This window comes from Hydrogenivirga sp. 128-5-R1-1 (assembly GCF_000171895.1).
The window spans coordinates 110,120-165,427 of record NZ_ABHJ01000004.1 but is presented as its reverse complement, the minus strand read 5'-3'; the positions used below and the strand labels follow the sequence as shown (position 1 = coordinate 165,427).

Here is a 55,308-nt window from a genome sequence, read left to right as displayed (position 1 = left end):
GAGATAACGGGAGGGGAGGATATGTATCTGAAGAGCCTTGAGATGGAGTGCGATGAGGAAAAGGCTGAGGGTTGAACTGAAGGGTGCGGTTCAGGGTGTCGGTTTCAGACCTTTCGTTTACAGACTCGCGAAGGAGCTGAGGATTTCAGGCTTCGTTATAAACGACTCCCGCGGAGTCCTTATAGAGGTAGAGGGAAACGAAAAGGACCTCATACCTTTTCTGAGGCTCCTCCACGAAAAGAAGCCGCCCCTCGCCCATCTCTTCTCCCAGGAGATTACAGAACTTCCCCCAAAGGGATACGAGGACTTTGAGATAAGGGAGAGCGAGGAGAGGGGAGAGAAGGAGGTCTTCGTTCTTCCCGACATAGCGACCTGCGATGAGTGTCTGAGGGAGCTCTTTGACCCAAAGGACAGGAGGTACATGTACCCCTTCATAAACTGCACCAATTGCGGACCGAGGTTCACCATAATCAAGAGACTCCCCTACGACAGACCGAACACCACGATGAAGGTCTTCAGGATGTGCCCCGAGTGTGAGAAGGAGTATGAAAACTCCCTTGACAGGAGGTTCCACGCCCAGCCCAACGCCTGCCCCGTATGTGGACCCTGGGTTAGTCTGCACTCAAGCGAGGGAGAATTGATCGCAGAGAGGGAAGAAGCTATCAGAGTTCTTCTGGACGGCATAAGGGAGGGAAAGATAGTTGCCCTGAAGGGTATAGGGGGCTTTCATCTGGTGTGCGATGCTACGAACGAGGAGAGCGTCAGGCTGCTGAGAGAGAGGAAGAGGAGGCAGGAGAAGCCCTTTGCGGTAATGTTCAGAGATCTATCCCAGGTGGAGGAGTACGCCTCTCCCACTGAACTTGAGAAGGCACTCCTTCTTTCTCCTGAAAGACCCATAGTTCTGATTGAGAAAAAAAGGGAGCTCGCACCTTCAGTGGCGCCAGGACTGAAAAGAGTGGGTGCATTTCTACCTTACTCTCCATTACATCACATAATCTTACGAGAGCTTGAATTTCCAGTTGTCGCCACCTCGGGGAACCTCTCCGACGAGCCGATAGTCAAGGACAACGAGGAAGCCCTTGAGAGGCTATCGGCGTTCGCCGATCTTATCCTACTCCACAACAGAGAGATAAAGAGAAGGTGCGACGACTCGGTGGTAAAGGTTATAGGAGGAGTACCAACACCAATAAGGCGTTCACGTGGTTACGCCCCCATGCCCATAGAGCTGCCCGTGAAGCTACCGAAGAAAGTTCTTGCGGTCGGTGGCATGCTCAAGAACACCTTCGCCCTCGGTATGGGGGAGACCGCCTTCCTCAGCCAGCATGTAGGTGATGTGGAAAACCTGAGCACCCTGGATGTCTTTGAGGAGGCTGTCCACGACCTTATGTCCCTCTATGACTTTGAGCCTGAGGTGGTGGTTTGCGATATGCATCCCAGATACGAAACCACACGTTGGGCTGAGGAGTTTACGAAAGAGAGGGGTATCCCTCTGCTGAAGGTCCAGCACCACCACGCTCACGTTCTCTCCTGCATGGCCGAGAACGGAATCACAGGAAAGGTTCTCGGTATAGCCTGGGACGGGACGGGATACGGAGAGGACGGGACACTCTGGGGAGGGGAGTTCCTGATCTCGGACTACGGTGGGTACAAGAGGTTCTTTCACTTCAAACCTTTCAAATTGATAGGCGGTGAGAGAGCTGTCAGGGAGCCGAGGAGGGTTGCCCTTTCCTTGCTCTTTGAAGTTCTCGGAAAGGACGCCTTCGGCGTGGCTTTGGAGAGAAATTTTGGCTTCTCGGAGAGGGAGCTGGAAAACCTGTACAGAACCTGGGAGAAGGGGATAAACTCTCCCCTTTCCTCTTCCGCGGGAAGGCTCTTTGACGCCGTCGCCTCCCTCCTGGGGATTAGGCAGGTTATAAACTACGAGGGGCAGGCTGCGATGCTCGTTGAGGATATGTATGACCCTATGATAAGAGACACATATCCCTTTGAGCTGGGAGAGGGTGTGGTTGACTGGAGACCCACGGTGGAAGCCCTACTCAGAGAGGAAGATCCCACTCTCGCCTGCTCTCGCTTCATAAACACCCTTGCAAGGGTAGCTTTGGTGGTTGCTAAGGAAGCTGGATTTGAGAAGGTGTGCCTCTCGGGAGGGGTATTCCAGAACGACCCCCTGACCATGAAGGTGAAGGAGCTCCTAACAGAAGAAGGCTTTGAGGTTTACACCCACGGGAGGGTTCCTCCCAACGACGGGGGTATCTCTCTGGGGCAGCTCCTTTGCGCTCTTGAGCTATGAGGATATATTTATACTGAACGCTCATTCGTGGAGGCGACCATGTGCAGGGATTGCGGATGCTCTATAAGCGACCACGACCACGGACACGAACACCATCACCACCATCATCACCAAAACCCCGAGCTCGGCAACAGAAAGACCGTTGAGGTTCTAACGAAGATACTTGACGCCAACGACAGACAGGCTGAGTCCAACAGGGAACACTTTGAGGAACACGGAGTCCTCGCCGTAAACCTGATGAGCTCCCCGGGAGCAGGGAAGACAACCCTTCTGGAAAAGACCATAGAGCTCCTGGGAGAAGAGCTTAAGGTAGGGGTAATAGAGGGAGACCTGGAGACGAGCAGGGACGCCGAGAGGATTAAGGCAAAGGGTGCCCCGGCTTACCAGATAACCACAGGACAGGCATGCCACCTTAACGCCTTCATGGTTCACGAAGGCATACACCACCTCCCGTTGGACGAGCTGGACATAGTCTTTATAGAGAACGTGGGGAACCTAGTGTGTCCCGCAAGCTACGACGTGGGAGCCCACGTAAACGTTGTCCTTCTCTCAACCACGGAGGGAGACGACAAGCCCGAGAAGTACCCGGTCATGTTCAGGAGCGCGGAGCTGATGCTGATAACCAAGATAGACCTTCTCCCTTACATGGACTTTGACCTTGAGAGGGCTGTGCGCAGCGCCAAGAACGTTAACCCCAGGCTTGATATAATAAAGCTCTCTTCAAAGACGAACGAAGGCTTTGATCTCTGGCTTGAGTTCGTGAAGAGCAAACGCAAGTTGAGAGTTCTGTAACATGCCGAGGAGAAGCCTCAAGGAGAAAATAAAAGAGGAACGCAAACTCCAGATAATAAGGACTGCCTGCAGGCTCTTTGCCCAGAACGGATACTACAACACAACCATGCCCGACATAGCGAGAGAGCTCAACATGAGCGTTGGGAACCTGTACAACTACTTCCCTTCAAAGGAGGAGCTCGCCAAAGAGGTTATGCTGACCGTAAGCAGGTGGGTTGCCGAGAGACTCAGGGCGATAAACGAAGAGGATATACCCACCCGCGAGAAGATCTACAAACTCGTAGAGGGCTTCTTTGAGGTCTCCCTGGAGGAGCCTGAACTCATAGATTACTTTCTGAGGGTTTTCCTTTCAAACAGGGAAGTGTTCAGGGAAGGTTGCGAGGGATTTGCCTGCGTGGGTGAGGTAGTAACCGAGGTTATGATACTTCTGTCCACGGGTGTGGAGAGGGGAGAGCTCAGGAACCAGGACTTCTTCCCCGCCTTCGTAACCGTGATGGGACCCATGGGTGGAATAGTTTTCCTCAAGGGGGAAGGTGTTCTGGAGAAGCCCCTTATGGACTACGTGGACGATGTGGCACAGAACATCTGGAATGCGCTCAAGGCATAAGATCCTTTTATACGACTATTACTCTAAATTACCTTCGGTTTACACCTTCCAGATTAAATTTATCCATGCAAAAAGAGCATCAGGAGGGGAGCTGTGAAGGTTTTTAAGAGAGTAAAGAGGGAGGGGCTGTTTGATTACTGTGATAAAGTTCCCCTGCCGCTCATAGTGGTTGACTCGGACTACAACGTGGTTCTCATGAACAGAAGGGCTGAGGAGAAGTTTCCCTCGGTCAAGAGGTTTGCAAAGTGTTACGAACTTACCCACGGACTTGAAAAACCGTGCTGGGAACTCAGGGGAGATGTGGCGTGTCCGGTAAAAAGGCTCCAGGAGGGTGAAGAGCCTTACGCCTACCACGAACACGAGGATAAGAACTTCCACATACTCGTTGCCGAGAAGCTGGACGACAGCCTTTTCATGGAGATATACCTTGACACCTACATATCTGACCTCATACGGGAGCTCCGCTTCCTCGCGGACACGGACAGCCTGACGGGCTTTTACAACAGGAGGAAAATAGAGGAGATACTCGCAAAGGAGATAGAGCGCTCCAGAAGATACGGAAACCCCCTCTCGGTGCTCTTCATAGACGTTGACAACTTCAAAGAGCTGAACGATACCTACGGGCACAAGAGCGGCGACGAGGTTCTCAGGAAGATAGCGGAGATAATAAAGAGTGAGTTAAGAAGGACCGACTACGTCGGTAGGTTCGGCGGTGAGGAGTTCATGGTTATACTTCCGGAGACGGACTCCCAGAGTGCTCTCAGGGTCGCGGAGAGAATAAGAAAGAGGGTAGAAAGGGAAGACTTTAAGACTGGAAAGGTCACCGTCAGTGTTGGCGTGACGGAGCTCAAGGAGGGTGACGACCTGAACACGCTCTTCAACCGTGTGGACAGGGCTATGTACTTGGCTAAAGAAAGAGGGAAGAACCGCTCTGAACTCCTATAAGACAAACTTATAAGCCCTCTAAAGATTTCTTTATTGACAGGCTTATATTGTCTAAATCATATTATTGAATGAGTGTTCATTTAGGAGGTGGGGCATGGAAACCTTCTGGGAAGCCTTTAAAAGGCATGGGGTCAGCCGCCGGGACTTCATAAAGTTCGCGACTACGATAACCGGGATGATGGGGCTCGCACCCACGATGGTACCTACCGTAGTCAGGGCTATGGAGACGAAGCCGAGGGTCCCAGTTATATGGATACATGGACTTGAGTGTACCTGCTGCAGCGAGTCCTTCATAAGGTCAGCCACACCGCTGGCTTCGGACGTCGTCCTATCTATGATCTCCCTTGAGTACGACGACACCCTTTCAGCGGCAGCCGGTGAAGTCTTGGAAGAACACAGGAAGAAGATAATGAAGGAGTACTGGGGAAACTACATACTTGCGGTTGAGGGGAACCCGCCCCTCGGTGAGGACGGGATGTACTGCATAGTGGCAGGGAAGCCTTTTCTGGAGCATCTCAAAGAGTCCGCCGAGGGAGCTAAGGCAATAATAGCCTGGGGGTCATGCGCCTCCTGGGGATGTGTCCAAGCGGCAAAGCCTAATCCCACCACCGCGGTTCCCGTGGACAAGGTTATAACCAATAAACCCATAATCAAGGTTCCCGGGTGCCCACCCATAGCGGAGGTTATGACGGGTGTTGTTATGTACATGGTGCTCTTTGACAGGATACCTCCCCTTGACTCCCAAGGAAGACCCAAGATGTTCTACGGTAACAGGATCCACGATACATGCTACAGGAGAGCATTCTTCAACGCCGGGCAGTTCGTTGAGCGCTTTGACGACGACGCTGCGAAGAAAGGCTGGTGTCTTTACAAGGTGGGATGCAGGGGACCCACAACCTACAATCAGTGTGGAAGTATAAGGTGGTACAACGGGCTCTCCTATCCCATACAGGCTGGACACGGCTGTATAGGTTGTTCGGAAAAGGACTTCTGGGACAACGGACCCTTCTACGAAAGGCTCACCAACATACCCGTTCCCAAGCAGGAAGCGGATGCGGATAAAGTTGGAGCGACCATAGCTGCGGCAGCCGTGGGAGGAGCCATAGTCCACGGCATAGCCTCAAAGCTGAGGAACTCTGGAAAGGAGGAGTAAGCCATGAAGAGGGTGGTTGTTGACCCCGTTACGAGGATTGAGGGACATTTAAGGCTTGAGCTTGTGGTGGACGAGAAAACGGGAAAGGTGAAGGACGCAGTCTCCGCAGGAACCATGTGGAGAGGTATTGAGCTGATACTGAAAGGTAGAGACCCGAGGGACGCGTGGGCTTTCACCCAGAGGATATGCGGTGTCTGTACATCAATACACGCCTACGCCTCGGTCAGATGCGTTGAGGACGCCCTCGGGATAAAGATACCCAAGAACGCCAACTACATAAGGAACATAATGTACGGGACACTTCAGGTTCACGACCATACGGTTCACTTCTACCACCTCCACGCTTTGGACTGGGTCTCTCCGGTGGAGGCTCTGAAGGCTGACCCTGTCGCCACCGCAGCGCTCCAGAACAAGCTCCTGGAGAAGTACGGAGGTATAGCGGAGCTTATGCCCGACCCATTAGGGCACAGGGCGTACCCGAGGAAGTTTCCTAAGGCTACTCCGGGATACTACAGAGCCTTTCAGGAGAAGGTTAAGAAGCTCGTTGAGAGCGGACAGCTCGGCATATTCGCCGCCCACTGGTGGGACCACCCCGACTACAAGCTCCTGCCTCCAGAAGTGCACCTCATGGCTGTTGCCCACTACCTTAATATGCTTGACGTCCAGAGAGAGCTCTTCATACCGCAGGTTGTCTTCGGAGGAAAGAACCCACACCCCCACTACATAGTGGGCGGGATGATGTGTTCCATATCCATGGAGGATATGAACGCTCCCATAAACGCCGAGAAGCTCGCTGTGGTTGAGGACGCCATATACACACAGGCTGAGGCGGTAAACCTCTTTTACCTCATAGACCTCCTTGCGATAGGACACATATACGTCCAGAAGGGATGGACTTACGGTGGAGGTCTTGCCAAGAGGAGGGTTCTTGGCTACGGAGAGTTCCCCGACGAGCCCTACGAGGACATAAAGGGAGGGGACTACCACAACAAGATCCTCTATCACTCCAACGGAGTAGTTGAGGACTTCGCAAAAGGTCTTGACAAAACGAAATACTATCCCCTCGTGGGTAAAGACTTTACAGACCCCGATGTCATTCAGGAGTTCGTGAACCACTCCTGGTATAAGTATCCCGACGAGTCTAAAGGATTGCATCCGTGGGAGGGGATAACGGAGCCCAACTATACGGGACCGAAGGAGGGAACCAAGACCCACTGGAAGTATCTGGACGAGCAGGGCAAGTACTCTTGGCTCAAATCCCCAAGGTGGAAAGGAAAGCCCTGTGAAGTGGGACCCCTTGCGAGGTACATAATCACCTACACCGCCGTGAAGCAGGGACATGTAAAGCCCTCCTGGATGGACGAGATGATCGTGAAACAGATAGACACAGTCTCAAAGGTTCTCGGACTGCCTCCCCACGTCTGGCTGCCCACAACCGTTGGAAGGACTGCCGCCAGAGGACTTGAGGCTCAGGTGGGGGTCGCTGCAAACCTCTACTTCCTTAAAAAGCTGTACGACAACATAAAGGCTGGGGATACCACGGTAGCAAATATGGAAAAGTGGGAGCCAGAGAAGTGGCCCAAGGAGGCTAAGGGTGTCGGTATAACGGAAGCACCGAGGGGAGCGCTCGGTCACTGGGTGGTGATAAAGGACGGAAAGATAGAGAACTACCAGTGCGTTGTCCCTACCACGTGGAACGGTTCCCCGAGAGACGGCATGGGACAGCAGGGAGCCTTTGAGGAGTGCATGAAGGATACGGTCGTGAAAGTTCCGGACAAGCCTGTGGAAGTTCTGAAGGGGATACACTCCTTTGACCCCTGTCTCGCCTGCTCAACACACCTCTACGACACTGAGGGCAACGAGATAGTTGAGGTTAAGGTGCAGGGCGGAATCCCCGCCTGCTGAAGGGAGGTGAGGTATGAAGCTGGAAGAGGCAAAGAAGATATACATCTTCAGCCCGGGTCTGAGAATATGGCACTGGGTAAACTTCCTGACGATAATAACCCTCTTCGCTACGGGACTCTACATAGGCAGACCCTTCTTCTCCGGTCCCGTTGGGGTTGAGGCTACCTACGCCTATGAGGAAGGGCTCACCATGGGCTTTATCCGTAAGGTTCACTTCATAGCTGGGTACGTTCTCCTCGCAAGCTTCATATTCAGAGTTCTCATAGCCCTCTTCAGCAAGAGGGACAGGCTCGTCCTCCCTACCTTCTGGAAGAGGGATTACTGGGTAGGACTCAGGGAGATCACCCTAAAGTACCTCCTGATCATGAGGGACGATGAGGGGCACGAGTACATAAGGAACGCCTGTGCGAGGACTGTTTACCCTCTCGTTTACCTCGCCATACTCTTCATGATAATTACGGGCTTTGGCATGTACGGTATGTCTGACCCATCGGGTTTCTGGGCAAGTTTATTTGGGTGGATAGTATGGCTTCTGGGCGGAGAGTTTCCCACCCATATGTGGCACCACTGGGTTGCGTGGCTCATAATAATCTTTGCTGTGCTCCACGTTTACTTCGTTATAAGGGAGGAGTCCATAAAGAAGAACGGAGAGCTTTCCTCCATGTTTAACGGATACAAGTTCTTTAAGGAAAAACCTGTGGACTTAGAGGAAATAGAGTGATGGGCAAGATCGTGGTCTTGGGGGTTGGCAACACCATACTCTCGGACGAAGGTCTGGGCGTTAAAGCTGTTGAGAGGTTGAGTGAGGGGTACGAGTTTCCCGAAGAGGTAGAGCTGATAGACGGCGGAACCCTTGGAATAGACCTGCTGTACTATCTTGAGGGGGTCAGAAAGCTCCTTATACTTGACGCCGTGTCTGGAGGAGGCAAACCGGGCACCCTGTATAAGTTTAAAGGTGAGGAGGTTAAGGGCTATTTCAGGAGGAAGGTTTCTATGCACGAGCTCGGCATACAGGAGGTATTAGCCCTCATGGACGTCATGGACAAGCCCGTGGAGGAGATCGTTGTTCTGGGGATAGAGCCGAACTCCATAGAACTTGGAACCGACCTGAGCCCGGTGATAGAGGATAGCATGCCTGAGCTTTTAAGGGAAGCCCTATCCCAGCTTGAGGAGTGGGGCTTAAGGGTAAAAGCCAAGCAGGAGGTATGACCATGGTAAAGAGAGCGCTTGGAGCCGTACTGTTAACTTACAGCTTAGCCTCAGCCCATCTTAAGCCAGTTCCCCACGAACACATAGGACTTTTACACACCGAGGATATCCTCATGGCGGGAGTCCTCCTGGCAGTTGTAGGGTTAAGCGCCTTTGTGGGGTTGAGGCTGGTCAAAAGGAAGGCATGAAACTGGGAGAACTTCACGAGCTTAAGGGAGATGAACTAATAGAGCTTATCTCCAAGGAGGAGACCTTCGTCCTATACGTGCGCTCAGAAAGAGATTCCGATAAGATAAGGGAGATCTTTGACGTGGACGTAGTCTTCCCGGAGCTCGTCAAAGGTTTTGGAGACAGAGTTAAATTCTTCTGGTGCGATATCAACGAGGTCAATCTCCCTCCTGACCTGAAGATATACTTTGCACCTACGGTAGCCCTGTTCAAGGGAGGAAGGCTGCTAAAAAAGCTGGAAGGTATAAAGAGCTGGGCTGAGTACAACCGTGCTCTGGAGGAACTCCTGTGCTGATGAACGCCGTTCCGATACTGACCGAGGTGCTGGAAGCCCTCAAGGAATTCCTTGCGAAAGGGGAAGAGCACATCATTTACATCAACAAAGTCCCAATAACGCCCGAAGACAGGGAGGCTATCCTTGACACCCTCGGAGAGGGTCACGTGAGGATATACTACGACTCCAAGACCCAGCCCGCCGAGTGGAGGGAAACGGGCATATACGGGGTGTGGATAGGGATAATCTACGACAGGGAGAAGAAACCTGTCCTTGAGACCATAGAGATAACCGACTTCCCGAGGCTCGCGGCAGCCCAGAGGGAGGACATGGAGGAGTCGGTTAGAGTCCTTGAAGATAGGCTTAAGGAGGTTGCGAGGCTTGCCCAGGGTGATAGTCCTGAACCTGAATCAGGAGTTTGAAGGTATAGAGAACCAGAGCATAATGGAGATACTCTACAGATACGGATACGAGCTGGATAGTGCCTGCGGTGGCCACGGGCAGTGTACCTCCTGCAAGGTCATAGTCCTGGAGGGAATGGAGAACCTCTACCCTCCGGAGTTTGAAGAGGCTGACACCATAGAGGAGAAGGGGCTTGAGGAGAGGGAGCGTCTCTCCTGTCAGGCGAAGCTGAATGGAAGGGGAGACGTGGTGATATACATACCTGCGTAAACACTAACCTCCGGTTTTCTTCATTACCCCGCTCCTCACCTTAACTTCCAGAGAGGACAGAGCTTTAACAACGGACAAGTCTATAGACCTTCCCGTGCTGAGGAGCCTAAAGCCCCCTATGAGTCTTCTCTTCCTCAGGGAGATCACCTCTATACCGAGCTCCTCCAGCCTATCCATCAAACTGAGAACTACGTCCTGCGGGGTGGCTGGGTCTACCTCAAGGGTGAACCCTCCCTCAATGAAGTCTCTCAACTTCTTCTCCTCTGTGGCTATAAAGGCGAAGACTATGTCCTCTATCTCTGCGGTTATCCTCTCCTGTCTGAGCTTGTTTACCAGGCGTCGGTAGAAATCAAGCTTTTTGTCTATATTGTCCAGTATCCTTGATATAGTCCTGTACCTCGCAAAGTTTATTGAGGTAAAGTGCTCCAGAAAGACCTCCCTCATAAAAAAGTTCAGGTAAAGCTCCAGGAGCTTGTCAATGAACTCCTCCTCGGGCACTTCTATGTTCACCACCATGTCCTCTGAATACCTCTTCCTTATGTCCGCCGGCAGGTATCTCACCACTACGGGTCTGTATCTTCCTCTCTCCATAGCCTTCACAGCCTTCACCTTTAGCTTTTCCTCAAAGCTCGTGTAAAAGAATGGGCTCTCCTCAAGGAGTGTCCTTTCTCTCCGTTTCTCCTCCGCCTCACCGTATTCGCCCACTTCAACCTCAGGTCTATTGAATAGTACGTAGCATGCGTCACTCTGCCTCCTCCTGTACCTTCCAACGAGTATGTTCTTTATCTCCTCAACGCCCTCCCAGTTTATATCCTTCGTGAGGACGTCCTCAAAGAGCCTTGCTCCCAGGCTCACAAGCGGCTCACGGAAACCCCTCCTGCCGACTACGAAGAGGTTTACGGTCTTGTCCTTCTTGGACTTCATAAAGTCTTCAAGGTGCCTTACGGTTCTCGTCACGAAGTCCCCGAGGTATCCCCTGTCCGAAGTGAGCACGAGAACGTCTATGTTCCTCTCCTCTCTGATGGTCAAGAGCTCAACCCTGAGCCCCGAGTACAGTGAGTAAAGGTGCTCAAGCACCTCCTGGAGTCTAAGGAAGTAAGGTAGCTTCGCTCCGACTATGGAGCTGTACTTTTTGTACCTGTTTACCGCTATGACTTCCCATACGTTGAGGGTGCTCTTCAGGGCTTCAAGGGTGTTTATCCTTCTCCTTATGTCCACTACAGCTCACACTTCTTTAGCAGCTCCGACAGGGCTCTAAGAGCTTTCCCCCTGTGAGATATACCGTCCTTTTCCTCCGGAGAGAGCTCAGCCATCGTCCTGCTGAAGCCTTCAGGGATAAAAATGGGATCGTAGCCGAAGCCTCCCTCGCCCTTAGGCTGCTCTGCTATAACGCCCTTGCACTCACCGCGGGAGAAAAAACCCTTCCCTCCCATGTAAAGCACCACGAAGGCCACGAAGCTTGCGCTCCTGTTCTCTTTACCCTCCATAAGCCTGAGCAGTTTTCTTAAGTTGGCATCGTCTTTAGAGCCCTTTAACTCTTCCCTTCCGCCAAAGTCAATTGAGTAAAACCTGCTTGAGTAAACGCCCGGATACCCACCGAGGGCGTCAACCACGAGCCCGGAGTCGTCGGCGAGGGCTGGCATACTGAAGTGTTCGTAATAAGCCTTAGCCTTTATGTATGCGTTCTCCAGAAAAGTAAATCCGCTCTCCTCAACGTGTATCTTCTCGGGGGGTTCAATCACCTCGTAGCCCAAGGGCTGGAGTATCCTCCTTATTTCCCTGAGCTTTCCGGGGTTTGTGGTGGCAGCCAAGAGCTTCATCTCTTCCAGAGGCTCTTTATCTTAGCCCAGAAGCCGACCTCTTCGTAAAGGGCAGGCTTCTCCTCGTAGGTGAACCTGTCAAGGAAGTTATCCAGGAGCACGAACCTGTCACAGGTCTTTCTCAGGTTGTAGGAGCTTGTCTTCTTGAAGGTGGCGTTCTCCACCCTCTTGCCTATCCTCTGTATCTCTTCAACGGTGTATATGAAGTCGCTGTCCCCGCTGACGAGTACCGCAGTGTCGTAGGCGTTCTGGAAGGCTAAGGAGAGCATGTCTGTCGCGAGCATTATGTCCACTTCTTTCTCTATGAACTCCCCGGAGGGGAGTTTTCTCAACTTTGCAAGCTTAACCTTTATCCCCGATAGGGCGAGCTCATCAAGAAACCTCTTCTGCCTTATGAGGCTCTCCCACTCGGGTGTCCCCTTCTTAACGTCCCTATCCTGGGGAACCGCCGTGTAGAAGTAGGCTCTGACGAGCCGCCTGCTCTCCCTCAGAAAGTCCACGAGCCTGCCGTAATCTATCTTTATGTTCAGGTATCTTATCCCGTGAAACAGGTTGGAGCCGTCAATGAATATCATCAACCTTTCTTCATTCATAGGCTAAATCTCAGGAAGGCTGCCAGTCCGTCAACCTTCTTCTGGAGCTCCTCGTCCACTATAACCTCAACCTGAGCCCTCTGCTCAAGAGCCTCCTCTATAACCTCGTCAACTATATCCTCAACCTCAACGGGCGTCTCTCCCTCAAGGGGACACTCAGGCTTCAGAGATACGAGGTGTGTCTCCGGGCAGAGGTATCCCCTCTTCTCAAAGTCCTCTGGTATCAGCACAGTCCTCACGTTGCCTATCGTAAGCATCTCAAGGACTCTGGAGGTGCCGTTAACGGCAAGCCCTTTACCTATAAGCTCCTGAAGCTCAGATATGAGCTCTTTTTCCTGCTCCCTATCCTTCTCCCAGAGAAGGTTGAGAACCTTTTCCCTGACCTCGTGGGGCTTAGCCTCGGAGGGGTTTATCTCTATGTACCCGACGAGCCTTTCCTTGAGATAGGTATGGAGGTGGTTCTCTATCTCCCTCAGCCCTTCTTCTATGAAGCCTCCGACCACGAGCCTATCAAACTTGATCTCCTTCCAGCTCTCAAAAGCTGCGTCCGAAGCGAGCTTTAGTATCCTGTGCCACTCCTCCTTGATTCTCATGTGAAAACGCCACTCCCCGTAAGCGTGCTGAACCATATTTGGGGCTGCACCCCGGGAGGGCATCTTCAACTGGAATGTCCCCTCGGCGCCCTTTAGCTCACCTCCACCGCTGTGGAACTTGTGGGCTCTCGTTGCGAGCGGCTCAAGGAAGTCAACGGACTCAACCGTGCTCTCTATGTCCATGAGGAAGAAGCGTATGTGCTTTCTGTCAAGCAGCAAAACGGCAACCCTACCGAACTCTTCGTCTATGGCGGCGATCTCCCTTATGAGGGGGTCTGGAGAGACCATGAGCCTGCTCCTGTAAACGTAGGGTAGCTTAACCACCTCAAAGAGCCCTTCCCTGGAACAGGAGAAGATCGCTATTCCTCGGCACCCATCAAGGTTCTTGGGCTCCGACAGGAACTCCCCAATAACCTCAAAATCTTTATCAAGAGAGCTGATAGCTTCTTTGGGGAGCTCCCTTCTATCAAGCTCACCCTTCTTCTCCTTGACCATATCCTTATAGATTCTCAGATACTTGTTATCCTGCCTCTCCTCGGGTCTGAGGTGCAGGTAGAGAGATGTAACCAGCGCATTTTCCGGTCTGAAGCTCGCGAGCTTCTCCAGAGTTTCTCTAAGACTTGCCATCTATTTATCCTCCTTTATAAGGGGTGTGGCTATTACCCTGTATCTATTTTACTCAAAACGTTCCTTATATAACGCTCCTTGTCCTTGTCATCTTCGGAGCCGAGGAGCCCGACCACGAGCCAGAGGTCTCCCTGCCTCCTCAGGTATATGCGCCCACCGGAGAAGCGTAGCTTGTAAATGCCGGGCACAGTAGCAAGGGGCTCAACGTTCTCCTGTCCCTTCCTGCCGGAGAGCCTGAGCAGTTCCTTGAAGAAGACCCGCCTTTTGTCGGGTGGGAGCTTCATAAACTCCTCAACAGCCCTCTCCTCAAAGCTCAGGTTGGGTATAGAGTTCAGAAGCTCTTTCACAGTTGAGAGGTTATCCTTAGACCCCTTGCCCTCCAGCTCTATCTCAAGGGTGCCGACCTTAACGTTGAGCTTCTCAAGCCTGTCCCTCAGAGTCCTGAGCTCCTCCTTGAGCCTATCGTTCTCGTCCGAGTACAGATCAACGAGTTCCTGAAGCTGTAGCAGCTCCTTTATGAGCCTTTTTCTCTCCTTCCTCAGGCTCGCCAGTTCCCCCTTCCCGTGAGCGTGCTCACCCTCCTCCCTGATGACCTCAAGTAGCTGGAATAGTTTCCTGTTGGCTTCAAGGAGTTTTGTCTCCTTATCCCTGTACTCCTTCAGCTCCCTCTGGAGTTCCTCAAGTCTGCTCTCAAGCTCCCTTTCTTTCTCCTCCGATACGCTCTCCTTCCTCTCCTCCTCTATCTTATCTATCTCCTGCTGCAGGAGCCTCAGGTGAACCTCAACCTTTTCCCTCTCCTTGATCACCTTGTCTATCTCCATAAGGAGCTCGTCCCTCTCCCTCTGAATGTCCCTTATTCTCCTCTCTGTAGGGGACTCAAAGAGTACAACGAGGGCAAAGGTGAAGATCACAGGCGGCAGGTCTCTTACAACTATCTCAAGGTTTTCAAAGTAAACGCTGAGGGCAACTATCTGGAAGAAGAATAGGTAACCTATCCACTGGACAGCTCTGTGTCTTTCACCGAAGAGCCAGCTTATGTAAAGAACGGAGTTGTAGGCGAGAACGAGGACGACGTTGTAGGCATCCTCGGGGAACAGGGGTATCGGGGAGAGCTCAAAGGTGGTTATGTACCAGAGGAGGAAGTTGTAAGAGGCTATAAGGAAAAGTAAAGTTAGAGCTCCCCTCATGAAGTAAAATTTAAACCCATGAAGAGGATTTTAATCCTGCTAGAAGAGCTCGTAGAGGATTCTGAATTCCTATACCCTTACATGCGTTTCAAGGAGGAGGGGTACGAGGTCGTTTCGGCCGCTCCCGTAGTGCGGGAGTACAAAGGCAAGAAGGGCATGAGTTTCAAGCCCGATATGACGCTCAAGGATATAGTTCACGATAGCTTTGACTGCCTTTTCATACCCGGCGGATACGCCCCGGACAGGCTCCGGAGGTACACCGAAGTTCTGAGCCTCGTGAGAAGGCATTACGAGGAAGGCAGGCTGGTCTGCGCGGTCTGTCATGGTCCGTGGGTTCTCATATCTGCCAAGGTGGTTGAGGGGAAGCGGGTAACGGGCTTTATGGCTATAAAGGACGACCTCATAAACGCGGGTGCGGAATACACGGGCGAGCCCGTGGAGGCTGATAAGAACTTAATAACCGCCACCGACCCGAACTCCATGCTTGAGATGATCCGTGTAGTCATAAATAAGCTCAACAAAGAGGCTCAGCAGTGAGATCCCTCCTCCTGCTCCTTTTAGCCCCCGTGATCTCCTTAGCCGCCGAGGTCGTCATAGTTAGCGTCTACCCCTTCTACGATGTGGTTAAAGAACTTTCAACGGGCAGGTTTGATACCGAGGTTCTTATACCGACGAGGGCTGATTACCACCTTTACGAGCTATCAACCAGGGAGATCTTAAAGATACACCGTGCAAAGCTCATCTTCGTCAGCGGTGTTCCCCTCGGCGGTTGGGAGAGAAAGGTTGAAGCCCTTGGAGGTGATAAAGTTGTCAGGCTCGCCGAAGGTCTCGTGGTTAAAACCGAGGAGGGCATAAAGATAGACCCGCACCTCTGGCTCTCACCCAGAAGGATGGTTGGGGTAGCCCGGAACGCATACAAGGCTCTTTCGGAGAGGGAACCCGAGTCCAGAGAGCTCTTTACGAAAAACTACAAAGAGGTACTGAAGAAACTCAAGGAGCTTGACGGTGAGTACAGGAACGCCCTGAAGAGCTGTAAGTTCAAAGTGTTACCCATAATCCATCCGGCTCTCGGCTACCTCGCCCGGGATTACGGACTGAAACAGCTCTCCATAGGCAGCGGTGATGTGCACGGGGGTGTGTCCCCGAAAGAGCTCGCCCGTTTCGTAGCCAACATAAAGGAACTCGGGATAGACTTCATCTTCGGCATATACGGCGTTAGGTCAAAGTACACCGATATCCTCGCCGAGGAGCACGGTCTCAAGGTTTTCAGGATAAACGTCAAGATAATTCCTTCAGAGCACGGGAAAGACTACTTCTCAATAATGAGATACAACCTCGGAATCCTCAGGGAAGCACTGAGATGTACATATTAGAGGTAGAAAACCTTTACTTCTCCTACACGGGGAAGGATAGCGTCTTAGAGAACGTGAGCTTTAAGGTGAAGGAGGGTGAATTTGTTGGAATAGTGGGACCTAACGGTGCAGGAAAGACGACCCTATTCAGGATACTCCTCGGTTTCCTGAGACCCTCCAGCGGCACCGTCAGGTTGTTTGGAACGGACATAAAACACTTCAAGCACTGGCACAGGATAGGGTACGTTCCCCAGAGACTCAACGTGGAGCAGAACTTTCCCGCCACGGTGAGAGAACTTCTATCGCTCGTTGCAAGCGGTGAGAGAGCCAAGGAGATAGCCGAGTTCCTTCATATAGACGATTACATAGATAGGCAGTTCCTCAAGTTATCCGGAGGGCAGCAGCAGCTCGTCCTGCTCGGCATGGCCATAGCCTCGGATCCAGACCTGCTCCTGCTGGACGAACCCACATCCGGGCTGGACATTCACGCGCAGATGCACATACTCCAAATACTGAAGGAGCTCTCCCTGAACGAGGGCAAGACTGTACTTATGATATCTCACGACATAGGTCTTGTGCTTAAGAACGTGGACAGGGTTCTCTGTATAAACAGGGGCGTTTACTACTACGGAGAGCCGGAGGATGCCCTTGACGCCATAGAGGAGCTCTTCGGCATAGGAAGGGGTTTGAAGGATGGAGCTACTTAATTACGACTTCGTCCAGAGGGGTATACTGACCGGTTTAATGGTAGGCATGTCCTCCGCCGTGGCGGGGGTGTTCCTCATACTCAGGAGGATGGCTTTTCTCGGAGCCGGTCTCTCCCACGCAGCCTTCGGGGGAATAGCCCTCAGTATGCTCTTCGGGGTAGAGCCTTTCCTCTTTACAGCCATCTTTACGGTGCTGGTGGGCAACCTGGTTCAGGCTCTAAGCTACCACAGACGTGTTCCGGGGGATGCCGCCATAGCGCTCGTATTTTCCGGAGGTGTTGCCCTCGCTGTGCTCGTGCTTGGCATAGTAAAAGGCTTTGGTGAGTATATATTCGGATACCTCTTCGGAAATATACTCATGGTGACGAGGGATGAGCTTTACTTTTCCCTTTTCTCCTTCCTGTTGGTCTCCCTTTTCTTCCTCCTATTCTACAGGAAGCTCGTTCTGCTCTCCTTCAGCGATGAGCTTGCCAAGCTCAAGGGTGTCAACCTTATCCTTATAAATCACATGCTTGTTTCTGTATCCTCTCTCGTGATAGTTTTATCCATAAAGGCGGTAGGAATAATACTGGCGTCTTCTATGGTGGTAATACCAGCCCTCACAGCCCTCATGGTTGGGGGCTCCTTTTTGAGCACCGTTGTGCTCTCTGTATGTGCCTCGGTGATATCCGTGTTGGCGGGTATCACCTTAGCCTTTTATTACGATCTGCCCCCGAGTGGGACTATAGTGGGGGCTATGATATCCCTCTTCGCCTTGGCATTCCTGAGGAGGGTTCTATCCTCTTAGTGCTGAGCGCCCCCCGGTCCGTGGGCGTGCCTGTGGAGTATCTCGTCGGGCGAAGCCTCTCTAACATCAAGAACCTCAACCTCAAAGACGAGGTCTCTACCTGCAAGAGGATGGTTCATATCAACGGTTACCGTCTGATCATCAAAGTCAACGACTACCATGTTTATGACCTTGCCCTCGGGCGTCTGTGCTTGAAGGGGAAGTCCCTTTTCAAGGGGAACATTCTGGAAGTACTCCCTGGGAGCCTTCTGGACTAACTCCGGGTTCCTCGGACCATAGGCTTCTTCAGCTGGCACCTCTATATCCTTGGTTTCTCCCCTGCTCATGCCGAGCATTCTGTTCTCAAGACCGGGGATTATCTCTCCGGCACCCACAAGAAAGGTTACAGGCTGTCCGCTATCTTTGCTGGACTCAATAACCTCTCCCGTCTCCTTATCCTTGAGGGTGTAGTGGAATGAGACCACCGCGTTCTTTTCAACTGACTGTGACATGTCTACAACTCCTTTATAGTTTGATGTGTTCAATTTAATGGTTTAAATAAAACTGTCAATCTTTTTAGAGCCTGCTTGGAAGAATACTTCGTATGCGGAAAGGGCGGTTGGGTATAAAGGATATTATTCAGAGAGTTACAGTCCTTTTGAAAATAACCTCCTAAGGGGATATAATAATAGTTCGGCTGGAGCCGTAGTTCAGCCCGGTTAGAACGCCGGCCTGTCAAGCCGGAGGGCGCGGGTTCAAATCCCGTCGGCTCCGCCATCCCAAACAAAACCCCAAGGGAGAAAAAGATGGACTATCACGTAAAAGACCTCTCCTTAGCCAAAGAAGGGAGGAACAGGATTGAGTGGGCGGAGATGGACATGCCCGTCCTGAGGAGTATCAGAGAAAGGTTCTCTAAGGAGAAGCCGTTAGAAGGGGTCAGGATATCCGCCTGCCTGCACGTGACAACTGAGACCGCGAACCTCGTGCTAACCCTAAAGGAAGGAGGAGCCGAGGTATATTTGACAGCTTCCAACCCCCTGTCTACACAGGACGATGTGGCCGCCGCCCTCGTTAAGCATTACGGCATTCCCGTGTTTGCTATAAGGGGAGAAGACAGGGACACCTACTACTCCCATCTGAAGGCGGTGATAGACAAGAAGCCTCACATAGTTATAGACGACGGGGCAGACCTCATATCAACCATACACAGGGAGTATCCTGAGCTTGCGGAGGAAGTTCTCGGCGGTATGGAAGAGACGACCACAGGTGTGATAAGGCTTAAAGCTATGGCAAAGGACGGCGTCCTGAAGTTTCCCATAATAGCTGTAAACGACGCATACACCAAGCACATGTTTGACAACAGATACGGGACGGGACAGTCAACCATAGACGGAATACTCAGGGCTACCAACAGGCTGATAGCTGGTTCTTACTTTGTGGTCGCAGGCTACGGATGGTGTGGCAAGGGTGTCGCTCAGAGGGTTAAGGGGCTCGGTGCTACCGTCATAGTTACCGAGGTTGATCCCATAAAGGCTCTTGAAGCCCGAATGGACGGCTTTCTCGTTATGCCGATGAGCGAGGCAGCCAAGCTGGGAGACTTCTTTGTTACGGTGACGGGGAACACTTCCGTTATAAGGAAAGAACACTTTGAGGTAATGAAGGACGGGGCGATAGTCTCCAACTCCGGACACTTCAACGTTGAGATAGACCTTGACGCTCTGGAGGAGGTGAGCGTTTCTAAGCGGGAGATAAGGAAGGAAGTTGAGGAGTACAGGCTGTCCGATGGGAGAAGGATATACGTCCTCGCCCAGGGCAGGCTCGTGAACCTTGCCGCTGCGGAAGGTCACCCTGCCTCGGTTATGGATATGTCCTTCGCCAATCAAGCTCTATCCGCAGAGTACATAAGGACGAGGGCGGAGGAGCTGGAGAGAGAAGTTTACAAGGTGCCCGACGAGATAGACAGAGAGGTTGCCAGACTGAAGCTCAGGGCTATGGGAATAGAGATAGATGAGCTGACTCCCGAGCAGGTGAAGTACCTATCCTCCTGGGAGTTTGGGACTTAGCCTCCGCACCTTATAACCTCGGCAACGAAGGGTATAACACCGTCGCTGAACATGCCGAGCCTTTCGGCGGCAGCCCTTGATAGGTCAAGGTGTCTTCCCCTGACGTAGGGTCCCCTGTCAAGAACCTTCACCTTAACCGTCTTCCCGTTCTTCAGGTTCTTTACGAGGAGGACTGTCCCCAAAGGTAGAGTTCTGTGAGCCGCCACGTAGTCGTGCATGTTAAAGCGGGTGCCCGAAGCCGTCCTCCTGCCGTGAAATTTGGGTCCATACCAGGAGGCGTACCCCCTTATGTAGCGGGGGCACTTCTTAACGTTGTTTTCTCCACATCTAAGCACCCTTACCTTTGCCCTGAAGCTGCTCCCCTTGCTCATGAAATATTTGTACTTTTTGGGAATGCACAGACCCTTTACGGAGCTGTTCTTCCTGACAGATATGGTCAAGCTCTTTCCCGTTTCCAGACTCACAACCTTTATCTTGCTGAGGTGCTGTATCCTGTCCGAGTAAGCGTACTTTGTGGGGCAGTACCTGACTCTCATAACGACCTCTCTTGGACACGGGGCAACGAGACCTTCATGAACGTATCTGACCCTGCCCGTAGGAGGCGCGCAGGACACCAGCAAAATGAGGGCAACGATTGCGAGCGCTCCGAGCTTCATGGGATACCTATTTTATCGGCAGGGGCTTCAGAATTTTCCCGTGAAGAAGTCAGCCACAGCCGACGCCGCCACAGCGTCAGGCTTGAGTACCGGCTTGAGCCCCTGTGCCAGGACGTAACCCACAGCCTCTTTAACTATCATGCTTGAACGGTGGTCTGGGTTGGGGTTTATGTCCAGGTGAACCTCAAAGGGACGCTCACCGACCACATCGGCTATCATCAGAGCTGTGTAAACCGCCCTGTTCACCTCCTCCATCAATCTCTGCCTTATTGAGGTTATCCTCCTGACTCTGTCCACACGCCAGAATATCTTCGCGCCGTGATTTGAATTTATGTGAACTACCACCACGGTCACGAAGACCGTCCTGCTCCTGAACTGCCTGGAATCGCAGCCCACGTATATGGCGCTATCCTCTGAGGAGCTCTCTATGAACCTCCTCACCTCCTCTATGTCTGAAAAGTGAGGCATAGCTACCCGTTCGGGTTGAAGTCAACATCTTTGTACCAGCTGGGTCTGAAGGCTATCCAGTACTTCATGTTCTCCGGACTCTTGGAGTAACACACCTCGCACAGCAGACCCTTCGGGGTTAGCTTAGAGTTGTCGTCACAGCACTCGGAGAGATTCCAGAACTCGTAGTTGTCATGAAACACCAAGTTGCCACACTCTATACACTCGTATAGTTCGCAACCTCTCTCCTTGAGGAAGTCCTCCAGGCTGATCTCTTCAGGAAGTTCCGAAAGCTCAAAGACGTTCTTCAGAAATTCCTTCTGTTTATCGGAGAGCTCAGAAACCAACATAACTCTAATTATAAGACCACGAGAGACTTAGGCAAAGGTTAGCTCTGTTATACTCATTTAAACGGGAGGTTGACATGAGAAGGTCGGAGCTTATAGCCCTGCTACTTAAGGACATAGCCCTTGAGCACTCTGCGATAATCCAGTACCTTTACCACATATCCCTGATAAAGGATGCCGAGATAACCGAGGAGATAGAGAAGATAGCCCGCCAGGAGATGAGGCATATGAAGTGGTTTGCTCAAAAAGTCGTCCAGCTGGGTGGCGAGGTGGAACTGAACAGGGTTGAGGATGAGATAAAGGTAGGAGGTCCAGACTGGGCGAGCATGCTTGAAAACGACGTTAACGCAGAACAGGTCGCCATAGACACCTACACTAAACAGCTTGAAGAGGTCAAGGATGACTCCGTCAGGAAGCTCCTTGAGAGAGTCATACACGACGAGAGCGCCCATAAGGATGAGTTCTCCGAGCTCCTTGAGGAGGTCAAGAACAAGGAGTTCAGCGAAGAGGAGGTTCGTGCCGCAGATGAGAAGAGCGTTGAGCTGATAAATAAGCTCCTGAAGGAGGAGTACAGCATAATACTGGACTACCTCTACAACTTTTTCCACTCAAAGAACTGCGAGTACAAGGACATAATGTTAGACCTCGCCATAGAGAGCATGGTTCACATGGGCGAGCTAGGAGAGAAGCTCGGCGATATGGGTGGTATGCCAGACCTAAGCATGCCGGAGCTCAAAAAAACTAAGAACGTTGAGGAGCACATACTCTACGAAGAGAGTTCAAGGGAGGAATACCTCCAGAGGGCGAAGGAGGTCTCCGATCCCTCCCTGAAAAAGCTTTTAGACTGGATAGAGGGTCAGGAGGAGTACCACAAGCAGAGGCTCGTGGAGTTCCTGAAGAGGATGAGAAGGTTCTCCGTGGGAGACCTCAGGAAGAGAGATTGAGCCTGCCGGAGAGGTCTCTTATAAACTGGTTTGCCGTTCTGCCGGAGAAGCTACCCCTCTCGGTAGCCCACCTGAGGGCTTCCCTCTCAAGCTCCTCTTCAGGCATATCAATACCACGCCGCAAGGCGTAACTACGGACTATATCAAGGTACTTCTCCTTGTCAAAGGCGAAGAAGCCGAGCCTTATCCCGAACCTGTCTATAAGGGATATCCTCTCCTGGAGGCTCTCGGAGGGGAACTTTTCATTCATCTCAACGTCCGGTATCAGGTGTCTCCTGTTGGAGGTAGCATAGACCAGGACGTTTTCGGGTCTCTCCTCTATGTCACCTTCAAGCATGGACTTCAGAAGCTTGAAGCTGTCCTCCCCCGGCTCAAAGGAGAGGTCGTCAAAGAAGAGGATGAACTTCTGTTTCCTGCCTCCCAGAACCTCATAGAGTTCCGCAAGGGAGGGAATCTCACCCTTGTAAACCTGGACTATCCTGAGTCCCTTTTGCCCGAACACACCGAGGAGAGATTTAACAAGCGAGGACTTCCCCGTGCCTCGCTCGCCCCAGAGAAGGACGTCGTTGGCGGGATAGCCCCTTACGAACTGCTCCGTGTTCCTGAAGAGGGTCTCCTTCTGCTCGTCCACGTACCTGAGAAGGTCTTGGTCTGGTATGGACGGTCTTCTGACGGGCTCAAGACGGGAGAACCTCAGCCTGAAGGCGAGGTGGTCTTCAAAGAACTCGTCCCCGTACTCCTCCGGCTGAAGGGAGCCGAGAAGAGCTTTTATAAGTTCCCTCAGGCTCTGCATGCTCATCAATTATAATCCCTCATAGAAGGGGTAAAATTGGGACTTGACTTAATAAGGATATAAGAATATTCTTATATTCTAAATTGGAGGGTGGCTATGAGGTGGATGCTCCTGTTACTGATGACCGCTGGTGTCTTTGCCAAGGAACTCTCCCTTGAGAAGGTTATAGAGGACACCCTTAGGAACAACCTTGAGATAAAGGCTCTCAGACACGAGATAAAGGCTTACGAGCGAGAGTATATGTCCGCAAGGGCGAACCTCTTTCCCACCCTTAAGCTTGAAGAGACCTTCACGCGCACGGACATACCCGCTTACGTTCTCTTCACCAAACTCAATCAGGAGAGGATAACACCGGCGGACTTTGCACCCTCCACCTTAAACGACCCCGACCCTGTGAACAACTTTGAGACCAAGCTGAGCGTTGAGCTTCCCCTCTGGGTAGGTGGAAAGATAAGGGCTTTTAAGGAGGCTGCCCTTTACAGAAAGAAGGCTGAGGAGAGAAAGCTCTCAAGGAAGGAAGAGGAGGTATTATTCAAGGCTTACGAAGCTTACCTCGGTGCCTCCTTAGCCAGCTCGGCGATAGAGGTTGCGAGAAAGAACGTTGAGGATGCGAGGGAACACCTGAGGATCGCCCGCAAACTCCACAGCGTAGGCATGGCTCTTCTATCGGATGTCCTGAGGGCAGAGGTATTCCTGAAGAAGGCTGAAGAAAAGCTTACCGAGGCTCAGAACAGATACAAGGTAGCCCTCAAGGCTGTGGGGCTTATAGCGAATGAAGATTACGAGAGTTACAGCGTTCCAGCCCTCAAAGAGTGTCCCAGCGTTTCCCTGGACGAGTTGAAAGAAAAGGCGCTATCAAGCAGGAGCGACCTGAAGGCGATAGAGGACTTCCTAAAGGTTTTCAGAGAGAGCTACAGAGCTCATGTGGCTGATAACCTGCCCCAGCTTGCCGCCTTTGCCTCCTACAACCTCTACGATGAGAACACACCCTTTGGCTCGGACGGGAGCGGCTACATGTTCGGGCTCAGCCTTTCCTGGAAGTTTAACACTGGACTTGCTTCCATACACAGGGCGAGGAGTTTCAAGGACAGGGAAAGGGCACTGCTCAAGAGAAGGGAGCTCCTGAAGAAGGCGATACTGTTTGGAGTTGAGAAGGCTTACTCGGAGTATGAGACAGCCCTGAGCTCCGTCATCTCGGCGGAGACAAGGCTCAAGACGGCGAAGGAAGTGGTGAGAATTCTGAACGTAAGGTATGAAAGTGGACTCGCTCGCATGGTTGACCTTCTGGACGCCCAGACCCAGCTGGAGAATGCGAGGTTTGACCACGTGGAAGCCCTCTACAGGTGCAACCTGAGTTTCGGGAGGGCTCTCCTGGAGGCGGGTCTTATAAAGGAGGTGTTGAGATGAGAGGCTTTGCAAAATACTTTTTCTTCCTTTTCCTGCCAGTCTTATTCATAGTTCTCTGGCTCGCCGGTGTGTTCCACCCGAGACTCTCAGCAAAGGAGGTTGAGGCTGAGAGCAAGGTGGTGGAGGGTATCCGTGCGGAAGAGGTGAGGGTAATGGACAGGAGCTTCGTGTCCTTTGCGGGAACGGTTGTCCCCTCCGATAGGGCGGAGATATCCACGAGGACGATGGGATACGTAGGGTACGTGGGCGTGAAAGAGGGAGATCACGTCCGCAAGGGACAGCTCCTGCTCAGGATTGACCCGAGAGACACCAAGGCGCAGGTTGAGGCGGCACGCCAAAGGGTAGTACAGGCAGAGAAGAACTACAACGCGGCTTTAGCCCAGTACGAAGCTACCAGAAAGACCTACGAGAGGTTCAAAAAACTCCTTGAGTCCAAAGCCGTCACACCCCACGAGTTTGACATGGTGGAGGCTAAGTACAGAGCCGCAAAAGCCCAGCTTGAGGCTGCCAGGTCGGGAATAGAGCTCGCCAGACAGAACTTAAAGGCTGTATCTTCCAACCTGTCCTACACAGAGGTAAGGGCTCCCTTTGAGGGATACGTGGTGTCCAAGCTCGTTGACGTTGGCGACATAGCCAAACCCGGATACCCATTGCTGGTTTTGGAAAAGCCGCCCTACAAGGTTGAGGTCAGCCTACCCGAGAGGTTTTACGGAAAGGTAAAGGAAGGAGACGTTCTAAGGGTTTATATAGAGAGCCTGAAGAGAAAAACAACGGCTAAGGTCGTTGAGCTGGAGCCCTCCGTCAACCCGGCGAACAGAACATTCAAGGTAAAGGCAGTCCTAAGCGACAGGAGTATAAAGAGCGGTTTCTTCGCAAGGGTGTACGTGGAAGAGCCTATAAGGAAGTCCATACTTGTCCCCGTGAAGGCTGTGTACAAGAGGTGGGACTTCACGGGGGTTTGGGTAGTTAAACCCGACAACACCCTTGAGCTCAGGTTCGTCCGTCTCGGTAAAGTTGTGGGAGACATGGTTGAGGTGCTTTCGGGCTTGAACGAAGGTGAAAGGGTCGTGGTTGAAGGACTTGAGAAAGCCTGCGACGGATGCAGGGTAGGAGGTTAGGGGAATGTACGGACTGGCTGGGAGGTTAGCCCACTACTTCATTGACTCCAAGCTTACACCTATCCTGATACTCGTCTCTCTTGCCTTGGGTCTATTTGCGGTAGTCACAACCCCCAAGGAGGAAGAGCCCCAGATAATCGTCCCCATGATAGACATATACATCTCCTACCCCGGTGCCACACCTGAGGAGGTTGAAAGCCGTGTGGTGATCCCCCTGGAGAAGAAGCTCTGGGAGCTGAAAGACATAGAGTACATATACTCAGCCTCCATGAACGATATGGCTATAGTAACAGCCCGCTTCTACGTTGGAACCGACCCTGTTAAAGCCCTCGTTGACCTCAACTCTAAGATGATGTCCGCGATGGACCTGGCTCCGCCAGGTGTTGTACTGCCTCCACTCATAAAACCCATGTCCATAGACGATGTCCCTATAGTCACCCTGACCCTCTGGGGTGAGAGTTACGACTGGTACTCCCTAAGGAGGTTTGCGGCTACCCTCCAGAACGAGCTCAAGAAGATAGACAACGTGGCGGACGTCTTCATAGTCGGGGGTATGCCCAGGGAGATAAGGGTTGTCTTAGATCCTCAAAAGCTGGAAGCCTACAGGGTCTCTCCCCTCTACATAGCTAAGCTTCTGAAGGCGGCGAACGCTCAGGCTATAAGCGGCAAGGTAAACAAGGGCAACAGGGAGTATCTGATAAAGGTAGGCAACTTCTTCAAGTCCAAAGAGGACGTGGAAAACCTCGTAGTAAGCGTCCAAGGGGGTAGAGTCCTATACCTCAAGGATGTAGCAACGGTCGTAGACGGTCCGGCGGAGATAAAGGACTACGTCTTTATGGGATTCGGTCCCTCCGCCGAGCACAAGGGTATAGATAAACCGGCGGACAAACTCCTGCCGGCGGTTACCCTCGCGGTTTCAAAGAGGAAGGGAACCAACGCGGTGAACGTTGCGGAGGAGGTTCTCCAGCTCGTTGAATATGCCCAGGGAAGGATACTCCCCAAAGACCTGAATATAACCGTTACAAGAAACTACGGGGAGACCGCCAAGGAGAAGGCAAACGAGCTCCTTGAGCACCTCCTCATAGCCACAGGCTCGGTGATACTCCTGATAGCGGTTGCCCTCGGCGTGAGGGAGGCTTTCGTGGTGGGCATAGCCGTGCCCGTTACCCTTGCGATAGCCCTATTCCTCAGCGAGATGTACGGCTTCACCCTCAACAGGGTCACCCTCTTCGCCCTGATATTTGCCATAGGTATCCTCGTTGACGACGCGATAGTGGTCGTGGAGAACATACACCGCTGGTTTGAGATGCAGAAGCTCCCTCCGAGGGACGCCATAGTCAGGGCTACGGATGAGGTGGGCAACCCGACCATACTCGCCACCTTTACCGTCATAGCAGCCCTTATGCCGATGGCTTTTGTCACGGGTCTGATGGGTCCCTACATGAGACCTATACCCATAAACGCATCGGTCGCCATGTTCTTCTCCCTGCTCGTCGCCTTCATAATAACACCCTGGGCTGCCTACCGATTCCTGGATAAGGAGAGAAAGCACGAGGAGGTGGACATAAAGAAGACCTTCTTCTGGAGGCTTTACTGCAAGATAATGGCTCCCATGCTCATGAGCAAAATGAAGAGGTACGCCTTCTACGGCTTCGTTATAGCCCTTCTGGGGGCAGCCATGTTCATGTTCTACACTAAAGCCGTCGTTGTGAAGATGCTTCCCTACGACAACAAGTCCGAGCTGGAGATAGTCTTAGACATGCCCGAGGGGACTACCCTTGAAGAGACCCTGCGGGTGGCTAAAGAGTTGGGAGAGTATATAGCCAGGCAGAACATAGTCACCGACTATCAGATATACGTGGGGACGGCGGCACCCTTTAACTTCAACGGGCTCGTCAGACACTACTACCTGAGGCAGGCGTCCCACTTTGCTGAGATACAGGTCAACCTGGTGGGCAAACACCACAGGAAAGAACAGTCCCACGAATTTGCCAAACTCATAAGACCGAAGGTGCACGAGATAGCCAAGAAGCACGGTGTAAAGTACGTTGCGGTCGTTGAAGTCCCACCGGGACCCCCGGTTCTGTCTCCCATAGTGGCTGAGGTCTATGCGCCCGACAGGAAGACCCAGAAGGAGGTCGCCCTCAGGATACTTGACGTATTCAGGGACTCCAGCAAGGTGACCGACGAGGGCATATACCTTGAGCACCCGGCGCCCATGCTCAACTTCAAGGTAAAGGAGGACAAGGCAAAACTCAGCGGATTCTCCAAGGAGGAGATAGTCTTCACCATGAGGGCTCTGATAGGAGGCATGCAGGTTGGAGTCCTCCAGAATACGGACACGGAGCACGTCCCCATAAAGCTTAGGCTGGCTGAAGAGTTCAGAGTCCCGGAAATACTCAGGAATCTAAAGCTCGTGAACTCAAGAGGTCAGGCGGTTCCCCTCGTTGAGCTCGTTGAGCTTGAGGAGACGACCATACCCGAAATCATTTATCACAAGAACTTAAGGAAGGTCATCTACGTTACAGGTGACGTTGCAGGTAGGGAGGAGGCACCTTTCTACGGAATTATGGACGTCCGAGACAAAGTCCTCGGTGTTGAAAATCCCTACGGGAGCGTAGGGGAGCTCTGGATGTCACTACCCCTTATAGAGGACAGGGTTTACGTCAAGTGGGACGGCGAGATGCACATAACCCTTGAGGTGTTCAGGGATCTCGGTCTCGCCTTCGGCGTTGCGCTGTTCGTCATGTACGTGCTGATACTGGGCTGGTTCAAGAGCTTTAAGGCACCGGGTATAATAATGGCGCCCATACCCCTTACCCTCGTGGGTATAATTCCCGGGCACTGGCTCATGGACAACGTCCTCGGCGGGGTGTTCTTCACCGCAACCTCAATGATAGGCTTCATAGCCCTCGCTGGGATAATTGTCAGGAACTCAATACTCCTCGTTGACTTTGCCGAGGAGAGGATCAGGGAAGGGCTACCACCTCACATGGCGGTCGTGGAAGCCGGCGTTATAAGGACGAGACCCATACTTCTCACGGCTGTCGCCGTCATAATAGGCGCCTTCGTAATTCTCTTTGATCCCATATTCAACGGGCTCGCCATCTCCCTGATCTTCGGTACCATCGGCTCAACCACCCTGACCCTCGTGCTCATACCCCTAATGTACTATGCCTCAAAAACGAAAGGACTCCCTCCGGAGGCGTGCCCAACGCCCGAGACCATAAAGAGAGACCTGATGTCAGACTGAGGGGCTCAGCCCTCTCCCCTCAGCTTCTCCTTTATGCTTCTTACGGCATCCTTTGGAGAGGAGCTTTCCTCTATCCACAGCTCGGCGAGAGAGTAAACCTTTTCCCTCTCCTCCATGAGTTTTCTCAGCTCCTTCTCACCCCTCCGCAGGAGGGGTCTGTTTGGATCGTCCCCACACCTCCTCAGGAACTCCTCGTAGGAGACCCTGAGCCAGACAACGAGACCCTTGTCCTTCATGAACCCCATAGCCTTCGGGTTCGCACCGAGTCCACCACCCGTTGATATTACAACTCCCTCTTTCTCGGCGAGCTCCTTAAGCAACCCAAGTTCAAGCTCCCTGAAGTAACCCTCGCCCTTCTTCTCAAATATCTCAGGTATGCTGAGCCCCTCCCTCCTCACTACCTCCTCATCAACGTCCACGAACTTCCAGCCGAGTTCCTCCGCGAGGAGTTTCCCGACGGTGGACTTCCCGCTGCACATAAAGCCCACTAAGAATACCCTTCCGTATCTCAATAGCCCCTCTGCTCAGTCCTTCCACTGTGGCAGGCTGTGCAGTTGAACTCCCTGTTCGCCTTCCTGACCAGTCCGAAGTCCATGGCTATCCTCTGGTGTCTGGAATGTATCTCCGGGTTGGGGATAAATTTTCTGAGCCTCTTTATCCCGAGCCCCTGGTGGCACTGATAACATGTGAACATAGCCTCCTTCCACAGCTTGACAGCCTTCTCCTTATCCTTGTCCTTGAGAGCTTGAACGAGCTCAACGTACATTATCCTGTTCCTCTTCTTGACGACCCTTTTGACCTCTTGGGGGAACTTAAGCATCATAGGTGCCGCAAGGGACATATTCTTCCCGCAGGCGGAGAGTCCTGAAGCCTCCTTTATAAGGTGAACTCCCGCGATGTAGTTCTCGTGCTCAATCAGCCCCCTGAGCTTGACGAAGCTGAAGAAGGTCTTGTAGGCACCCGCCTTAAAACCCACAACCCTGTGGGCTAAGAAGTTGGCAGCCTTTACCACCTGCCTGGTATTCCTTCCTCCAACAATTAGCACCTTTCTGCCCTTCCACTGCACCACCTTCAGGGTGGGCTTGCTGAACTTCAACCCGAGGTTCTTAACTATGGAGTTGTTCGTTCCCACGAGTATTATGTGCTTCTTCGTTTTCAACGCCCTGTTAAGGGGCATGACTATCGTGGGCAGCTTTCCCTTCCTGACCGCTCTCGGGGTAAGTCCCATGTCCTCAGTCCACTGACCGAGGTAGTAGGCTATGTTTGAGGCGGCAGACAGGACAGCCCTGCTCTCGCTCTTGCCGTAAGCTATAACCACGTTGGGAGCGGTTACCTCCGAAACCTCCGCCGGTGTTCCAGTCCACGCCTTGGTGTAGGTCACGAAGGGGAACCTCTTTACCTCTCCGAATGTATCCAGTACTGGCTTTGAGAACACTACACCCACAACTGCCAGTAGGATCAGAAACAGCATGTAACCCACCTCCGGTTAGTAATTACTTATATTTTACGAGTTTCTGTCCGAAGTCTTCCCCGTAGAAGTACCTCACTATTGCCCTGTATATAGACCAGGCTACCTTCCTCTGGAACTCTGGGCTGCTGAGCTTTCTCGCCTCGTGGGGGTTTGTTATGAAGCCCGTCTCCACCAGAACGGAGGGTATACCCGGGGTCTTAAGAACAGCAAAGCCCGCCCTGTTTATTCCCTTGAAGAAGACGCCCTTGCCTATGACCCTCTTTAGCTCGTTGGAGAGCAGCCTCGCAAAGTAAACGCTTTCCGTCAGCGTCACGTCTATGGCGAGGTCTGCCAGAACCCTCTTCACCACGCCGGAGCGTATGTTCGCTGCATCTCCCAGGACGAGCTTGGCGTAGCGCCTGCTGTTGAGTATCTGGTGCTTCTTCTCAACAGCCCTTTTGTAGGACAGGGCGAACACCTGGGTTCCCCTGGCTCTCGGATTCTTACGGGGTGCCGCATCTGAGTGGATGCTTATAAACAGGTCAGCCCTGTTCCTGAGGGCTATCTCAGACCTCTTGTGAAGGGGTATGAAGTAATCCCTGTCACGGGTGAGTATGACCTTAAAACGTCCATCACGCCTGAGGAACTCCGCAACCTTCCTCGCTATGGCGAGATTTATGTGCTTCTCCTTTATTCCTCCGTAACCTATGGCACCCGGGTCTTTACCTCCGTGCCCTGCGTCTATCACAACTACCTTGTCCTCGTAGATTACGGGTTGAGCCTTAGCTTTCTCTATGATTGAGGCTATAGGATCCTCCTCTGGCTTCTTGCGGACACTCTTCAGCTTTTTCTTCACCGGCTTTCTGTCGTCTATAACCACCACCTTAGGCTCCTGGGTAGCCTTCGTCTCTTCACCGAGTATGCTCAGTATCTCTGCATAGAGGTCGTTGTCTTCCCTGTATATGTCAAGCACTATCCTGTTGGGGTCTCTCAGCTTGAAGTACTTCAAGGAGAAGTTCCTCTCGTAGTAGAGGACTACCCTCGTACCCCAGGGATGTCTTCCTACCCTGTACCTTATATCCGATGGAAGGTTCAGCCTCGCTACCCTCCTCTCCCCATATATATCTATGACTATCCTCCTCGGCTTCTCAAGTGTGAAGACCCTGAAGTCCCTCTTCTTGGTCAGGTGGAAGACTATCCTTATCTTCCCGTCGTATATGCCGTACTTCGTCCCCGTAACCTTCCCGAAGGGAAGGTCTATCAACAAGAACAGAAATAAAAAGAGACTAAAATTGGTCAAACTCTTTGGGGACATGAACCTCCTCCTGTGCCTCCTCCTTCTTGGTAGCCCACGGACCGAGCGGGAAGTTTATCATCACCGGGTTGGGTATGTCCGGCTGGTAGAGGATCATGCTTCCCTTCTTGAGCATTATCGCCCTCTGCCTGAAGTTGCCCGTCAGAAACTCGTACTCCTTGCTGAGAACTTCGGAGCTGTCAAGCCTTCCGGTTACCTTTATAGCTGCGTTTGCCACTATCCTCTTCTCCACCTCGCTCGCGGTCTGCTGAGCCCCTATGAGTATCACGCCCAAGCTCCTGCCCCTCTCCGCTATGTCCAGAAGTATGTCCTTTATAGGGCTCCACCTGTCCTTGGGAGCGTACTTATTAAGTTCGTCAAGAACGACGAATATTTTAGGGTAGGGGTTCCCGCTCTCCTCTTTCTCCCTGAATATCCTTTTGAGCATTGAACCAACCACAAACATCTTGGCGATGCCGTGCAGGTCGGATATGTCTATCACCGTCAAACGGTGCCTCTTCCAGTCTATAGGTCTGGTCTCGTGTCCGTGTATAAGGCTCCTGCAGTGGGAGGCAGCGTGGTGAAACCTCCTGAGGAAGGCGTAGGCGGTAGCCGTGGCGGCTGTGCCGAACCACTCCCTATACCTGTCAGGATCGGTCTTGCTCTCCTTATCCTCTATGACCTCCTGTAGTATCTCCCTCAAGCGGTCAAGGCTATCTATCTCCCTTCCGTTCTCATCGGTCAGTATGTCAGGGGGACTGATCCTGGCGAGCTGCTGGAGTTTTTCCGTGACCCTGTCTATTACGTAGTGGAGTGAGGAAGCGCCGTCGTCACCTTCGGCGAAGAGGAACCTCAGCAATCCCTCCTGAGCGAACTCCTTCATACTCCAGCAGTAAGGGCTGATCCCCTCAAGCCTGTCCTTTGTCGCGGGGACGTTGCTTCCAGGCATCTCCGGTGGTGCGAAGAAACCCACGTTGATGAAAGGCTTAGCCTCAAGCCCCATCCTCTTGAAGTCTTCCTCAAACTTTCCACCGAACTTCCTGTTCTTCTTGTCTATCCAGAGCAGGTCTTTACCCTTGACGTTGAATATGAGCCCGTGGATCCTGTCCCTGTCGTCCGCCCTCTGGAAGACCGAATATAGAAGGAAGAGGGCGTAAGAAGTCTTGGTGGCAACCCCAGACATACCCGATATGGAGACGTGGGCGCCCTCCCTTCCGTTAAGGAAATCGTAGTTCAGATAAACCACGTCGCCGCTCCTTGAGAGACCCACGGGTATCCGGTTCTTCATACCGTCGTAGTAAAGAGCCTTATCAAGCTCCTCTCCCTGCGCCCTGAAGGCGGGGTCTCCCGGAGTAGGGGGTATGTATATCTCCGGCTCTATCCTCGTTACCATAACCCTCGCCATGTAGGCTATGTTCGCTGGAACTATACCGCTGTTTACCAGCTGGGCGTCGTAGACGAGCTCTACGCCCTCAAGGTACTTCTGAACTTCGTGGACGAGCCCGTAAAACTTTATCTCCTTTGAGCTGCCGTCAATTCTGGAACGTACCATCACCACGTCATCAAGCTGAAGGTAGTTTCCGCTCTCCACACCAACCCAGAACTCAAGGGGGTCGGAGGGCTTTGTTCCCAGGACTATTCCAACCGGCTTCATGCTTCAACCTCCGTATATGTCTCTGAGTATCCTTTCCCCTCCCTGCTGTAGAAGGCTCTCTGCGAGCCTCTCTCCGAGCTCCGAAGCCTCTTCGGGTTTACCCACTTCCTCACCTTCAATAAATTTAAGACCTTCAAGGTCGGATATGAAACCTCTTACGGTGAGTGTATTCCCCTTCACCTGTGCGAAGGCTCCTATGGGAACCTGACATCCCCCTTCAAGCCTCCTTAGAAAAGCCCTCTCACACTCAGCCCTGACCCTGCTCTCTGGGTGGTTTAAGGGCTCTATCAACCTGAGAGTCTCCTCGTCCCCTTCCCTGATCTCTATGGCGAGGCTTCCCTGCCCCACGGCAGGTATGAAGTAGTCTAAAACCTCCGTCACCTCGTCCTCGTAGCCCATCCTCTTTACACCTGCGTAGGCGAGTATTATGGCGTCGTACATACCCTCCTTCAGCTTTCTGACCCTCGTATCCACGTTCCCCCTGAGAACTTCAACCTCAAGGTCTCTCCTAAGCCTCTTGAGCTGTACCTGTCTCCTGAGAGAGGAAGTCCCTACCTTGGCGCCCTCGCGGAGCTCCAACAGCTTACCTCCATCCCTTGATAGAAGGACATCGTGAGGCTCCTCTCTCTCCGTTATTGCACCGAGGGTCAAGCCCTCCGGTATGACCATTGGAACGTCCTTCAGGGAGTGCACCGCAAGGTCAATGCGTCCTTCCATGAGCGCCTGTTCTATCTCCTTCACGAAGAGCCCCTTCCCCCCTATCTTCGCAAGGGGAGAGTCCAGTATCTTGTCGCCCGTGGTGGTTATCTTTACGAGCTCAACCTCCACGCCCCACTTTTTCTCAAGGAAGCTCTTCACGAAGTTTGCCTGCCACAGGGCAAGCTTGCTCTTTCTCGTTCCTATCCTGACACGCATGAAAGCTATTATATGACCGAGCGTAGCTTGTCTTTGCTCAAAAACTTTGTATCATATTAAGCATGTTTCAATTCACAGAGGAACAGATAAAGAGGTATGCAAGACACATAATACTGCCCGAGGTTGGCGGACAGGGTCAGGAGAAGCTCCTGAAGTCCAAGGTTCTCGTGATAGGTGCAGGTGGTCTCGGCTCGCCGGCTCTCTTCTACCTCGTTGCCGCGGGCGTTGGAAAGGTGGGAATAGTTGACTACGATGTGGTGGACTTCTCCAACCTCCAGAGACAGATACTACACAACACCGACAGGGTGGGTGTTCCCAAGGTTGAGTCCGCAAAGCAGACCCTAAAAGCCCTCAACCCAGACGTGGAGATAGTCACCTACAACCAGATGGTAAACAAAGACAACATAATGGACTTGATAAAGGACTACGACGTCATACTTGATGGAACGGATAACTTCCCCACAAGGTTCCTCATAAACGACGCCTGTTATTTTGCAGGCAAGAAGCTGGTATCCGCCGCAATGCTGAGGTTTGAAGGGCAGTGTACCGTCTTTGACTTCACCGACAAGGAGAACTCTCCCTGTTACAGGTGTCTCTTTCCCGAGCCACCGCCCCCAGGTATGGTTCCCTCCTGTCAGGAGGCGGGCATACTGGGCTCCATAGGCGGGATAATGGGTTGTATACAGGCAACGGAGGCAATAAAGGTTCTCCTCGGCATAGGTGAGCCGCTGATAGGCAAGCTCCTAATAATGGACGCCCTGTCCATGGACTTCAGAAAGGTCAAGCTCAGGAAAGATCCCGAGTGTCCCCTCTGCGGTAAAGAACCCAAGATCAAAGAGCTTATTGAGTACGACCACACCTGTGAGGCGAGGTTTTAAGGTTCACCCTTGGGTAAGGTCATACTCAGTCTATACGTCCTCTTGAGCTTCCTAATATTCCTCTTGGGTTCAGCCACCATGTACTCCATATACCTCAAGGTGGGCAGCCTTCCCACTCAGCTATACCTGGTGGTAGTGATGTTAGGCTTCATGGCTCTGGTGTCCGTTTTCGTCTCCGTTAGGCTTAAAAGTAGGGTGTGGATCTCGGACTACTCCACCGCAGGCAAGTTGGCGTTTTTTGTCTCTGTGGGAGCGATGCTCACCCTCGGTCTTTACATGGGCGTTAAGCTATCGGACGCCTTCAACTTCCCAATTCTTTGGCAGAAACTCTCGTTGGCTCTCTTCTTTGCCATTTTGCCTCCCTTCTCTGTAATAGTCATGTTTCTATTCCTTCCCTTTGGCAGAACCGAACCCAAATCATAGAAAGGCTTTAACTTCTGTGAGAAAGTGGAGAACATGAAGATACTTCTCTGCGATTCAAACCTTATCACCGCCTCCAAGGTGGGATCTCTGCTCAGGTCTCAGGGCTGGGAGGTGTTCTCCGCAAGCAGGTGGAACAAGGTGAAGGAGATCCTTGATGAGAACGCGGACGTTTCCATCGCCTTCGTGAACCTTGAGGGCTTCGGCGGTGAGGAGGTAATGGAGAACATAAAGAAGGAATTCCCTCAGATAAAGGTGGTAGCCTACTGCGGTCACATGAATATCCAGCTCCAGGACAAAGCCCGCCAGTTGGGTGCTGATATGGTGGTGCCCAACAGCTCCGTGGCTTCTCAAGCTCACATAATCGCCAAAGAGGTCACCTCTTGACCCAAGTTATGGGTCCGTAGTATATCTCCGAAGCGCTCTGCCCTATCGCCTCCGAGAGGGAAGGGTGGCTATACATGGTCTTGGAGGCGAACTCCACGTCCTTGCTATCCCTTATCATGTGGACTACCTGGTGTATGAGCTCGCCCGCGTTTGGACCGACTATGTGGCAGCCCAGTATCTCTCCCGTGTCCTCGTCCGCCACTATCCTGACAAAGCCTTCATTCTCTCCGTCGTCCATAGCCTTCGGGTTGGAAACGAAGGAGGTCACACCAACCTTTACCTCGTAATCCTCTTCCTCAGCCTGATCCTCTGTAAGACCGACACTTGCCACCTCAAAGGCTGAGTAGATTATCTTTGGAACTACCCTGTCGTCCCTCTTCCAGTCCGTTCCCCCGAGTATGTGGTTAACCGCTATCTTCCCTTCATACATAGCCTTGTGAGCGAGCATGAGAGGAGAGGTTATGTCCCCACAGGCGTATATGTTGGGAACGCTGGTTTGGGAGAACTCGTTTACCTTCACAAAGCCCTTGCTATCCTTCTCAACTCCCACCTCTTCAAGTCCGAGACCTTCCGTGTTGGGCTTCCTACCGACCGCAAGGAGGATAAAGTCCGCAGAGACCTCACTTCCGTCGGTTAGCTTCGTTTTCACGCCGTCAGGCGTCTTTTCCCAACTCTCAATGGTGGTTTTAGTTCTGACGTCAACACCCAACTGCTTCAATTTCCTGCCTAAATACCTGCCTGAGTCCTCGGGAATGTCATCGGAGGGAAGTAGGCTCCTCTGGAGCTCTAACAACACCACCTCAGCCCCGTACTTCTTGAAGATGTAGGCAAACTCCACTCCCACGGCGCCACCGCCGACTATCACCACCCTCTTGGGAAGAGAGTCCAACTCCCATATCTGGTCTGTATCCACCACGTACTTACCGTCGGGAACCAAATCTCCCACCGCTACGGGTCTTGAACCGGTGGCTATAAGTATGAACTTGGTCTTTATGGTCTCCTCCGCACCCTCCACGAACACGGTGTTCGGGTCTTTTATCACACCCCTGCCGTAAACTATGGGAAGGTTTATCTGGTTGGCGAACTTCTTGAAGTTCTCCCTGATGGTCACGACCACGTCGTCCCTGCCCTCTTTCAGGCTTGCGTAATCTATCTCATGACCTGTTGGCTTTATACCCCAGCGCTGGGCTATCTCCATCTGGTCAAGGAGGTGTGCCCCGTGCCTCATGTATTTGGAGGGTATGCAACCCCTGTTAAGGCAGTTTCCACCCACACTCTCGGGAGACAGTTCCACCAGAACCGTCCTCATCTTCCTTCTGTAGGCGTATATTCCCGCTTCGTATCCTCCACTTCCCGCACCCATAACCACGAGGTCAACTTCCATCCTCAGCCTCCTGAAGCTTTTAAGAATATTATGATAAACCTAATCTTCCTAACCCACCCCCAGAGCTTGTGAGGGTGTAAATTAATCTCATGCACAGGAAGAACAAAGAGCTCGCCCAGATATTTGAAAAGATAGCGGACATACTGGAGTTCCTTGGGGACAACATATACAGGGTAAACTCCTACCGCAGGGCGGCGAACCTCATATCCGAACTTCCCGAAGACATAGAGGAGCTCTACAGGAGGGGAAAGCTAACAAAGCTTCCGGGAATAGGTTCCTCAACCCTCCTCAAGATTGAGGAGTTCCTGCGCACGGGAACGGTTAAAAAATACGAAGACCTTAGGAAGAGAGTCCCCGAAGACCTGCTTGAGCTGATGGACGTCCCCGGTATAGGACCAAAAACCCTGAAGGTGGCTTACGAGAAGCTCGGGGTTCGTTCCAAGGAGGACTTCATCAGAGCTCTGAAGGACGGCTCACTCGCCAAATTGCCCGGATTTGGTCCCAAGAAGGTTGAGAAGATCCTGAAGGGCATAGAGCTCTGGGAGAGCGTTCAGGAGAGGATACCGCTCATAGAAGCGTACCCCATGGCTCAGGACGTCCTTGAGTACATGAAGAGGGAGGAGAGCATAGAGAACATATCGGTGGCGGGTAGCCTCCGTCGTATGAAGGAAACGATCGGCGACATAGACATACTTGTAACGGCTGAGAGGAAAAACTGGCGCAGGATACACGAGTACTTCGTCAGATATCCGGACGTGAACAAGATCCTTGCTAAGGGAGAGACCAAGTCAAGCGTGGTTCTTAAAAACGGCAGGCAGGTAGACCTGAGAACTGTTGAACCTGAGAGCTGGGGTGCAGCCCTCCAGTACTTCACCGGCTCAAAGGAACACAACGTCAGGGTGAGAGACATAGCCAAGGAGAAGGGGCTGAAGGTTAACGAGTACGGCGTGTTCAGGGCGGACACCGAGGAGAGGCTCGGAGGGGAGAGTGAGGAGGAGGTTTACAGGCTCGTGGGTATGCAGTGGATCCCTCCGGAGATAAGGGAGAACTGGGGAGAGATAGAGCTCGCCCTTGAGGGCAAACTCCCTAAACTGGTGGAACTGAAGGACATAAAGGGCGACTTCCACATGCATACGAACTGGAGCGATGGCATAAACTCCCTTGAGGAGGTGGTTGATGCCTGTTACAAGCTCGGGTACGAATACATAGTCATAGGAGACCACTCCCAGAGCGCGAGGGTTGCAAACGGTCTGACACCTGAGAGATACAGAGAGCAGTGGAGATTGATAGATAAACTTAACGAGGTGTACAACCTGAAGGGTCTTTACATACTCAAGGGATGTGAAGTGGACATACTCCCTGACGGTAGCTTAGACCTGCCCGATGAGCTCCTTGAGGGCTTTGACTTCGTGGTAGCGTCCATACACTCAAGGTTCAACCAGGACAACACCTACAGGATACTCAAGGCTATGGAGAACCCCTACGTAAACCTCATAGGACATCCCACGGGCAAGGCTTACGGACAGAGGGAGGGTTACCCTCTGGACATGGAGAAGGTTATGGAGACAGCCTTGGAGACTGGGACAGCCCTTGAGATAAACACCTTTCGGACAGACCTCTCACCAGACAATATAAGGAGGTGCGTTGAGAGGGGCGTTACGTTAGCTGTTGTAACCGATGCACACGCGGTCAGCCACCTGCCCTACATTAAGGTGGGTGTTGGTATAGCCCGGAGGGGGTGGGCACCTCCAGAGCTAATCCTGAATACGAAGGATTTAAAGGGTATAAAAAGGTTCGTCTCTGAAAAGAGGAAAAGGCTCGCCAAGATGGGCTGATCAGTGGGTCGTGCAGACGGAACAGACGTCAAAGCTCCTGACAACTATCTCGGCTTTGAGCTCCGAGTCAAGCCCCAAGAGGGCTCTCTCCGCAACGCCGAGGTGCTCGGCGTCCCTCGGACCCAGATTCCACACGGTAGGGGTTATTATGTTATAGCTCCTTATCCTGCCCCCTTCTATCTCAAGCTCGTGTATGAGCGTTCCCCGGGCAGCTTCAACCACACCCACGCCCCGCCCGCTGAAGACCTTTTCGTCCACCGAAGGTCTGTTCCAGGAAGGCTCATCAAGCTTTATGCGGTGAAGGGTTCTCTGAGCCTCTGTAAAGAGCCTGACAGCCTCGTCCATCCTCGCAACTACCCTGACGAGAACAGAGCTTCCAAACCTTCTGAAGAGACTACCTATGACCCTGTTGCCGCTTACAAGCTGTCTCGCCAGAGGACCCGTTTCGCAGGGTAGCCCTGAGTACCTCGCCGCCTTAGACCAGGTGTAGGCAGAACCGTTCCTCCTGAAGAAGGTGAACTCATCGTTTTCGGAGACCTTATCTGCATCAAAGGGGCTGACACCTTCCCGTGTGAAGAAGCCACTCCTGAAGAGGGGCTTGAGCTCCCCGCCCGTTATGAACCTATCGTAACTCCTTCCTTCCTCGTGGAGGTTATGCTCTATGGCAACCTCGGTAAACCTACCCAGGTCACCACGTATATCCTTGAGGTAGTTCCTGCCCTTCAGAGACAGGTACTCCTCCAGAGGCATACCGAGGAGCCAGCTCTCAAAGAAAGTCTTTAACCTTTCCAGAAAGAGCTCAGCCTGTGAAAGCTCGTAGCCCGTCGGGTCACACACAACACCCCCGGGGACTGCGTAGGATGTGTGGGGCCACTGACCTCCGAAAAGGGCTATCACCTTGATCGGCATGTTGCTCGCCCTAAGAGCCTCTACCCAGGCTCTACCCCTGAGAGGTTCGTACAGCTCTGCGATAGAGGGTTCCAGCTTCACTATGTCCGGCAGAAGATACATGTAGAACCACCTCAGGTGGTTCTGGAGCATCTCACACATAAGGGTTAGCTTCCTTATCTCAAGCGCCTTGTCTGAAAGCTGGACGGGATATCCCTCACTGGAGTAGGCGTCTTCAATAGCCTTCACGCACGCCATAAGGTGCGCATGACCGCATATACCGCACACCCTCGGAACTATGACGAGGGCGTCTAAGAAGGGCTTTCCCTTTAACAGCCTCTCAAAGCCCCTGTAGTCCATGGCGCACAGGAAGGCATCATCAACCCTGCCCGACTTCCACAGGAGCTTGAGCTCAATCTCCCCCTCAACTCTGTTTAAAACCTTCCTCTCAATCTTCATCCATCAGCCTCTTCTTCAGCCTCTCGGGTGCAAAGGTCTTTGCCACGCCTGAGAGCAGGATATAACCCCTCTTGGACACACCCAGAGGCAGCTCCTCAGGTAGCCCCATAACGTGCTCTGTCTCAAGCATGTTCTCCCGGGGGAAGTCGTACTCCGTGCATCCCACGCAGGGCATACCAGCCCGCGTTTTTGAGCTTACACCGTTCCAGAGTATCCTGTTGCAGGAGGAGTGGGTCATTGGTCCCCTGCAACCGAAATAGTAGAAGAGGCAGCCTTCCTTCCTACCGAGCTCGGTAGCCTCAACCTTCCACTCAAAGTACTCGTTTCTAAGACAGCCGTGATGGGTCAGGTAGGCGTAGAGCTCCTTGGGTCTTCCCATGGAGTCCAGCTCAATGTCTCGTCCCGAAAGTATCTTGAGCAGAACGTAGGACAACCACGAGGGGTGGGCTGGACAACCGGATAGGTTTATCACCGGGAGACCGGAACCTGAGCGAAAGTTCCCACCGAGCACTCCCCCTCTGTGCTTAAACCTGTACTGTAAGCCCTTTACCTCCTGACTGTACTTCCCCGGAATGTTACCGAATACGGCACAGTTGCCAAGAGCTATCACGTAGTGAGCCTTCTTGGCAAGCTTTTTCAAGACCTTCCTCATCTCCATGCCGCAGAGACGACGGAGGTTCTTTCCCACCGCCCCCTCAAATATCAGGACATCAAGCTCCTCTTGCCCCTCAAGGATAGAGGGCACCACCTCCTCCTCACTCCTCTCCCAGCTCAAAAAAGGGCAGAACAGAACCTCAAACCTGTTCAGGATCTCGTCGGCAGAAGGGTCCTCAGCACACAGAAAGGACTGGGTATTCCCGCTGCAGGTAAGTCCCTGAAGCCAGAGAAGCTTCATGCTACCTTTATAATATGTTCTGCCTTATAAACTACAAGGGCGTAGATAAACCCCTTCCCTGGGATGGGCTCATAGTTGAGGTGGGCTTCGGTAGGGGTGAGTTCCTCCTGAAGCTCGCGAGAGATAACCCAGAAAAGAAAGTCCTCGGCTTTGAGCTTTCAGGCATATCCATAGAGAAGCTCCTGAAGAAACTCCGGAGGGAGGATCTCAGAAACGTCCACTGCACGAGGATAGACGCATACTGGGGCTTTCACTTCCTTCTCAGGGACGGCTCCGTGGAGAGAATTTACATCAACTACCCAGACCCCTGGTTCAAGAAGAGAGACTACAAGAGGAGGTTAACCACGCGGAAGAACTTATATATGTTCCACAGAAAGATGAGGCAGGGAGGAATCATAAGGATCAGGACTGACTACGGACCCTTTGCTGAGTTCAGCTTAGAGGAAGCGGAGTGGCTCGGTGGCTTTGATACAACCATGAGAGAGTTGAGCGTAAAGGAGCCCCTGACCAAGTACGAGCGCAGGTGGCTCTCCGAGGGAAAGAAGCTCTACGAGCTCACCCTGAAAAAGTCCGGAGAGACCAGGCCTGTGGAGACACCAAAGGTAAAGGAGGTGAAGGAGTTGTTCCCGGTAAAGGTTGAAGGCAGAACTCCCCAGTTTGACAGGCTTGAGAACGTTGAGGAGAAGCTTGAAGACAGGGTATACACGAAGTTCTTTCGCAGTTACACCCGGGAGGGTGTCTTTCTTATTGAGACCCTCCTATCGGAAGAGGGCTTTACCCAGAAGTTCTTCATAGAGGCGAGGCGTAAGGGAGAGCACTGGTTGGTGGACGTATCACCCCACAGCGAAGTCCTCAGGACTGAGAACTTGAAGAAGGTAGTTCAACTGGTCGCAGAGAGGGGGTTCAAACCATGAGCTCCCTTATACCCTCACACTTCATTATCTTGGAGAACACGGTGCTTATCACGTAGTCGGAGAGCTTGATAACCTCCGTCTGGAGCTTGTGAGCTATATAGAAACCTTCCCTGGGGAACTTCTCAAGGACATACTCTTCAACCTCTTTGCCGTTTATCTCTATGGTTTCCTTCTTGGATATCCAGCCCTTCTTATATCTGAACTGAGCGTTGTAGGATATCTGGTGGGCACCTCCAAGGGGGATGTCCCAGAGTATCACAGGATAAACGGTCATGCTGAGGTGGAGACCAAGTATGTTTATGTACTTGTATATCTTCAGCCAGTTGACCATACACCTGTCCTTCTCGCAGTCTTCAATCAGGTGGGCGTACTCGTCAAAGGCGAAGTGGTGTTCCAGTATGCACATAAACCTCTTCTCGTTCCTACCGAGCCATCTGCGCAGCTCCTCAAGCTGCTCCTCGTCTGCAGAGCTAAGGTTCGCAAGGAAACGCCTTATATCAAAGCTGAACTCCTCTACCTGTTCCATGGCACCGCCCCCTCTCATTAATATCTCCCAAAGTCTTCCTTCTTCAAAACTTTAAATTTATGAAGCTATAAAGGTGATTAATACCCGATAGCCTTCTTGGCAAGGAGGTCTTTAACAACCCTCTCTATACCCTCCGAATCTATACCCACCATGCTCCTGAGCAGGTTTTGGTTGCCGTGTTCTATGAATCTGTCAGGCACCCCGAGGTTAACAACCCTCTTGGCTACTCCCTTTCTGGCAAAGAACTCAAGCACACCTGTGCCGAACCCTCCCACGACGGTGTTGTCTTCAACGGTCAGGAAGAGGTCGTACCTCGCCGTGAGCTCCTCCAATAGCTTCTCGTCCATAGGCTTTATAAACCTTGCGTTGACCACCCCCACCCGTATGCCCTCTTTGTAGAGCCTTTCAGCAGCCCTGAGAGCCTGATATACCGGGTATCCCGTAGCCAGTATAACGAGCTCTTCTCCCTCAAGGAGCTCCTCCCAGGAGCCTATCTCTATCTCCTGGAAGTCCTCCGTGGGCACTCCGTAGGCTGCACCCCTCGGATAGCGCACCGAGAAGGGAAGTCCGCTCTTGACGGCCGTGTAGAGCAGGTTCCTGAGCTCCTGTTCGTCCTTTGGAGCCGAGACTACCATGTTGGGGACGCACCGCAGGTAAGAGAGGTCAAAAACTCCATGGTGTGTCGGTCCGTCGTCCCCAACAAGTCCGCCTCTGTCTATGGCAAAGGTTACGGGAAGCTTCTGAAGAGCGATATCGTGTATGACCTGGTCGTACGCCCTCTGGAGAAAGGTGGAGTAATAGGAGGCTATGGGTCTCATGCCCTCACAGGCGAGTCCTCCCGCGAAGGTCGCCGCGTGTTGCTCGGCGATGCCCACGTCAAAGAACCTGTCCGGGAAACGCTTTGAAAACTCAACGAGCCCAGAGCCTTCCCTCATAGCGGGCGTTATTACCACGATCCTGTCGTCCATCTCGGCGAGTTCAACGACAGCCTTACCGAAAACAGAAGTCCAGCTCGGAGGTGAGGGCTTCTTTATTATCTCTCCAGACTCTACCTTGTAGGGAGCTACGCCGTGCCACTTCACAGGGTCTTCCTCGGCGTGGGGGTAGCCCTTACCCTTCTTTGTAGCCACGTGAAGAAGGACGGGACCCTCAATGTCCTTGACGTTCTTCAGGGTCTTCTCAAGGGCTGCTATGTTGTGCCCGTCCACCACACCTATGTAGTTGAATCCGAGCTCCTCAAAGAGAACACCGGGAGATATGAGTCCTTTCAGAAACTCTTCGGTGAGCTTCATGAACCTAAGAGGTGTCTCACCGAAATGCTTTAATAGGCTCTTTATCCTCTGCCTTGACTCCTGAACGAAATGTCCGCTTATTATCCTGTTCAGGTAGGTGGATATAGCTCCAACGTTGGGAGATATGGACATCTCGTTGTCGTTGAGTATGACGATAAACCTGTTCGGTCTCAAATGCCCGGCGTTGTTCAACGCCTCAAAAGCCATACCCGCTGTCATGGCACCGTCACCTATAACGGCTATGACGTGGCTGTCGTCTCCCTTCATATCTTTCGCTACCCTGAAGCCAAGGGCTGCAGATATAGAGGTTGAGCTGTGCCCCGCACCGAAGGCATCGTAGGGGCTCTCCTCCCTCCTGAGAAAGCCTGCTATACCTCCATGCTGTCTTAAAGTATGGAAGAGATCCTTCCTGTCCGTGAGTATCTTCCAGGGGTAGCCCTGATGTCCTATGTCCCACACGACCGTGTCCGCAGGGGGAGAGAACACCCTAAGCAGGGCTATAGTCAGTTCAACAACGCCCAGCCCTGGACCAACGTGACCTCCGTTTTTTGACGTTACCTCTATTATGTAGTCCCTGACTTCCTGGGCGAGCCTCTTTAGGTCTTCTTCAGATAGCTCCTTGAGATCCTCAGGACCCTTGTATCTTGAAAGGAGTTCGTACTTCTCAAGCATAAGCTAAAAGTTATTTCCCTTCAGAAGAAAATCAATCTGAGCAACCACCCGAATATAAGCACCGCAAGGGAAAGACCGAGACCCACGAAGGAGAAGGCTATTCCCACCTTCCTGCCGAGTTCCTTCTGCTTTATCCACAGGGGTATGAAGGTTACCAGGGTAAAACCCATCAGAGCTATACCGAGCCACTTGTGGGGAAAGAGAAATATAAAGGGTGCCTTCTGCTGGACGTACTGGGTGCCCGCCACCGCGAGCCCGGTCAAGACCGCAAGTATTGAGAATACCACAGAGATAGCGTGGTTTGTAAGGGCGTAGTAAAAGGCAAAGTTTGAACTTCTGAGAAAGGTAAAGTAGATGAAGTAGGCGGTATAGGAAGACACAAGCGCTCCCACTGCAAAGTAGATCACCAACGGATGATAGTTCATGCTCACTACCTCCTCACACTCGCCTCAAACTCTATTATATCTTTGTATAGAAGTTTAAGAATATTCTTATGATCCTCCTTCCCTTCCTCTATGCTGTCCATGAGCTCCTCCAGCTTACGGGTGAAGCTCTCCGATACGAAGGGAAGTATCTTCTCCTGCTTCTTGAGGAACTCGTATATCTCCTTGCCCAGCTTTGTGGGTATAAGGAAACCGCTCCTCTCTATGACGTAGCCCCTGTCTAAGAGCTTCTCTACGGTGCTCGCGTATGTGGAAGGTCTACCTATTCCCCTCCTCTTCATCTCCTGGACGAGGCTTCCCTGTGTGAATAGGTAGGCTCTCGGAAGTTCCCTCAGCTCCTTCAGGTCGGATACGTCCACCGTTCCCCTTAACTCAGGATGGAGCTCTACCTGATACACGAGGTTGAAACCATCCTCCACGATCTCAGTCCTTAAGGTGAGCTCCTGTTCAAGTCCCAGAGCCTTAACCGATACCTTTACGGATTTGACCTTCGCCGGCTTCATCTGGGACGCCATGAAGCGCCTGAATATCAGGTCGTAAAGTGAAATGTGATCCCTTGATAGCTCCTGAACCTGCCCGGAGAGGACAACAGACCTCAGTTCTTCGCTGTCAAGGGGTCTGGAAGGTCTTATACATTCGTGGGCTCCCTCACTTCCCCAGCGCCTCGGGTTGAACAGGTTCTCGGACAGGTTTTCCTTTATGAACTCCCGGGCTACTCCGATCCCCGTATCGGATACCCGAGTTGAGTCAGTTCTGTGGTAGGTTATGAAGCCCTTTTCAAAGAGCTCTTGGGCGAGCTGCATGGTCTTCTTGACCCCGAACTTGAACCTGTCAGACGCCTCCTTCAAGAGGGTATCAGTTGTGAAGGGCGGCGGGGGAGACAGCTCTTCCACCCTCTCCTCCAGCACATCAACCTCAACCGCCTTGAGCTTCTCGTAGAACTCCTTGGCTCTCTTCTTGTCTGGGAGCTCAAACTCCAGCCGGAGCCACCTGCCCTCTCCCTTGAAGGTTATGAGCACGACGTGTCTCTTCTTCCTGTACTCCTTTTCTCTCTCTATTATCCAGCCGAGAACCGGTATTTGAACCCTGCCCCCCGAAAGCCAGACCTTCTGGAAGGTGGACTGGAGTATGCGTGAGACCTCAAAGCCGACCCACCTGTCCGATATCCTCCTGACTATCTGGGCTTTAACCAGGTTCTCGTTAAAGTCCCTCGGCTCCGATAGGGCTCTGCCTATAGCCCTCCGGGTTACCTCGTGGAACTCTATCCTCTTAACGTCCCTGACAAAGGGAGCAAGCAAGCTCCCCACGTCCCAGCCTATCTTCTCACCCTCCGTGTCCGGGTCTGTAGCCACGTAGACGGTATCAACCTCCTGGGATATCTGCCTTAGCCCCTCCGTCGTCTTCTCCTTACCCTCTATAACCTCATACACGGGGACGAAGTCCCCGTCCTTCACCACAACACCGTGAAAGCCTTCCTCCTTAGTGAGGTCAAGTATGTGTCCGAGGGAGGAGGTTATCATCAGGTAAAGGTCGCCTGCCGCTATCTCAAGGGTCTCAAACTCTCCAAACCTCCTTGATATGGGCTTCCCGAAGAAGTTGGCTATGGTGCGGGCTTTGTTGGGAGACTCAACCACTATAAGGACTGGTCTTATGTGCTCCTTCCTCTCTATGCTCTCCCTGCCCTCAAGTATAGCCCTGACCTTCTCCCTGTCTGTATCTATCTCTGCGAGGAGCTCCTTCAGGTTCACCTCTTCCGCTGGGAGGAACTTAACCTCCTCGTTGAACCAGCGTATCTTCCTGAGCAGGTTGTTCAGAGCCCTCCTGTCGTCAACGAGTATGTAGCTTAGACCTTTGGTTATGCCTCCGGCGAACATCCTTGAGGTTCTTCCCGACGCCTGCAGGTATCCTGTGACGTCTGCAACCACTATGGTGTAGCCCCCCTCACTCTTTCTCAGGGTCAGCTCCTCGGAGTTCTCTATCAGGCTTTTAATCTCTTCCGAGAGAAGGAATTTCTTGATCTCTTCCCTTAGGTTCTCTATCCTCTTTTTCAGGTCCGGAGTTCTCTCTATGAAGTCCTCGCTTATGAAGGAATACCTGCGCAGTGTCTGAATCCACCTGTCAACCTCTCTGACTTTCTCCCTGATCTCCTTTGCCACGCTCGGTCTTATGGAGAGGAGAGCCCAGAGCAGATGGGATACACTCGTCTCTATACTGAGGGAGACCGTTATCTTGGGAACTCCGTAAAATAGCGCGTATCTGACCACATGGGGCAGGTCAAGCCCTCTAACGAGCGGGTTTCTGTAAGAGGATATGCCCACAAGAACCTGAACCTTTCCCTTCTCAAACTCGGAGAAGTCCTTAACCTCCTCGTAGGACTTTGCCTTTACCTTAGCCTTCCTGAGTAGTTTAACAACTCTTTCAACGCCCTCCCTTCCAACGTCTGAAGACACAAAGATAAGCCCTCCAGACCCGAGTTCCTTCACCCTGCTAACGAGGGCGCTCTCCATGTCATCAACCTCTTCGTAAAGGTCGGCCACGTTCCTGAGGTAAACGGTGGGCCTTCCCACCTCAAATCCCAACAGCTCCCTGAAGAGCTTTATCCTGCTTGAACGGGGGTTGCCTGTAGCGGAGGAGACTACGAGAACTCCCCTCGCCTTTTCAGAGAGCCTGGCGACCTCTTCGCTCTCTCTCCTTATTAGCTCCCAATCCTCCTTGGTCTTGTTCCTCTTGTCCTTGAGCCTCACGAGCTCGTAGGCACGTTGCACCTCATCCTCGGTAAAGCCAAGCAGGTATAGCACCTTGTCTATGTTCTTTGCTGTCTTCAGGAAGGAGTCCACATCGTCCACGAATATGAGATTGAAGTCCTTCGGTATGAGCTCAAAGTTCTTGTAAAGGTACATGGAGGTGGTCACGAGCACCCTGAAGTCGCCCCTTGATATCCTCTCCTTGGTCTCCTTCTTCCTCTTGGCTGTTGTATCGCTCGCAACCACGAGTTCTTCTTCGGAAACGCCAGCCTCTACAAGCTTTTTCTGAACCTGTTCTAAGAGGAGCTTTGTGGGCAGGATTATGTAACTCCTCCCTCCTTCTCTCACCAGAAAGGAAGCCGTCACGACACCGAAGGTCGTCTTCCCCACACCGGTAGGGGCTAAGAGGGCGAAGCTCCTCTTCAAAAACACCTTCTTCGCCCATGAGCGCTGAAGGCTCCAGGGGTCGCTCCCCACCTTCTCTTTGAAGAAGAGCTCCCACCTGTCGGTCAAGGAGTTTATATCACACAGTCCCTTTAAAGAGCCTTCCCTAAGAGCTTCGCAGAGCTTCTCCCTCGGAACCTCTTCAGGAAGGCAGGAATCACAGGGGAGCCCCTTCAAAAGTCTCTCTGAAGATATGTCTCCCCCGCAGTTGGGACAGAGCTTCTCAAACAGAGCAGATATCATAGCCTAATAATTTTAGCTGTATGGCTCCTTTAGGGTTTAACTAAGAGGTGCTCTCCTGACGCACCAGGCTTGAGAGGTTCTCCACCGGGAAGACCCGCGAGATACCACCCCTTGCGGATACACCTATGAGCCTGTCGGCGAAGGTCGCAAGCACCTCCCTGAGGGTAACGACTATAAACTGTGCCTCCTTGGACTTCTCCTTTATAAGCTCACCTACCTTCTTGGCGTTAGCCTCGTCCAGGTGGGCATCAACCTCGTCAAAGTAATAAAAGGGTGAGGGCTTGTACTCTTGTATGGCGAATATGAGAGACAGGGCTGCGAGGGTCTTCTCACCCCCCGACATAGCCTCAAGGTACTGGACGTCCTTTCCCCGGGGCTTCACCACCAGGCTTATACCCCCGCTGAAGGGGTCTATCTCGTTCTCAACCATCATTTGAGCCCTGCCACCTGGAGATAGGAAACTGAATATCTTCTTAAGGCTCTTGTTTATATTCTCAAAGGCTTCCGTGAAAGCTCTCAACTTTTTGGTTTCTATCTCCTCTATCATCTCCTTTATAGCTTTCCTCTCCTCCTGGAGCTTCCTGTGTTTGTCCTCGTAATCCTGGTAGCGTTCAAGCTCTTCGTTGTAGTCTTCGTCCGCCTTGAGGTTAACGTTACCTAAGTGTTCAAGCTCCCTCTCTATTTTGAAGAGCCTCTCCTTGAGCTTGGTTATACCCTCTTTCACCTCCGGTAGCTCGCCCTCAAAGTTAAGCTCCTCCAACCTCTGCTCAAGGTCTGTGAGCTTCTGCTGGACCCTGCTAAGGTTTGCGCTCACATCTCCCACCTTGGAGTGGAGGTCTTCCTCCTCAACCCTGAGCCTGCCGAGCTCAGCCTGAAGGTCTCTGACCTCTTCCTCCGTCCTGTCCTTCTCCTTGTAAAACTGGTACACCTGAGCTTCTATGTCCTTGACCCTGTTCTCAAGCTCCTCCCTCTTTGCCCTGAGTTCTTCAACCTCTTTGTTGAGGCTTTCAGCTTCAGCCTCAAGGCTCTCCAAGTGAGCCCTCTTCCTCTGAACCTCCTCCTCAACGGACTTTATCTCAGATTCCTTGTCCTTGAAGGCGAGCTTAGCCTTCTCAAGTTCAGCCCTCTTAGCCTCAGCCCTCCTCTTTATGCGCTCATACTCCTGCCTATTTTCCTCTATACCCGAGGAACGGTAGTAGTTTATGATGTCCTGCCTCTTCAGTATCAGGTTGCTGAGCTTCTCTTCGCTGTACTCTATGTCCTCCTTTAGCTCCTTCAATCTCTGCCTGAGCTCCTCCTCCTGAGACCTGAGCACCTCTATGAACTCCTCAGCCTTGCTTACCTTCTGGTCAAACTCGGCGAGCTTTCTGTCTCCCTCCTTGGAGAGCTCCTCAAACTCGGAGAGTTTCTTCTCCAGAACCTTGAGCACGCCCTCCTTCTCGGCTATCTCACTTCTTATAGCCCTCAGCTTGACCAGTATGTCCTGCTCCTTCTCCCTGAGCTCCTGCTCCTCTATGTCCAGCTTCCTCCTCTCCTCCTCGTAGAACTTCCTGCCGAGCTCTCCACCGCTCCTCTGGCTACCGCCCGTTATCACTCCGCTCTTCTCAAAGAGCTCACCCTCAAGGGTGACCATCCTGTAATTTCCTATGCCTATACTCTTGGCGGACTCAAAGTCCTGAACTATCAGGGTGTCCCCGAAGGCAAACCTCACAGCCCTCTCAAACCTATCCTCGTACTCAACGAGGTTTATGGCGAAGTCAACGGCACCTCTCACTCTCGGGTAGGGAGGCAGGTTCACATCCGCCCTTATCCTGTTGAGGGGTATAAAGCTCATCCTCCCAAGGTTTCTGCTCCTGAGGAAGTCTATACACCTCTTGGCTACGTTCTCGTCCTCAACCACCACGTACCTGAGCCTGCCTCCACCTGCCACCTCAACAGCCCTTATGTGCTCGGGGTCTTTCACAGTTATAAGGTCTCCCACGGTTCCGTATACGCCTTCTATACCCTCAAAGAGGACATCAAGGGGTTCAGAACTCGCGAGCTTGCTCTCAACGTAAGCCTTTCCCCTTATGGCCTCCTCTATCTTCTTTCTCGTCTCCTTGAGCTCCTGCTCAACCCTCTTCAGGTACTCTCTTTCCTGTCTCAGGGTGTCCTGCTCAACCGCCCTCATGCGGCGGTACTTCTCAACCTCGCCGAAGGACTCCTCTATCTTCCTCTTGGTTTCCTCCTTCTCCTCCTTGAGTTTCTCTATGTCCTCGTGGGTTCGCTCTATCTTCAGCTCTATCTCCTTGAGCTTCAGGCGTATGGAGTTCTCCTCTTCCCTCTTCTTCTCTATGTACTCCTTTAACTGCTTTTCCTTCTCCTCAGCCCTCTCCGCCTCCTCTATAGACACCTTGAGTTTGTCGTCAAGCTCCCTGAGTTCGTTGTAAGCCCTCTCTTCCTGAGCCTTCAGTTCCTCGTACTCCCTCTCCTTTAGTTCAAGCTCCTCCCTGAGGGCTCCCAGCTCCTCCCTCAGGTTTTCAAGGTCTTTCAGGAGGTAGCCTAAAGCCTTCTCTTCCTTCTCCCTCTCAAGGAGAGCTTCCTCTCTCCTGTGTTCCTTTCTGTCTATCTCCTTACCTATGTGCTCTATATCGGAGGATATCTTTCCAACGCGCTCCCTGAAGGGTAGAAGCTTGTCGCTCAACTCCTTGAGCTTCTCCTCCTTTTCTGAAAGTATCGCCTCCTTCTCCCTTATCTCCTCCTTTATTACCGCAAGCCTCCCCTGATGCCCTTCAAGCTCCTCTGAGAGCTTCTCCTCCTCAGACCTGAACTTCTTTATCTCCTTGGAGAGTATAGCTATCTCTGTATCCCTCTTCTCCTCCTGGAGTTTTCTGTACTTTTCAAGCTTATCCTTTTCCTCCTTGAGCTTATCAAGCTGTATCCTTATCTCCTCAAGGAGGAGTTTAAGCTCCCTTATCTTTATATCAACCTCCATGAGGTCGTTTATAGCCCTCTGCTTCTTAGCTTCGTATTCGCTTATCCCGGCAACATCCTCTATGACCTTTCTTCTCTCCACCGGCGTCATCTTGAGGAACTTCACTATGTCCCCTTGAAGGACGACGTTGTAGCCGTTCTCGTATATACCAGCCTTTGAGAGGAAGTCCTTGAGGTCTTTCTCCCTGACGGTTACGCCGTTGACCTTGAAGGTGCTCCTGCCGTCCTTAGTAACCTTACGCGACACAACCACGTTCTCATCGGGGACGGGGAAGGCGCCCTCGTTTCTGAAGTGAACCTCAACGTAAGCGTAAGGAGCTTTCTCACCGTCCCTTGAGAATATGAGGTAAGAGAGGTTCTTAGCCCTGAGGGTCTTGGTGGTAGCTATCCCGAGGGCGAAGGACAGGGCATCCCCTATGTTGGACTTGCCCGCTCCGTTAGGTCCTACTATCGCTACAAAGCCAGAACCTATGGGGATCTCCTTTAACTCTCTCCCATAAGATTTGAAGCCTTCAACAACTATCTTCTCAACAAAGGCTTTCATTTCAGCCTCTTAAGTAGCTCCGGAAGCCTCAATAGAGAAGCGTATATCCGCTTCCACCTGCTCCACTCCACTGCAGGAAGCGTAGCACCGTAAACTTTTCCAGCCTCAAGGCTCCTTGATACACCTGACTTTGCGGTGACGGTCACGTTATCTCCTATCTCTATGTGGTCTGCGACTCCCACCTGACCTGCCAGCACAACCCCTTTCCCCGTTTTTACGCTTCCCGATATACCGACCTGACCCACTATTATGTTTCCCTCTCCTATATCACAATTATGGGCAATCATAACAAGATTATCAAGCTTGGTGAACTTGCCTACACGCGTAGAGTCTATCATCGCCCTGTCCACGGTCGTGTTAGCTCCTATCTCAACGAAGTCCTCTATGATCACGTTGCCTATGTGGTTCAGCTTCCTTATACCTTCCCTGCCTATGTGGTAGCCGAAACCGTCAGCCCCTATCACGCTCCCGCTGTGAATCCTGACTCCCTTTCCTATGAGGGTATTTGGGTATACGTGAACCCCGCTGAATATGACGCTCCCCTCACCCACGACCGTGTTCGCACCTATGTAGGTAAAGGGGTATACCTTCACGTTGTCCTCCAGGACAACGTTCTCTCCCAGAAATACGAAAGGGGCTACGTAGACATCTTTACCCAGTGATACGTTATTCCCTATCTCAGCCTTCTCCGAGACACCTACGGGGTGCTCCTCAGGGTAAAACCTGTCAAGGAAGAGGGCAAGGGCGTACCTGACGTCATCAACCTTAATGTAGTTCGGGAAGTCCACTTCCCTGTTTACCACGAGGGCTGATACGCCGCCCGCTAACGCCCTCCCTATGTCCTCCTCTGACTGACAGAAGACTATGCTCCCCTGTCTGGGGTTCCTGGGGGAGGATATACCGATCAGCTCAACTTCAGCGTCGCCGTGTAGCTCTCCCCCTATAACATGCGTTACATCACCGAGCTTCATCTCTTGGAGGCGTCCTTGTCAACGAGCCTTATAACGTCGGTAGTTATATCAAGCTCCGTGTCCTTGTATATGAACACACCGCAGTCCATCACCCCGCTGTAGTTTCTTTCCTTTGAGAGCTTCTCAGCAGCTTCCTTGACCCTGTTGTAGACCATGTTCTCAAATCTTTGCTTCATATCGTTAAGCTCTTTCTGGGCTTTCGTTTGGAGCTCCCTCGCTTCGGACTCAACCTTCTGGTACTCCTTGATCTTCTCTTCCTTAGCCTGCTTGGATATAGCCTTGCTCTCTATCTGCTTCTTGAGCTCTTCAAGCCTTTGCTCCTTCTTGCTCAGCTTTTTCTGAAACTCTATGAGCTTCTCCCTTAGCTCCTTCTGGGCGTCCGCCACCAGCTTGGACTCCTGGAGTATCCTGTTGGTGTCCACACAGGCGAACTTCTGGGCTGAAAAGGAAAATCCCGTGAGTGCAAGAGTGCAAACCAGAGCGATGAGTCTAAGCATACCTACCTCCTTTTAAGATTTTAGTTTATACTCAACCTCCTCCCAGCTTGAGGAAGGCAAAAATCATCCAGCCCGTAATGGCAACGTATATCCACACGAAGGCGGTTATGGGGGCTATCTTCCTGTGCTTGGACAGCCTATCCCTCAGTCCTAAGTAGACTGTAACCACCGCGAGGGGCAGGTTTATGGCGGCAAGTATAGAGTGGGAAACGAGCACGAAAAGGTACAGTCCCTTGTAAGGACCCTCGTAAGGCTTGGGAGGGTACATGAAGTACTTCATGAGGTAGAAGACTAAGAATAGGAGTGCCAGAAAGGAGGCGCTCAGCATAGCCTTCTTATGGAGCTCCTTCCTCCCGGTCTTGACCAACACGAGCCCGGTGAGTATCAAGAGTCCGCTCGCGCCTATGGTCGTCAAACTCAGAAGGGTGAGAAGCTCGTAGCTCATTGTCCCTCTCTCATCAGGTGAACTATAACGAAGGTCATCAGGTAGGTCAGGAGAGCAAACACAGCCAGCATAATGGCTATCGTGAGGTTCGTCCTCTTACCGTGTTTCTTCCTGGACTCCAAGCTCATGCCTTTTAATTATAGAGTATAGGACGTAAACCACGAATATGATTCCACCCATAACGGAGAGAACCGAGCCCAGCCCCATGACCAGCATGAATATGAATACCTTCAAAGACTCTATGTAGCCCGTCCCGAAGGTCTTCCTCGGGGCACCGTAAACGCCAGCCCAGAAGAGACCCGATGTGAAGAGAAGCATACCCACGCCGTAAAGGTAGGGTTGAAACCTCACGAGTCTGGGCAGTTTCCCCACGTAGCCGAGCTCCCTAAGAAAGCGGTAAGTCAAACCCATAAGAGCTATAAGTATGCTCGCTATGACGCCGTGGTAGTGGGCTGGTATGCGAAGGTCTGAACCGGCTATGAGGTATCCCATCAAGGCGCCCAGGACGTATATGAGCATGCTTAAGAGAACTACCCTCGCGAAGAAGTCCTTTATAGATAGGACGCTCCTGAGGAGCGTAACCACAAAGAGGAGCGTAGGGACTCCTATACCGACGGCGTAGCCGGTGGTCGTTACAGCCCTGACCCAGCCTGCCGTGGAGTCCTCCACAAATACCTGAAGCAGGAGGTAAAGGAGGGGAAAGGGTATAAGTAAAAAGGCTGAGAGCCTGAGCCAACGGGGAGGTTCGTATCCCGAAACCTTCAGGAGGAGTGTCCAGGAGCTCAGCAGAAGGGAGGCGTTTATAAACTGGTGTATGTGCCCCGGCAGCCAGTAAAGCCTCTCAAAGTAGATGTAGGTCTCTTCAAGGCTGGGAGTTTTAAGGTAAGACAGGAACAGACTCAGGGGAAACAGCAGAGATAGGATAACCGAGACTCCCAGGGTAGTTTCAAGGATGTCCCCCGAGGAGAGCCCCTTAAGTGAGCGTTTGAGGAACCTTAGAGAGGTGAGGAAGAAACCAGAGCCGAACGCCACCACTCCAGCAAAGAACAGCGGGTGCACGAGCGTCGGAACGTAGTTGTTGTGAACGGCAGTCCCGAGCCCAAGCAGAGCCGAGAGGAATACGAGAAGAGCACCCAGATAGGCGAGCATAACTTCGTAAGCCTTCGTTTCAGACCTGAAAACCCTGTGCCACAGAGCCACAAGGAAGGAGAGGAAGCCCATTATCAGGGCGAGGTCAACGTGACCTATCAACCAGTGGTAGAAGAGCTGGGGTGGAAACAGATCCGACACACCAGGAGTCCGTGCGAGCGCCACTAGGAGGGCAAAGAACCCGCCTGCTCCTATGGATACTACAAAGAGCAGGAACCAGGGTTTCATCAGGTTTTCACCAGGT

The 55,308-nt window shown here is 52.3% G+C and carries 56 protein-coding genes and 1 tRNA gene (2 of these 57 only partly in view); 28 read left to right on the top strand and 29 right to left on the bottom strand.

What is annotated here, in order from left to right; translation table 11 throughout:
- From hypA to HG1285_RS11985, 13 genes are all read left to right on the top strand, one after another.
- A protein-coding gene (gene hypA, locus HG1285_RS11930; protein WP_032496462.1) for a hydrogenase maturation nickel metallochaperone HypA crosses the window boundary here: on the top strand, positions 1 to 75 show its 3' portion. 291 nt of this gene lie to the left of the window's left edge; only the last 75 of its 366 coding nucleotides appear in the window; its start codon lies beyond the left edge, outside the window; the stop codon is at positions 73 to 75.
- Positions 53 to 2,290 (top strand): carbamoyltransferase HypF, encoded by a 2,238-nt coding sequence (gene hypF, locus HG1285_RS11935; protein WP_008286897.1) that lies wholly within the window; start codon positions 53 to 55, stop codon positions 2,288 to 2,290. Before hypA ends, hypF begins: the two co-directional genes overlap by 23 nt.
- Positions 2,291 to 2,329: 39 nt before the next feature.
- On the top strand, positions 2,330 to 3,082 hold the full coding sequence (gene hypB / locus HG1285_RS11940) for a hydrogenase nickel incorporation protein HypB (protein WP_008286896.1): 753 nt from the start codon (positions 2,330 to 2,332) through the stop codon (positions 3,080 to 3,082).
- 1 nt (position 3,083) lies between these two features.
- Positions 3,084 to 3,689, top strand: a complete 606-nt coding sequence (locus HG1285_RS11945) for a TetR/AcrR family transcriptional regulator (protein ID WP_008286895.1) — start codon at positions 3,084 to 3,086, stop codon at positions 3,687 to 3,689.
- 93 nt (positions 3,690 to 3,782) lie between these two features.
- Positions 3,783 to 4,634 (top strand): sensor domain-containing diguanylate cyclase, encoded by an 852-nt coding sequence (locus HG1285_RS18710; RefSeq protein WP_008286894.1) that lies wholly within the window; start codon positions 3,783 to 3,785, stop codon positions 4,632 to 4,634.
- A gap of 94 nt (positions 4,635 to 4,728) precedes the next feature.
- Complete coding sequence (locus tag HG1285_RS11950; RefSeq protein WP_008286893.1) at positions 4,729 to 5,787, top strand: hydrogenase small subunit; 1,059 nt, start codon at positions 4,729 to 4,731, stop codon at positions 5,785 to 5,787.
- A 3-nt stretch (positions 5,788 to 5,790) separates the two neighbouring features.
- On the top strand, positions 5,791 to 7,692 hold the full coding sequence (locus HG1285_RS11955) for a nickel-dependent hydrogenase large subunit (protein ID WP_008286892.1): 1,902 nt from the start codon (positions 5,791 to 5,793) through the stop codon (positions 7,690 to 7,692).
- Positions 7,693 to 7,705: 13 nt separating this feature from the next.
- The gene (gene cybH / locus HG1285_RS11960) at positions 7,706 to 8,413 is read left to right on the top strand and encodes a Ni/Fe-hydrogenase, b-type cytochrome subunit (protein ID WP_008286890.1); all 708 of its coding nucleotides are present in this window, start codon (positions 7,706 to 7,708) and stop codon (positions 8,411 to 8,413) included.
- The gene (locus HG1285_RS11965; RefSeq protein WP_008286889.1) at positions 8,413 to 8,901 is read left to right on the top strand and encodes a HyaD/HybD family hydrogenase maturation endopeptidase; all 489 of its coding nucleotides are present in this window, start codon (positions 8,413 to 8,415) and stop codon (positions 8,899 to 8,901) included. The genes cybH and HG1285_RS11965 overlap by 1 nt, the downstream gene beginning before the upstream one ends.
- A 2-nt stretch (positions 8,902 to 8,903) precedes the next feature.
- Positions 8,904 to 9,089 (top strand): hypothetical protein, encoded by a 186-nt coding sequence (locus HG1285_RS11970; RefSeq protein ID WP_008286888.1) that lies wholly within the window; start codon positions 8,904 to 8,906, stop codon positions 9,087 to 9,089.
- Entirely contained in the window at positions 9,086 to 9,424 is a 339-nt protein-coding gene (locus HG1285_RS11975; protein WP_008286887.1) for a hypothetical protein, read from the top strand. Before HG1285_RS11970 ends, HG1285_RS11975 begins: the two co-directional genes overlap by 4 nt.
- Positions 9,424 to 9,825: a hydrogenase expression/formation protein gene (locus tag HG1285_RS11980; RefSeq protein WP_008286886.1), complete on the top strand. Its 402-nt coding sequence runs from the start codon at positions 9,424 to 9,426 to the stop codon at positions 9,823 to 9,825. Before HG1285_RS11975 ends, HG1285_RS11980 begins: the two co-directional genes overlap by 1 nt.
- Positions 9,794 to 10,075, top strand: coding sequence for a 2Fe-2S iron-sulfur cluster-binding protein (locus tag HG1285_RS11985; RefSeq protein ID WP_008286885.1), 282 nt, complete (start codon positions 9,794 to 9,796; stop codon positions 10,073 to 10,075). The genes HG1285_RS11980 and HG1285_RS11985 overlap by 32 nt, the downstream gene beginning before the upstream one ends.
- A gap of 3 nt (positions 10,076 to 10,078) precedes the next feature.
- On the opposite strand, the gene HG1285_RS11990 is transcribed toward HG1285_RS11985, so the two are convergent.
- Genes HG1285_RS11990 through HG1285_RS12010 form a run of 5 tightly spaced genes read right to left on the bottom strand, consistent with a single transcriptional unit; the run spans position 10,079 to position 14,895 of the window.
- Entirely contained in the window at positions 10,079 to 11,293 is a 1,215-nt protein-coding gene (locus HG1285_RS11990) for a FoF1 ATP synthase subunit gamma (RefSeq protein WP_008286884.1), read from the bottom strand.
- Positions 11,293 to 11,895 (bottom strand): RdgB/HAM1 family non-canonical purine NTP pyrophosphatase, encoded by a 603-nt coding sequence (gene rdgB, locus HG1285_RS11995; protein ID WP_008286883.1) that lies wholly within the window; start codon positions 11,893 to 11,895, stop codon positions 11,293 to 11,295. The genes HG1285_RS11990 and rdgB overlap by 1 nt, the downstream gene beginning before the upstream one ends.
- The gene (locus tag HG1285_RS12000; RefSeq protein WP_008286882.1) at positions 11,892 to 12,488 is read right to left on the bottom strand and encodes an NYN domain-containing protein; all 597 of its coding nucleotides are present in this window, start codon (positions 12,486 to 12,488) and stop codon (positions 11,892 to 11,894) included. The genes rdgB and HG1285_RS12000 overlap by 4 nt, the downstream gene beginning before the upstream one ends.
- Positions 12,485 to 13,708 carry a peptide chain release factor 1 gene (locus HG1285_RS12005; protein ID WP_008286881.1) on the bottom strand — a complete coding sequence of 408 codons (1,224 nt, stop codon included), beginning with the start codon at positions 13,706 to 13,708 and terminating at the stop codon, positions 12,485 to 12,487. Before HG1285_RS12005 ends, HG1285_RS12000 begins: the two co-directional genes overlap by 4 nt.
- A gap of 32 nt (positions 13,709 to 13,740) precedes the next feature.
- Positions 13,741 to 14,895 (bottom strand): hypothetical protein, encoded by a 1,155-nt coding sequence (locus HG1285_RS12010; RefSeq protein WP_008286880.1) that lies wholly within the window; start codon positions 14,893 to 14,895, stop codon positions 13,741 to 13,743.
- An 18-nt stretch (positions 14,896 to 14,913) separates the two neighbouring features.
- Between HG1285_RS12010 and HG1285_RS12015 the strand changes: the two genes are divergently transcribed.
- The 4 genes from HG1285_RS12015 to HG1285_RS12030 are packed head-to-tail and all read left to right on the top strand — an operon-like array spanning position 14,914 to position 17,741.
- Positions 14,914 to 15,432, top strand: coding sequence for a type 1 glutamine amidotransferase domain-containing protein (locus HG1285_RS12015; RefSeq protein ID WP_008286879.1), 519 nt, complete (start codon positions 14,914 to 14,916; stop codon positions 15,430 to 15,432).
- Positions 15,429 to 16,268 carry a metal ABC transporter substrate-binding protein gene (locus HG1285_RS12020; RefSeq protein ID WP_008286878.1) on the top strand — a complete coding sequence of 280 codons (840 nt, stop codon included), beginning with the start codon at positions 15,429 to 15,431 and terminating at the stop codon, positions 16,266 to 16,268. The genes HG1285_RS12015 and HG1285_RS12020 overlap by 4 nt, the downstream gene beginning before the upstream one ends.
- A complete protein-coding gene (locus tag HG1285_RS12025) occupies positions 16,256 to 16,954 on the top strand; it encodes a metal ABC transporter ATP-binding protein (RefSeq protein WP_008286877.1) in 699 nt (232 codons plus the stop codon). The genes HG1285_RS12020 and HG1285_RS12025 overlap by 13 nt, the downstream gene beginning before the upstream one ends.
- On the top strand, positions 16,941 to 17,741 hold the full coding sequence (locus HG1285_RS12030) for a metal ABC transporter permease (protein ID WP_008286876.1): 801 nt from the start codon (positions 16,941 to 16,943) through the stop codon (positions 17,739 to 17,741). The genes HG1285_RS12025 and HG1285_RS12030 overlap by 14 nt, the downstream gene beginning before the upstream one ends.
- On the opposite strand, the gene HG1285_RS12035 is transcribed toward HG1285_RS12030, so the two are convergent.
- Positions 17,738 to 18,232: a peptidylprolyl isomerase gene (locus HG1285_RS12035; protein WP_008286875.1), complete on the bottom strand. Its 495-nt coding sequence runs from the start codon at positions 18,230 to 18,232 to the stop codon at positions 17,738 to 17,740. The genes HG1285_RS12030 and HG1285_RS12035 overlap by 4 nt on opposite strands.
- A 187-nt stretch (positions 18,233 to 18,419) precedes the next feature.
- On the opposite strand from HG1285_RS12035, the gene HG1285_RS12040 reads away from it, so the two are divergent.
- Together HG1285_RS12040 and ahcY are read left to right on the top strand one after the other, a co-directional pair.
- Positions 18,420 to 18,497 (top strand) — tRNA-Asp (locus tag HG1285_RS12040).
- Positions 18,498 to 18,526: 29 nt separating this feature from the next.
- Positions 18,527 to 19,783: an adenosylhomocysteinase gene (gene ahcY, locus HG1285_RS12045; RefSeq protein ID WP_008286874.1), complete on the top strand. Its 1,257-nt coding sequence runs from the start codon at positions 18,527 to 18,529 to the stop codon at positions 19,781 to 19,783.
- Here ahcY and HG1285_RS12050 read toward each other — a convergent pair.
- Genes HG1285_RS12050 through HG1285_RS12060 form a run of 3 tightly spaced genes read right to left on the bottom strand, consistent with a single transcriptional unit; the run spans position 19,780 to position 21,236 of the window.
- Positions 19,780 to 20,439, bottom strand: a complete 660-nt coding sequence (locus HG1285_RS12050) for a septal ring lytic transglycosylase RlpA family protein (RefSeq protein WP_008286873.1) — start codon at positions 20,437 to 20,439, stop codon at positions 19,780 to 19,782. The genes ahcY and HG1285_RS12050 overlap by 4 nt on opposite strands.
- Positions 20,440 to 20,466: 27 nt before the next feature.
- Complete coding sequence (locus HG1285_RS12055) at positions 20,467 to 20,907, bottom strand: ribonuclease H-like YkuK family protein (RefSeq protein WP_008286870.1); 441 nt, start codon at positions 20,905 to 20,907, stop codon at positions 20,467 to 20,469.
- Positions 20,908 to 20,909: 2 nt separating this feature from the next.
- The gene (locus HG1285_RS12060; protein ID WP_032496455.1) at positions 20,910 to 21,236 is read right to left on the bottom strand and encodes a hypothetical protein; all 327 of its coding nucleotides are present in this window, start codon (positions 21,234 to 21,236) and stop codon (positions 20,910 to 20,912) included.
- Positions 21,237 to 21,310: 74 nt separating this feature from the next.
- Between HG1285_RS12060 and HG1285_RS12065 the strand changes: the two genes are divergently transcribed.
- Positions 21,311 to 22,177: a ferritin-like domain-containing protein gene (locus HG1285_RS12065; protein ID WP_008286868.1), complete on the top strand. Its 867-nt coding sequence runs from the start codon at positions 21,311 to 21,313 to the stop codon at positions 22,175 to 22,177.
- Here the strand turns inward: HG1285_RS12065 and HG1285_RS12070 are convergent.
- The gene (locus HG1285_RS12070) at positions 22,161 to 22,976 is read right to left on the bottom strand and encodes an ATP-binding protein (RefSeq protein ID WP_008286867.1); all 816 of its coding nucleotides are present in this window, start codon (positions 22,974 to 22,976) and stop codon (positions 22,161 to 22,163) included. The genes HG1285_RS12065 and HG1285_RS12070 overlap by 17 nt on opposite strands.
- A 90-nt stretch (positions 22,977 to 23,066) precedes the next feature.
- Here HG1285_RS12070 and HG1285_RS12075 point away from each other — a divergent pair, with 90 nt between their 5' ends.
- Genes HG1285_RS12075 through HG1285_RS12085 form a run of 3 tightly spaced genes read left to right on the top strand, consistent with a single transcriptional unit; the run spans position 23,067 to position 28,748 of the window.
- A complete protein-coding gene (locus tag HG1285_RS12075; protein ID WP_008286866.1) occupies positions 23,067 to 24,377 on the top strand; it encodes a TolC family protein in 1,311 nt (436 codons plus the stop codon).
- Complete coding sequence (locus tag HG1285_RS12080) at positions 24,374 to 25,495, top strand: efflux RND transporter periplasmic adaptor subunit (protein WP_008286865.1); 1,122 nt, start codon at positions 24,374 to 24,376, stop codon at positions 25,493 to 25,495. The genes HG1285_RS12075 and HG1285_RS12080 overlap by 4 nt, the downstream gene beginning before the upstream one ends.
- A 4-nt stretch (positions 25,496 to 25,499) precedes the next feature.
- A complete protein-coding gene (locus HG1285_RS12085) occupies positions 25,500 to 28,748 on the top strand; it encodes an efflux RND transporter permease subunit (RefSeq protein ID WP_008286864.1) in 3,249 nt (1,082 codons plus the stop codon).
- A gap of 5 nt (positions 28,749 to 28,753) precedes the next feature.
- Here HG1285_RS12085 and HG1285_RS12090 read toward each other — a convergent pair whose 3' ends face one another.
- The 5 genes from HG1285_RS12090 to hemC are packed head-to-tail and all read right to left on the bottom strand — an operon-like array spanning position 28,754 to position 34,070.
- Positions 28,754 to 29,260 carry a shikimate kinase gene (locus HG1285_RS12090; RefSeq protein WP_008286863.1) on the bottom strand — a complete coding sequence of 169 codons (507 nt, stop codon included), beginning with the start codon at positions 29,258 to 29,260 and terminating at the stop codon, positions 28,754 to 28,756.
- Positions 29,257 to 30,219 (bottom strand): cellulose biosynthesis cyclic di-GMP-binding regulatory protein BcsB, encoded by a 963-nt coding sequence (locus HG1285_RS12095; RefSeq protein WP_008286861.1) that lies wholly within the window; start codon positions 30,217 to 30,219, stop codon positions 29,257 to 29,259. Before HG1285_RS12095 ends, HG1285_RS12090 begins: the two co-directional genes overlap by 4 nt.
- Positions 30,220 to 30,241: 22 nt before the next feature.
- On the bottom strand, positions 30,242 to 31,513 hold the full coding sequence (locus tag HG1285_RS12100; RefSeq protein WP_083793042.1) for an N-acetylmuramoyl-L-alanine amidase: 1,272 nt from the start codon (positions 31,511 to 31,513) through the stop codon (positions 30,242 to 30,244).
- Entirely contained in the window at positions 31,485 to 33,146 is a 1,662-nt protein-coding gene (locus tag HG1285_RS12105; RefSeq protein WP_008286859.1) for an ATP-binding protein, read from the bottom strand. The genes HG1285_RS12100 and HG1285_RS12105 overlap by 29 nt, the downstream gene beginning before the upstream one ends.
- 3 nt (positions 33,147 to 33,149) lie before the next feature.
- Positions 33,150 to 34,070: a hydroxymethylbilane synthase gene (gene hemC, locus HG1285_RS12110; RefSeq protein ID WP_343122628.1), complete on the bottom strand. Its 921-nt coding sequence runs from the start codon at positions 34,068 to 34,070 to the stop codon at positions 33,150 to 33,152.
- 53 nt (positions 34,071 to 34,123) lie between these two features.
- On the opposite strand from hemC, the gene moeB reads away from it, so the two are divergent.
- From moeB to HG1285_RS12125, 3 genes are read left to right on the top strand one after another with little or no spacing between them, the layout of a single operon-like run.
- Positions 34,124 to 34,939, top strand: a complete 816-nt coding sequence (gene moeB, locus HG1285_RS12115; RefSeq protein WP_008286857.1) for a molybdopterin-synthase adenylyltransferase MoeB — start codon at positions 34,124 to 34,126, stop codon at positions 34,937 to 34,939.
- Positions 34,940 to 34,948: 9 nt separating this feature from the next.
- Positions 34,949 to 35,362 (top strand): hypothetical protein, encoded by a 414-nt coding sequence (locus HG1285_RS12120; protein ID WP_008286856.1) that lies wholly within the window; start codon positions 34,949 to 34,951, stop codon positions 35,360 to 35,362.
- Between the two features lie 33 nt (positions 35,363 to 35,395).
- Positions 35,396 to 35,746, top strand: coding sequence for a response regulator (locus tag HG1285_RS12125; RefSeq protein ID WP_008286855.1), 351 nt, complete (start codon positions 35,396 to 35,398; stop codon positions 35,744 to 35,746).
- On the opposite strand, the gene lpdA is transcribed toward HG1285_RS12125, so the two are convergent.
- Positions 35,736 to 37,130 (bottom strand): dihydrolipoyl dehydrogenase, encoded by a 1,395-nt coding sequence (gene lpdA / locus HG1285_RS12130; RefSeq protein WP_008286854.1) that lies wholly within the window; start codon positions 37,128 to 37,130, stop codon positions 35,736 to 35,738. The two genes, HG1285_RS12125 and lpdA, sit on opposite strands and share 11 nt — an antisense overlap.
- 89 nt (positions 37,131 to 37,219) lie before the next feature.
- Between lpdA and polX the strand changes: the two genes are divergently transcribed.
- On the top strand, positions 37,220 to 38,965 hold the full coding sequence (gene polX, locus HG1285_RS12135; protein ID WP_008286853.1) for a DNA polymerase/3'-5' exonuclease PolX: 1,746 nt from the start codon (positions 37,220 to 37,222) through the stop codon (positions 38,963 to 38,965).
- Here the strand turns inward: polX and HG1285_RS12140 are convergent, their stop codons facing one another.
- Both HG1285_RS12140 and HG1285_RS12145 read right to left on the bottom strand, forming a co-directional pair.
- Positions 38,966 to 40,312, bottom strand: coding sequence for a nickel-dependent hydrogenase large subunit (locus tag HG1285_RS12140; RefSeq protein WP_008286852.1), 1,347 nt, complete (start codon positions 40,310 to 40,312; stop codon positions 38,966 to 38,968).
- Complete coding sequence (locus tag HG1285_RS12145) at positions 40,302 to 41,207, bottom strand: Ni/Fe hydrogenase (protein WP_008286851.1); 906 nt, start codon at positions 41,205 to 41,207, stop codon at positions 40,302 to 40,304. Before HG1285_RS12145 ends, HG1285_RS12140 begins: the two co-directional genes overlap by 11 nt.
- A 14-nt stretch (positions 41,208 to 41,221) precedes the next feature.
- Here HG1285_RS12145 and trmB point away from each other — a divergent pair, with 14 nt between their 5' ends.
- A complete protein-coding gene (gene trmB / locus HG1285_RS12150; protein WP_008286850.1) occupies positions 41,222 to 42,121 on the top strand; it encodes a tRNA (guanosine(46)-N7)-methyltransferase TrmB in 900 nt (299 codons plus the stop codon).
- Here the strand turns inward: trmB and HG1285_RS12155 are convergent.
- The 11 genes from HG1285_RS12155 to cyoE form a co-directional block, all read right to left on the bottom strand.
- Entirely contained in the window at positions 42,111 to 42,647 is a 537-nt protein-coding gene (locus tag HG1285_RS12155; RefSeq protein ID WP_157560506.1) for a hypothetical protein, read from the bottom strand. The two genes, trmB and HG1285_RS12155, sit on opposite strands and share 11 nt — an antisense overlap.
- Before the next feature lie 77 nt (positions 42,648 to 42,724).
- On the bottom strand, positions 42,725 to 44,611 hold the full coding sequence (gene dxs / locus HG1285_RS12160; protein WP_008286848.1) for a 1-deoxy-D-xylulose-5-phosphate synthase: 1,887 nt from the start codon (positions 44,609 to 44,611) through the stop codon (positions 42,725 to 42,727).
- A 20-nt stretch (positions 44,612 to 44,631) separates the two neighbouring features.
- Complete coding sequence (locus HG1285_RS12165) at positions 44,632 to 45,036, bottom strand: hypothetical protein (protein WP_008286847.1); 405 nt, start codon at positions 45,034 to 45,036, stop codon at positions 44,632 to 44,634.
- 5 nt (positions 45,037 to 45,041) lie between these two features.
- Entirely contained in the window at positions 45,042 to 48,485 is a 3,444-nt protein-coding gene (gene rgy, locus HG1285_RS12170) for a reverse gyrase (protein ID WP_008286846.1), read from the bottom strand.
- 40 nt (positions 48,486 to 48,525) lie between these two features.
- Positions 48,526 to 52,002, bottom strand: coding sequence for a chromosome segregation protein SMC (gene smc, locus HG1285_RS12175; RefSeq protein ID WP_008286845.1), 3,477 nt, complete (start codon positions 52,000 to 52,002; stop codon positions 48,526 to 48,528).
- Positions 51,999 to 52,973, bottom strand: coding sequence for a UDP-3-O-(3-hydroxymyristoyl)glucosamine N-acyltransferase (lpxD, locus tag HG1285_RS12180; protein WP_008286844.1), 975 nt, complete (start codon positions 52,971 to 52,973; stop codon positions 51,999 to 52,001). Before lpxD ends, smc begins: the two co-directional genes overlap by 4 nt.
- A complete protein-coding gene (locus HG1285_RS12185; RefSeq protein WP_008286842.1) occupies positions 52,970 to 53,470 on the bottom strand; it encodes an OmpH family outer membrane protein in 501 nt (166 codons plus the stop codon). The genes lpxD and HG1285_RS12185 overlap by 4 nt, the downstream gene beginning before the upstream one ends.
- A 31-nt stretch (positions 53,471 to 53,501) precedes the next feature.
- Complete coding sequence (locus HG1285_RS12190; RefSeq protein WP_008286841.1) at positions 53,502 to 53,915, bottom strand: DUF420 domain-containing protein; 414 nt, start codon at positions 53,913 to 53,915, stop codon at positions 53,502 to 53,504.
- Positions 53,912 to 54,043, bottom strand: a complete 132-nt coding sequence (locus HG1285_RS20460) for a hypothetical protein (protein ID WP_255347739.1) — start codon at positions 54,041 to 54,043, stop codon at positions 53,912 to 53,914. The genes HG1285_RS12190 and HG1285_RS20460 overlap by 4 nt, the downstream gene beginning before the upstream one ends.
- Positions 54,012 to 55,292 (bottom strand): cbb3-type cytochrome c oxidase subunit I, encoded by a 1,281-nt coding sequence (locus tag HG1285_RS12195; RefSeq protein WP_008286839.1) that lies wholly within the window; start codon positions 55,290 to 55,292, stop codon positions 54,012 to 54,014. The genes HG1285_RS20460 and HG1285_RS12195 overlap by 32 nt, the downstream gene beginning before the upstream one ends.
- Positions 55,292 to 55,308, bottom strand: the end of a protein-coding gene (gene cyoE, locus HG1285_RS12200) for a heme o synthase (protein ID WP_008286838.1). The gene runs 865 nt beyond the window's last position; the window shows 17 of its 882 coding nt (coding positions 866–882); its start codon lies off the right edge, out of view; its stop codon occupies positions 55,292 to 55,294. Before cyoE ends, HG1285_RS12195 begins: the two co-directional genes overlap by 1 nt.

Excerpts from the sequence above, each read along its gene's own strand:
- HG1285_RS12035 (WP_008286875.1), bottom strand. The coding sequence starts at position 18,232 with ATGTCACAGTCAGTTGAAAAGAACGCGGTGGTCTCATTCCACTACACC.
- HG1285_RS12190 (WP_008286841.1), bottom strand. The coding sequence starts at position 53,915 with ATGAGCTACGAGCTTCTCACCCTTCTGAGTTTGACGACCATAGGCGCG.
- HG1285_RS11955 (WP_008286892.1), top strand. The coding sequence starts at position 5,791 with ATGAAGAGGGTGGTTGTTGACCCCGTTACGAGGATTGAGGGACATTTA.
- HG1285_RS12075 (WP_008286866.1), top strand. The coding sequence starts at position 23,067 with ATGAGGTGGATGCTCCTGTTACTGATGACCGCTGGTGTCTTTGCCAAG.
- HG1285_RS12100 (WP_083793042.1), bottom strand. The coding sequence starts at position 31,513 with ATGTCCCCAAAGAGTTTGACCAATTTTAGTCTCTTTTTATTTCTGTTC.
- dxs (WP_008286848.1), bottom strand. The coding sequence starts at position 44,611 with ATGCTTGAGAAGTACGAACTCCTTTCAAGATACAAGGGTCCTGAGGAT.
- HG1285_RS20460 (WP_255347739.1), bottom strand. The coding sequence starts at position 54,043 with ATGAGCTTGGAGTCCAGGAAGAAACACGGTAAGAGGACGAACCTCACG.
- cybH (WP_008286890.1), top strand. The coding sequence starts at position 7,706 with ATGAAGCTGGAAGAGGCAAAGAAGATATACATCTTCAGCCCGGGTCTG.
- smc (WP_008286845.1), bottom strand. The coding sequence starts at position 52,002 with ATGAAAGCCTTTGTTGAGAAGATAGTTGTTGAAGGCTTCAAATCTTAT.
- HG1285_RS12070 (WP_008286867.1), bottom strand. The coding sequence starts at position 22,976 with ATGAGCATGCAGAGCCTGAGGGAACTTATAAAAGCTCTTCTCGGCTCC.
- HG1285_RS12080 (WP_008286865.1), top strand. The coding sequence starts at position 24,374 with ATGAGAGGCTTTGCAAAATACTTTTTCTTCCTTTTCCTGCCAGTCTTA.
- rgy (WP_008286846.1), bottom strand. The coding sequence starts at position 48,485 with ATGATATCTGCTCTGTTTGAGAAGCTCTGTCCCAACTGCGGGGGAGAC.
- HG1285_RS12010 (WP_008286880.1), bottom strand. The coding sequence starts at position 14,895 with ATGAGGGGAGCTCTAACTTTACTTTTCCTTATAGCCTCTTACAACTTC.
- HG1285_RS12140 (WP_008286852.1), bottom strand. The coding sequence starts at position 40,312 with ATGAAGATTGAGAGGAAGGTTTTAAACAGAGTTGAGGGGGAGATTGAG.
- HG1285_RS11945 (WP_008286895.1), top strand. The coding sequence starts at position 3,084 with ATGCCGAGGAGAAGCCTCAAGGAGAAAATAAAAGAGGAACGCAAACTC.
- hypF (WP_008286897.1), top strand. The coding sequence starts at position 53 with ATGAGGAAAAGGCTGAGGGTTGAACTGAAGGGTGCGGTTCAGGGTGTC.
- HG1285_RS12050 (WP_008286873.1), bottom strand. The coding sequence starts at position 20,439 with ATGAAGCTCGGAGCGCTCGCAATCGTTGCCCTCATTTTGCTGGTGTCC.
- HG1285_RS12105 (WP_008286859.1), bottom strand. The coding sequence starts at position 33,146 with ATGAAGCCGGTTGGAATAGTCCTGGGAACAAAGCCCTCCGACCCCCTT.
- HG1285_RS12195 (WP_008286839.1), bottom strand. The coding sequence starts at position 55,292 with ATGAAACCCTGGTTCCTGCTCTTTGTAGTATCCATAGGAGCAGGCGGG.
- HG1285_RS11965 (WP_008286889.1), top strand. The coding sequence starts at position 8,413 with ATGGGCAAGATCGTGGTCTTGGGGGTTGGCAACACCATACTCTCGGAC.
- rdgB (WP_008286883.1), bottom strand. The coding sequence starts at position 11,895 with ATGAAGCTCTTGGCTGCCACCACAAACCCCGGAAAGCTCAGGGAAATA.
- HG1285_RS12155 (WP_157560506.1), bottom strand. The coding sequence starts at position 42,647 with ATGGAACAGGTAGAGGAGTTCAGCTTTGATATAAGGCGTTTCCTTGCG.
- HG1285_RS12005 (WP_008286881.1), bottom strand. The coding sequence starts at position 13,708 with ATGGCAAGTCTTAGAGAAACTCTGGAGAAGCTCGCGAGCTTCAGACCG.
- HG1285_RS12015 (WP_008286879.1), top strand. The coding sequence starts at position 14,914 with ATGAAGAGGATTTTAATCCTGCTAGAAGAGCTCGTAGAGGATTCTGAA.
- HG1285_RS11950 (WP_008286893.1), top strand. The coding sequence starts at position 4,729 with ATGGAAACCTTCTGGGAAGCCTTTAAAAGGCATGGGGTCAGCCGCCGG.
- HG1285_RS11975 (WP_008286887.1), top strand. The coding sequence starts at position 9,086 with ATGAAACTGGGAGAACTTCACGAGCTTAAGGGAGATGAACTAATAGAG.
- ahcY (WP_008286874.1), top strand. The coding sequence starts at position 18,527 with ATGGACTATCACGTAAAAGACCTCTCCTTAGCCAAAGAAGGGAGGAAC.
- HG1285_RS12165 (WP_008286847.1), bottom strand. The coding sequence starts at position 45,036 with ATGAACTATCATCCGTTGGTGATCTACTTTGCAGTGGGAGCGCTTGTG.
- moeB (WP_008286857.1), top strand. The coding sequence starts at position 34,124 with ATGTTTCAATTCACAGAGGAACAGATAAAGAGGTATGCAAGACACATA.
- HG1285_RS11970 (WP_008286888.1), top strand. The coding sequence starts at position 8,904 with ATGGTAAAGAGAGCGCTTGGAGCCGTACTGTTAACTTACAGCTTAGCC.
- HG1285_RS12145 (WP_008286851.1), bottom strand. The coding sequence starts at position 41,207 with ATGAAGCTTCTCTGGCTTCAGGGACTTACCTGCAGCGGGAATACCCAG.
- HG1285_RS11980 (WP_008286886.1), top strand. The coding sequence starts at position 9,424 with ATGAACGCCGTTCCGATACTGACCGAGGTGCTGGAAGCCCTCAAGGAA.
- HG1285_RS12025 (WP_008286877.1), top strand. The coding sequence starts at position 16,256 with ATGTACATATTAGAGGTAGAAAACCTTTACTTCTCCTACACGGGGAAG.
- HG1285_RS12065 (WP_008286868.1), top strand. The coding sequence starts at position 21,311 with ATGAGAAGGTCGGAGCTTATAGCCCTGCTACTTAAGGACATAGCCCTT.
- HG1285_RS12055 (WP_008286870.1), bottom strand. The coding sequence starts at position 20,907 with ATGCCTCACTTTTCAGACATAGAGGAGGTGAGGAGGTTCATAGAGAGC.
- HG1285_RS12000 (WP_008286882.1), bottom strand. The coding sequence starts at position 12,488 with ATGAATGAAGAAAGGTTGATGATATTCATTGACGGCTCCAACCTGTTT.
- HG1285_RS12185 (WP_008286842.1), bottom strand. The coding sequence starts at position 53,470 with ATGCTTAGACTCATCGCTCTGGTTTGCACTCTTGCACTCACGGGATTT.
- lpdA (WP_008286854.1), bottom strand. The coding sequence starts at position 37,130 with ATGGAAGTTGACCTCGTGGTTATGGGTGCGGGAAGTGGAGGATACGAA.
- HG1285_RS12125 (WP_008286855.1), top strand. The coding sequence starts at position 35,396 with ATGAAGATACTTCTCTGCGATTCAAACCTTATCACCGCCTCCAAGGTG.
- HG1285_RS12030 (WP_008286876.1), top strand. The coding sequence starts at position 16,941 with ATGGAGCTACTTAATTACGACTTCGTCCAGAGGGGTATACTGACCGGT.
- hypB (WP_008286896.1), top strand. The coding sequence starts at position 2,330 with ATGTGCAGGGATTGCGGATGCTCTATAAGCGACCACGACCACGGACAC.
- lpxD (WP_008286844.1), bottom strand. The coding sequence starts at position 52,973 with ATGAAGCTCGGTGATGTAACGCATGTTATAGGGGGAGAGCTACACGGC.
- HG1285_RS12060 (WP_032496455.1), bottom strand. The coding sequence starts at position 21,236 with ATGTTGGTTTCTGAGCTCTCCGATAAACAGAAGGAATTTCTGAAGAAC.
- HG1285_RS12095 (WP_008286861.1), bottom strand. The coding sequence starts at position 30,219 with ATGCTGTTTCTGATCCTACTGGCAGTTGTGGGTGTAGTGTTCTCAAAG.
- HG1285_RS12085 (WP_008286864.1), top strand. The coding sequence starts at position 25,500 with ATGTACGGACTGGCTGGGAGGTTAGCCCACTACTTCATTGACTCCAAG.
- polX (WP_008286853.1), top strand. The coding sequence starts at position 37,220 with ATGCACAGGAAGAACAAAGAGCTCGCCCAGATATTTGAAAAGATAGCG.
- trmB (WP_008286850.1), top strand. The coding sequence starts at position 41,222 with ATGTTCTGCCTTATAAACTACAAGGGCGTAGATAAACCCCTTCCCTGG.